The sequence below is a fragment of the Mesorhizobium sp. M0909 genome, from assembly GCF_040319515.1.
Taxonomy (GTDB): domain Bacteria; phylum Pseudomonadota; class Alphaproteobacteria; order Rhizobiales; family Rhizobiaceae; genus Mesorhizobium.
In genome coordinates this window covers 56953-112346 of record NZ_JAMYOA010000012.1, presented here as the reverse complement: position 1 = coordinate 112346, position 55394 = coordinate 56953, and the positions used below count along the sequence as shown (strand labels likewise).

The window sequence follows — 55394 nt, the reverse complement described above, 5'->3', positions numbered from 1 at the left end:
CATGCTGTTTGCCACGCTCGACCCGACGCTGCGCCGCGTGCGCCTGCCGCACGGTACGCCGATCATCCTTTCCGATACGGTCGGCTTCATTTCCGACCTGCCAACGCATCTGGTCGCGGCCTTCAGGGCGACGCTGGAGGAAGTGGTCGAGGCAGACCTCGTCATTCATCTGCGCGACATCTCCGATCCCGATACGGCCGCGCAAGCCGAAGATGTCGAGCGCATCCTTGCCGATCTCGGCGTCGATGCCCGCGATAGCAAGCGCGTCATCGAAGTATGGAACAAGATCGACCGGCTCGACGAGGGCAACCGGGCGCGGCTGCTTGCTGATGGTGCTGACGGCAAGAAGGCACCGCCAATCGCCATATCGGCGGTGACCGGCGAGGGCATCGAAGCGCTGAAGGCGATCATCGAGACGATGATGTCGGGCGAACTGGAGACGTTCACCGTCACGCTCAAGCCCGACCAACTCGCCGTCGTCGACTGGCTTTACCGCAACGGCGACATCGTCTTGCGTGATGACAATGAGGATGGCAGCGTGACCATCGCGCTCAAGGCCACGCACAGCGCCCGGCAGGAGATCGAAAGCCGATTGCGCCGTCAAAACAACGGGTAGGGGCCTTACTTCGCGCTTTTCGCTTGCTGCCAGAGCGCTTCCATCTCGTCCAGCGTCGCTTCTTCGAGGCTGTTTCCCGACGCTTGCAGCGTCCGCTCGACATAGTGGAAGCGCGATCGGAATTTTTCGTTGGTGCCGCTGAGTGCCGCTTCGGAATCAATTTTGAGGTGCCGGCCGAGATTGACGACCGCAAACAGCATATCGCCGAACTCATCCTTGATCGGCGCGCTGTCGCCTTTGGCCAGCGCTTCGCGCAATTCGCCGATCTCCTCCTCTATCTTTTCGAGGATCGGTGCCGCCTCGCTCCAGTCGAAGCCGACGCGGGCGGCCTTTTCCTGCAGCTTGAGCGCCCGGGTCAGCGCGGGCAGCGCGACCGGCACGCTGTCGAGAAAGCCCTTACCATGGTCTTCCGGGTCGAGCCCACGGGTGAGGCGCGCACTGCGCTTCTCCGCCTTTTCCTCTGCCTTGATCTTTTCCCACATGCCCTTGGCCATGCCGGCGCTGCGCGCCTTGTCGTCGCCGAAGACATGGGGATGGCGGCGGATCATTTTTGTGGTGATGGCCTGGACCACATCGCCGAATGAAAATTCGCCGGCCTCCTCGGCCATTTGCGCGTGGTAGATCACTTGCAGAAGGAGATCGCCGAGTTCTTCCCGCAGATCGTCGAGGTCGCCGCGCGCAATGGCGTCCGCCACTTCGTAGGCTTCCTCGATCGTGTATGGCGCGATTGTCGAAAAGTCCTGCTCGATATCCCACGGGCAACCGGTTTCCGGCGCCCGCAGCGCTGCCATGATCTCGATCAGCCGGGAAATGTCTTTCGAGGGTTTCATCTGGGAAACGCTATCCTGTACACGGCTGTGCGGCCAACGGCTTCAGCCGGTGAGGGCGCCTTGTCCACAGATGGGCCGCCAGACCATGATACGAAAGTGGAAGCCGGTTTCCGGAAGATCCTAGTTAGCAAAAGCATCAGTCGAGCACGGAGACGATCGCCTTGGCGAGCGCATCCATGCCGTCCTCGGGCAGCCCGGCAACGTTGATGCGGCTGTCGCCGACCATGTAGATGCCATGCTCGGCGCGCAGCCGCTCGACTTGCGCTTCCGACAGGCCGAGCCGGGAAAACATGCCGCGATGGCTGGCGACGAAATCGAAACGGTCGGAGTTGGACTGCCGGCGCAGCGCCTCGGAGAACTGGACGCGCAGCCGCAGCATGCGCAGCCGCATCTCTTCAAGCTCTGCCTCCCAATCGGAACGCAATGCGGGGTCTTCGAGCACGATGCGCACCGCCGCCGCGCCGTGGTCCGGCGGCATCGAATACATGGCACGTGCCGCCGACAGCATCTGGCCCATCGCCAAATCCGCCTGCGCGCCGTCTTTTGCCATGATCAGCGCTGCACCGACTCGGTCGCGATAGACGGCAAAGTTCTTCGAGCAGCTCGAGGCAACGACCATTTCCGGAACTTTTGCCGCCAGAAGGCGCAAGCCGGCGGCATCCGCATCAAGCCCGTCGCCAAAGCCCTGATAGGCGATGTCGACAAAGGGCAGCAGGCCGCGCTCAACGACAAGATCGGCAATGGCAGCCCATTGCGGGATGTCTAGATTGGCGCCCGTCGGGTTATGGCAACAGCCATGCAACAATACGACGTCGCCAGGATTCGCGGTTCTCAATGCATTCAGCATGTCGTCGAAGCGAACCGCACCAGAAGCAGCGTCGAAATAGGGATATTCCCGTGTCTGCAGGCCAGCGGCGCGCATCACCGGCGTGTGGTTCGGCCATGTCGGATCCGACAGCCAGACCATCGCGTCTGTGCGGGTCCTTTTCAGCAGCTCTGCCACCAGCCGCAGCGCGCCGGAGCCGCCGGGCGCCTGTGCCGCACGAATGCGCGTCATGTCGGCGGCTGGGCCGAACACCAACCTGGCCATCGCCGCGTTGAAGGCGGTATCCCCGGCAAGGCCGAGATAGGTCTTGGTATCCTGGCTGTGCAGCAACCGCTTTTCGGCTTCGCGCACCGCGCGCATCACCGGCGTCTTGCCGTCGCGATCCTTATAGACGCCGACCCCGAGATCGACCTTGTCGGGACGCGGGTCGGCGCGATAGAGGCCGATCAAGGCCAGGATCTTGTCGGCAGGCGCGGGCTGGAGATTTTCGAACATCGATAAGTTTCCGTTGGCGGCGGAGTGATACGCAAACCGGCCGTGCTTTGCCAGCAGTTTCATATGCGCCAACTCGGCGTCGGTTTGCCTCGAGGGCGGCCGATACTATCTGCCGGGCGAGGGCAGGCGCGATATCTCCCAGAGAGAGCGCGGCGAGCCGAAAATTCGGGGAGAGCGGGATTAAAATTCCGACCTGCTCCGTAAACAGGACATGAAACGGCCGATGCCACGCTTCGACATTCTGGGACAGCTCGGTTCACTGCGCCGCTATGCACGCTCGCTGACACGCGACAGCGCCGATGCAGAGGATCTGGTGCATGATGCGCTGGTGCGTGCCTATGAGCGACGCGGCAGCTTCCGCTCCGGCGGAAACCTTCGCGTATGGCTGCTGTCGATCGTCCACAACGCGTTCATCGACGGCTTGCGATCCCGCAAATCCGAAGCAATGCGCATCGAACAGGCCGGCTATCTCGCCGAGGCCAGCGTCCAGGCTGCGCAGGAACATTCGGTCCGTCTGGCACAGGTGCGCGACGCTTTTTTCACATTGCCGGAAGAGCAACGTTGCGCGCTGCATCTCGTCGCCATCGAGGGGCTCAGCTACAGCGAGGCGGCCGAGGTTAGCGGCGTGCCGCTTGGCACGCTGATGTCGCGCATCGGCAGGGCACGTGCGGCACTCCGCGAGATGGAGGACGCGGCACCGGCACGGGCGAAAGGCCATCTGAAGATCGTCGGAGGTCGATGATGAACCAACTGCGCGATCCCGTGACCGACACCGATCTCGACGCCTATGTCGACGATCAGCTGGACGTGGCGCGTCGCATCGAGGTCGAGGCGTTCCTTTCGGCCCGGCCGGAGGCGGCCGCGCGGGTGATGTCCGACCTGCGGATGCGTGACGAATTGCGCGTAGCGCTTGCCGGATCGAAAGGCATGGCGCGGCCCGCGACGGCCGATGCTGCACGGCGGCTGGAGCGGGGATTGGCGCGCGGCCGCGTCCTTGGTGCTTTGCAGCGAGCGGCGGCAGTCGCTGTCTTCGTCGCCGCCGGCTGGCTTGCGAACGGGCTCATCGGACCGATATCGGTGACGGAAGTCGTCGCTTCGACCCATCCGCCCGCCTATGTGGAGGACGCGGTCCGGGCGCACCGCACGACGCTCGTGCGCGAGGCGATGTCGTCGCAACCCGAAGCGCCCGGCTACAATGCCGACGAAATTCGCGCCGCGACGGCGATCATTATGCCATCGCTGCCAGCGGACTGGACGGTCCGGGACGTGCAGATCTACCCATCGCAGTTCGGCCCGAGCGTCGAGATGGCTGTCGAGACGAAAGAGATGGGGCTGGTCTCGTTGTTCGCAATCAGGCCCGGGACATTCGACGTCGTCAAGCCGACTGTCGTTCCCTCGGGCGACGTTTCCTCAGCTTATTTCCAGATCGGCGAGGTCGCCTACGCGGTCGTCGCACGTAGCGACATCCAAGGCATAGATCTCACGGCCGAAGCGCTCGCCAAGACGCTTTACTGATCGACCTTCAAGAAGGAGAACCACATGAACAATCTCGGATATATCGGGGCCGGAGCCGTCTACGACGAAGGCCTGCGCCGGCACATGCTGCGCGTCTACAACTACATGGGCCTTGGCCTCGTCGTTACGGGCGTGATCGCTTTCGTGGTGGCTTCCACACCCGCGCTTTACGTGCCGATCTTCTCCACACCGCTGAAATGGGTGGTTATGTTGGCACCACTGGCCTTTGTGCTCTTGTTCTCGTTCCGGATGCAGACGATGTCGGCGGCCGGCGCCCAGGCGATGTTCTGGGCATTCTGCGCGGTCATGGGGCTGTCGCTGGCTTCCGTGTTCCTGGTCTTTACCGGCACCAGCATCGCACGCACCTTCTTCATCGCCGCCACCATGTTCGGCGCGACCAGCCTTTACGGGTACACGACCAAACGCGACCTGACGCAGTTCTCGTCGTTCCTGATCATGGGCCTGATCGGCGTGGTGATCGCCAGCATCGTCAATATCTTCCTGGGCTCGACCGCGCTCCAGTTCGCGATCTCGGTGATCGGCATCGCCGTCTTCATCGGCCTCACCGCCTGGGATACCCAGACTATCAAGGAGCAGTATGCGGAAAACTTCGGTGCGGAATCACAGCAGAAGCTCGCTGTCTTCGGTGCATTCTCGCTCTATCTGAACTTCATCAACATCTTCCAACTGCTGTTGAACTTCACCGGCGAGCGCGAATAGCCGGCGTCGGACCACGACCGGAGGCGGATACCATGGACAGAAACGATCAACAGGCGATCGGACACCTCTTCGAGAAATTGGCAAATGTCGAGCGCCAGGCGCCGCCGCGCGATGCGGAAGCAGAGCGCTTTATCCAGGATCAGATCGGCCAGCAGCCTGGCGCGCCATATTACATGGCCCAGACGATCGTGGTGCAGGAGCAGGCCCTGAACGCAGCTCAGGCGCGCATCGAAGAACTGGAAGAGCAGGCGCAGCAGCCCGCCGGCGGTGGACCGCTCAGCGGCTTCTTCGGCCGCAGCGGCGGCAGGCGCTCGGGCTCGGTTCCGCGGGTAGGGCGCGCCGCCTCCGTCGCAACTGAAGGGCCGCAGGACACGCCACAGCGGGCAGGCGGCGGTTTTCTTGCTGGCGCTGCGCAGACCGCGATGGGCGTGGCCGGCGGAGTGCTGCTCGGCAACGCGATCGCCGGCATTTTTGGCGGCAGCGAAGCGAAGGCCGCTGAACAGCCGACGCCGCAGCCGGACGAAGCCGATCAGGCAGGCGATGCCAGCTCCGACAATGGCGGTGACTTCGGTGATATGGAGTTCTGACGAGCGACCCAGACTGTGCCTGTGCCGGCGCTGGTGACGATTGCGGGTCAGCATAGGCGAGATGGCGAGGGCAGCATCCGGGAAGCGAGCCCTCGCCGGCGGCTAATAACCCAGGCGCTTCAGTTCAGTCTTGACCGCTGCGATCGTCTTGAAGCGGAAGTGCTTCGTTGTGCCGTCGCGCCAATGGCAGTCGCATGTGGCGTCGAACTTCCGGCTCGCTTTCAATTGAGTCAGCGCCTTCTGGCCTGGCTTGGGGCCATCGAAGATGCGAACTTCGTAGAGCGTCCCTTCGACATCGTAGTGCATCTGAGCCCAGGAAAGTATCACGATCAGTTCCTTTGCCGGGTCGTGGTCGGCGTTGGCGAGGCCGAGCGCTATGTCCGGCGTGTCGCCCTCTTGTTCACCGATCGTGACCTGGATTGCGCGATATCTGTTGTCAGCTAGCCGTTGCAGCGCGACGAGCGGGCGTTCCGGATAGTCCTCAGCGGTCTGGTAATCGACGAAGAGTGTCTGGAGGCCGCTCCAGCTCACGGCTGTGGTGTGCGGATCAGCATTGTCGGCGAACCCGACAACACGTTTGGCGAAAGCCAGGTCGTTCTCGCCTGGCGCACGATCAAAGTCCTGCGCTCGCGCGCCAGTGAGCACGCAGGCGAGGGTGAGGACGAAACTTGTGAAGAGCCCAAGTCGCTTCATGATTCGCAACCGTAGCATGCCGGTTGCGAATCTTCGCGCCTGGCCGGCAGCAGCGGGATGGAAACCTTGTCCAACTCCCGCGCGCCCCTGGTCGCATAAGATAGATTATGGAACTGAAATGGCAGATAAGGATGTGGCGTGGAAGTAGCACCAGCGAGCCGCTGGGCCGAGAAATTGGTTTCACGCACCTTGCGAGATCCCACTCAGAAACCCAGCCGTAAAAACTTGGTCCTTCACGCTGATTCGTAAGGGATTTCGATCGTCATGCCATCATAAGCAGGCTCGACGTTGGCCGGCGTCTCGGCCATTACCGTGGCGTAGTCGAGTGGCACATGCATATGCGTCAGCACCGCGTTCTTCGGCGCCAGCCTTTCGATCCAGCCAAGCGCCTGGCCAAGCGACAGATGGCTCGGATGGACGGTGTATTGCAGCGCGTCGATGACCAGCACGTCCAACCCGCGCAAGCGCTCGGCGGTCGCGTCCGGAAAGTCGCTGACATCAGGGCAATAAGCTAGCCCGCCGATGCGGAAACCCAGCGAGGTGATGTCGCCATGAAGCTGCACCAGCGGTTCGAGGGTGAGGGCGCCGCCCTCGCCCTCGATCACCACCGGCCTGTCGTGGTCGATGATATGGGCGTTCACGATCGGCGGATACGAACTGCCTTTCGGTGTTTCGAAACAGTAGCGGAACGCCTCGCGTAAGCGCAGCATGGTGGCCTGATCGGCATGGATGTCGATCCGGTGGCGCTGCTCCAGTACGAAGCCGCGCAAATCGTCGATGCCGTGGATATGGTCGGCATGCGGATGTGTATAGACCACCGCATCGATGCGCCTGACCGATGCCAGCAGCATCTGCTCGCGGAAATCCGGGCCGGTGTCGATGACGACCGTGGTCCGGACGCCATTCGCCGCGATCCGCTCGACGAGCGCTGCGGTGCGCGTGCGCCGGTTTCGGGGGTTCGCGGGATCGCAACTGCCCCAGTCGCCGGTGATGCGTGGCGTGCCCGGCGATGAGCCGCAGCCGAGGACGGTAAGACGTAACCGGTCGCTCATGCGTCAGGCGCCCGGCGCGCTCGGGCGCGGCATTTTCCTGAACAGCCGGAAGAAATTATCCGTGGTGATATCAGCGATCTCGGCCTCGCTGAAGCCGATCGTCTCGGCCAGCACCTTGGCTGTATGCGCGACATAGGCGGGCTCATTGCGCTTGCCGCGAAACGGGATCGGCGCAAGGTATGGCGCGTCGGTCTCGACCAGCAGACGGTCGCGCGGCACATCGGCGGCGACGGCGCGCAGCTCGGCGGAGTTCTTGAAGGTCAGGATACCGGAAAACGAAACGTAGCCGCCGAGCGCGACACCGATCTCGGCTAGCCTGCGCCCAGACGAAAAACAGTGCAGGATGAAGGGGAAGGCGCCCTTCCCTGTTTCTTCTTCGAGGATGTCAGCCATGTCGTCGTCGGCGTCGCGCGAATGGATGACCAGCGGCAGACCGGTCACGCGCGCCGCGGCGATGTGGGTGCGAAAGCCCTGAGCCTGTGCGTCGCGCGGCGCATGATCGTAGAAATAGTCGAGCCCCGCCTCGCCGATCGCCACCACTTTGCGATGAGCAGAGAGCCGCACCAGATCATCGACAGTGACGTCAAGCTCTTCCGCCGCATTGTGCGGATGGGTGCCCACCGAGCAATAGACCTCATCGAAAGTCTCTGCAATCTCAAGCACTTGGCTAAATCGCTTCACCCTCGTCGAGATCGTCACCATACGGCCGACGCCGGCCGCGAGGGCGCGGGCGACGATGGTCGCCCGCTCTTCGGCGAAATCCGGAAAGTCGAGATGGCAGTGACTGTCGACCAGCATCAGGCGCTTGTATCCGTTTGCTCGACATAGCGTGGAAATACTGGTTCCGGCGCCGGCAGTGCCGTACCGGACACCAGCGCATGAGCTTCGGCGACATGCGCGAAGTCGCGGCTGTCCGCCGGCACCGCCAAAAGATCGAGCAGCTTTGCCGCCGAGCCTGGAATGAAGGGCTGGCACAGCAATCCGACACGCCGGATCACCTCAGCCGTCGTCCACAGCACCGTTTCCATGCGTGCCGGATCGGTCTTCTTCAGCGCCCATGGCTCCTGCCCGGCGAAATAGCGGTTGGCTTCGGCCACCACGCCAAAGATCGCCGCCAGCGCCAAATGGATGCCCTGGTCGGCCATCGTCCTGCGCGCCGTGACAAGGGCGGCATCTGCCTGATCGAGGATCGCCTTGTCGGCGTCGCTCAATTCGCCACGCTTCGGCACCACGCCGCCGCAGTTCTTGGCGATCATCGACAGCGAGCGCTGCGCCAGATTGCCGAGATCGTTGGCAAGGTCGGCATTGGTGCGGTTGACGATCGCATCATGGCTGTAGCTACCGTCCTGACCGAACGGCACTTCTCGCAGGAAGAAATAGCGCACCTGGTCGAGACCGTAGTGCTCGATCATGGCGAACGGGTCGATGACGTTGCCGACCGACTTCGACATTTTCTCGCCGCGGTTGAACAAAAAACCATGCGCGAACACGCGCTTCGGCAATTCGATGCCAGCCGACATCAGGAAAGCCGGCCAGTAGACCGCGTGAAAGCGCACGATATCCTTGCCGATGACATGAACGTTTGCAGGCCAGAAAGACCATCTCTCGCTGGCCGGATCCGGATAACCGGCAGCGGTGATGTAGTTGGTCAGTGCATCGACCCAGACATACATCACATGCTTGTCGTCGCCCGGGACCGGCACGCCCCAGTTAAACGTGGTGCGCGAGATGGACAGATCCCTGAGGCCGGATTTGACGAAGCTGACGATTTCATTGCGCCGCTCCGCCGGCCCGACGAATTCGGGGCTGTTCTCGTATAGTGCGAGCAGCCTGTCCTGATAGGCGGAAAGCCGAAAGAAGTAGCTTTCTTCTTCGGTCCATTCGACAGGCGAGCCGAGCGGTTCGCGGCGCACGCCGTCGTCGCCGACCTTGGTTTCGGCCTCATCGAAATAGGCTTCCTGCCGAACCGAATACCAGCCGCTGTAGCGGTCGAGGTAAATGTCGCCATTCTCAGCCATGCGTGTCCAGATCGCCTGGCAAGCCTTGTAGTGCCGCTCCTCGGTAGTTCGGATAAAAACGTCGTTCGAGCAGCCGGTCGCTTCGAGCATCGAACGGAAGATCGCCGAATTGCGATCAGCAAGCGCCTTCGGCGTCAGGCCTTCGGCGTCCGCCGTCTGCTGCATCTTCAAGCCGTGCTCGTCGGTCCCCGAGACGAAGAAGACGTCCTTGCCGTCGAGCCGCTGGAAGCGGGCAAGCGTGTCGCTGGCGATCACATTGTAGGCATGGCCGATATGCGGCTTTCCGTTCGGATAGAAGATCGGCGTCGTGACGTAGTATTTTTCGCGTGACATGGATGAGCCGTCATGAATGTCTGAATGAAAGATGTCGCGGTGAGATATCGCATCGAAACGGCAATTGCCATCCGACGCCAATGTGGTGGCTTCGAAGTTCCTGCGATTGATTGGGATCAATGCTGAGGGGCTTCCAAAGCCACGCCAGCGGCCGTCACATTCGCATTGCAGAATTCAGGCGGTCGATCATGGTCAGGGCGTGCTGCTTTTTGTCGAGATTGTAGGTCTCCGTTTCAGATATAGCGTTCAAAGCCTCGTGCCAAGTATCCGACAGCGTTTTGGCCCGCGCGAGATCGCCGGCGAGCGCGGCCTGGCTGGCGCCGGCCGACAGCAGGTCGAGCGCGCGGCGATTGAATATCTCGAACGGGATTGCCTGGTCGCGGCCGGCGACCGCCTCGGCAAGACGGTAGGCGCCTGCGACATCCATCTTTTTGGACATCACCAGGGCATCGAGGGTGGCGGCGATTTCAAGCCCGCCATACTGCGTCAACAGGATCGCGTTGCGCGCGCTGCCCCCTGCCCGCTCCGCCAGCGCCGCGCGCGCCGCAGGATCCTCCGGTGGCGGCGGCTCGATGCCCTCCAGAACCGCCATCAAGCTCTTGGCATCGAGCGGGGCCAATCGCACCATCTGGCAGCGCGACCGGATCGTCGGCAGCAAACTGCCCGGCGCATGGACGATGAGGATGAACAAGGTCCGCGCCGGTGGCTCTTCAAGATTCTTCAGCAAGGCATTGGCAGCATTGGTGTTCATGTCGTCGGCGGGATCGACGATAACCACCCGGTAGCTGCCGTCGTGCGACGTCAGCGACAGAAAACGGCTGACCTTGCGGATTTCGTCGACCGTGACCACTGTCTTGAAGCTCTTGGTCTTGTCATTCGCGGGGCGTGTAAGATGCAGCACCGAAGGATGTGCCCCGGTGGCGATCTGGCGAAACAGCGACGAAGCCGGATCTGGAACGGCAAGGCTTTCCGGCGCCTGCTCGAAGGCCGGGTGCTTCAACAGATGATGCGCCAGATGAAAGGCCAGCGTCGCCTTGCCTATGCCCACCGGTCCGGCAAAGATCAGTGCGTGCGGCAGTTTTCCCGAGCGGTAAGCGGTGGCGAGCATGTTGGCCGTCTGCGGGTGACCGACAAGACGCGGCGTCTCGGATGGCTCGGGCACCCCGTCCAGCGTGTCGTGCTGTTCGGGCGCGATGCGTTCGAAAATCATGCCGGCGCCGCCTGCCTTCTTTGCGCCGGCATCATCCTCTCAAGAGCCGCGAAGACGATGGCGGTAACGACATCCTCCACGGTGTCGAGGTCGGCTGACGCATCGACGACGACGCAGCGTTCGGGTTCAGCTGCGGCGATCGCGAGAAACGCCTCGCGCCGGCGTTGGTGGATGGCTAATGTTTCCTTCTCGAAGCGGTCCGGTCCGTCACTGCTCCCCCGCCGGGCGGTAGCGCGCCTCAGGCCCTCGGCGGGATCGATATCGAAGATCAGCGTCATGTCCGGCACCATGCCGTTGATGGCGACCTTCTCCAATGCGTCCATGAATGCCGGGTCCAGGCCGCCGGTGACGCCCTGGTAGACGCGGGAAGAATCCATGAAACGATCGCAAAGCACGACCGAACCGCGCTCGACCGCCGGCCGGATGACCTGTTCGACATGGTCGGATCGCGCAGCGGCGAAAAGCAACGCTTCCATCTTGGGGCCGAACGGCTCGGCTGCGCCTGAAAGCAGGACATGCCTGACCGCCTCCGCGCCCGGCGAGCCACCCGGCTCACGCGTTACCAGCACATCGTATTTCTTGGCGCGCATCTTCTTTGCCAGCCGCTCGATCTGCGTCGACTTGCCTGCTCCTTCGCCGCCTTCAAAAGTGATGAAAAATCCGCGCGCCAAAGCCTTTGTCCATACTTCGGGGACCGTATAGTCCCGGCGGGAAAAAAGGTCCACCGCGACGGTGCTAACGCAGCCAGCCGACGGCCAGTTCCTTGGCGGCGTCGAGCGCGCGCTGCGGCAGCGAACCGACACCGATCGACTCGGCGGCAAACAGCGGCGTCTCCTGGCTCAGAGTATCGCCGATCCAGACGCGCAGCGTACCGACCGGCTGCCCCTCCTCCACCGGCGCGGCAACCGGTCCGTCATAGACGATCTTGGCGGTGAGCTTGTCGCGGTTGGTGATCGGCAGGAAGATCTGCACCGGTCCTTTTGCCTTTAACGCGACTCCGGACTTGGCGCCGCCAAAGACCTGGGCTTCGCCAACCACTTCGTCCTTGGCGAATACTTCAGTCTTCTCGAAGGAGCGAACGCCCCAGTCGAGCAGCTTTCGCGCTTCCTCAGCACGCTCGCGGTCGTTTGCCAGGCCGCTCATCGCCGCGATCACCCTTGTGCCGTTGTGGCTGGCCGAGCCGACAATGCCGAACCCGGATTGCTCGCTGGCGCCGACCGCGAGCCCGTCTGCGCCTATATCCATGGCCAGCAGCGGATTGCGGTTTCTCTGGGAAATCTTGTTCCAGGTAAAATCCTTCTGGCCGTAATAGCGATAGAGATCCGGGTAGTTGCGCCAGATATGCAGCGCCAGAAGCGCGAGTTCGCGAACGCTCGTTTGCTGCCCATCTGCCGGCAGACCGGTGGAGTTGACGAAGGTCGATTTCTGCAAGCCGATCTGGCGGGCACGCTCGGTCATCTGCGCCGCGAAGTTTGCCTCGGACCCCGCGATTCCTTCAGCGATGACGATGCAGCCGTCATTGGCCGCCTGCACGGTCACGCCCTGGATCAGGTCTTCAAGCCGGATCGTCGACTTGAGTTTCGCGAACATAGTCGATGTCCCCGAAGGAGCGCCGCCCTTGCGCCAGGCGTTTTCGCTCACCACGAAGGTATCGTCGAGCGTCATGCGCCCCGATTTGATGGCGTTGAAGACCACTTCCATCGTCATCAGCTTGGCCAACGAGGCCGGCGGGATCAACCTGTCGGCGTCCTTGGAAAACAGCACGGTTCCGGTTTCGGCATCGATCATGAAGGCCTGCGCGGCCTTGGTCTCGAAAAGCTGTGCCGAGGCCGGCGCAAGCGAGAGCAGCAGCAGGCCGAGCGCTATAAGCCCAGTGAAAGGGCGAAAAAATTTCATCAGATTCGACCAGTGAGCCGGCGCTCTTGCACGTTGGCAGAACCTATCAGGCTTTTGCCTGGCGGATCAATCGCGCACGAAAAACCAGGCAACCCCGAGCTCAGTCGCGTACAGCAAGCGCATCGGGCGCACCATGCGACCACGATGCCTGCAGCATCTCGTCCAGGCTGCCACGGCCGTCGGCATAGAGGTTGACCGAGTACCAGTCCTTGCCTTCAAGTTCCGAGCGCTGGATTTCGGTCTTGCCGAAGCTGGAAAGCTGGGCAGCCACACGCTCGGCCTCGGCGGCATCCTCGAACGAACCCGCCGCGACATAGTCCGTGGGCGACCGGGTTGGAGGAGCTTGCCGCTTCCACGATTGAAGAAGCTCGGCGGGCGACATGCCGGTGTCGTCCAGCTCGGCAAACGCGTTGGAGGCGCGCTGCACGCGCTCGTCGGCGTAAGACAGCGACGCCATGGTGAATGGAGATTGCGCCGGCAGGTTGATCTCCGGACGCTCCGGCACGATCGGGCCGAAATCGGGCAGTACAATGTCTCCCGAAGCAGACGCTTGCACCGCTATGACAGGCCCTGCATCGGATCCCTGCCCGGTATTCGTCAGCTGACCGGGGAACGGCACGGCTGCAGCGCTCACCGCCAGGCTTGGCGACGGCCCATTCATGGCGACCATGACACCGCTGGGCAGACCGTCCGACGGATCCGGCGCCCTGTTGCCTGGACGATACGAAGCCATAAGATACTGCCCGTCATTGCCTTCGAGCGGCGCACGGCCGACATATTCGACCTTCACCTCGGCCGTACCGATATTGGCATAATCGAGCATTTCAGCAGCGCGCTTCGACACATCGATGATGCGTCCATCATGATAGGGTCCGCGATCGTTGACGCGCACGATCACCGAGCTGCCGGTCTTCATGTTTGTGACCCGCGCATAGCTCGGGAGCGGCATAGTCGGATGCGCCGCCGTCAGATCTGCCATGTCGTAGACTTCGCCATTGGCGGTCAACCGGCCGTGGAACGCCTCACCATACCAGGACGCTAGGCCAACCTTGGCGTAACGTTTGTCTTCCCTCGGATAATACCACTTGCCGCGCACCTGATAGGGCTTGCCGAGCTGGTTGCGCCCCCGAGACGTCTTGAACATCACGCGCGGGCTGGCTTTCACGCCATATTCGGCTTCGGAAAAATATTCCTTGGAGCGAGGTTTCTTGTTGACCATCGCCTTCTGCTGCGGCGCGGCACATGCCGCAAGAAACGCTGCCGACAAGGCAAACAGCGCGAAAGCGAAAGCGCGACGAAGACGCGGGCGCGCCGTGGTCTGCATATTTTGATTGTCCCCTATAGCATCGACGAAGGCACCGCAGCATAAACGTCAGCGATGCCAAAGCACCCACTCCAGAAACGCCGGCAACGCCCTACCCCAATGCTTTTGTGCGCAGGAATTGTTTATCACCGTATTAACCGATTGTGGTCGGAACCGGGCGAGATTGTGGCGCGGACCGTCTCGCCGGTCGGGATGAAGTCATCGCTTAGATCAGCAAAACGCCGTTCGTGGCGGGCTTTGAACCTCGCCTGGCGTGTCTGCGAGCGCAGACTCAGGGACCGAAGATCACGAGCTCGGTGAACGTCAGATCTCCAGGTGCGGGTGGTCTGGGACCCTTGAAGTATTTCAGCCCCTTGTTGGGGCGGTACCATCCCACCAAACCTGGAATCGGCTCCTTGGCGTCGACAAAGCAAACCAGGATTCCGCTTCGCAAGAGAAAGCGCCCCATGGCACCGGCGCAGCGGCTCAAATCCGCGAGCGAGCGGCAATAGATGACCTGATGGCACCGGATAAGACCGTGCAACATTCGGCGCGGCATCAACACCAGGGGGAACGCTGCTCCATCGCAGATGCAGATCAACGACAGGCACCCCAGCGCGGCGTGTTCCGAGAGTATGTATCTCTCACTCTCGGACAGCATCGCCAGTTCCGGAAGATCGGGACGCACTTCGACCACGCGACATGACCGCGGCGCCGAACTTAAAGCCGGCAAGAAGGTAAATTGTCCGCTGGAGAAGAGCCGAAAGCCGAGCGCCCGGTTGGCTTTCAATGTCGCTTGCGCCGGCGAAATGTTCGTGTAGGTCACGTCCTTCCGCTTGAGAACCGCCGCAACCAACATGGCGCCATAGGAACGGAATTCTGCGTCGACTGACCAGCTCGAAAGATTGCAGCGGATTTCCTCGCTCTCCGACCCCTGGTAGCGCGCATAAAGGGTGAGCACAACGCCGACGATCCGATCGGCATGCTCCAAAGCAAAGCCATATTGTGGGAACTCGGCAACCGCAGGCCGCTTCGACAAACGGGTCAGAGCCCGGATCCAGTAACTTCGGTTACGCGCCGGAAAGCCCCTGCACAGACAATCAACCACTCCCTCCCAGTCGGTTTCGCGAATTGGTCTACAGCGAAGACCGGGCGGGAGAGCGCCAAGTACGGCCAAAATTCAACTCCAGAAGACGATTTTACTTACATGTGCCTAATGCGCCCAACATATCAGCGCGCAACGATTAATAGTCCGTGCGGGTTTTAAAAACGATTTTCCACACTCGGCACAAACAGCTCGCCATGACGCTGCTCACCGTCCTGGATCGCGCCGAAAGGTGCGGCCGCCACGGTTGACTTGGCGTCGAATGCAGCTTTACAGGAATGGAGCGCGAACCGATCGGGGAACGTCCTGGTGCCAATCCGGTACCGACAGCTCGAACCCGCTCCTCTCGCGATATCCTAAGTGATTGAAAAATCACCCTGGAGGGATGGCCGAGCGGTTTAAGGCACCGGTCTTGAAAACCGGCGTGGGTGCAAGCCCACCGTGGGTTCGAATCCCACTCCCTCCGCCAGTGACGCTCTTTGTCCCGAACGCAATCTCCCGGGCTTGCATCGAGATGACCGGGACATGAGCGAGCCCCCGATCGGATTGATTTTTGCGACGAAAGATGGTGCTTCTCCCGCCCATGAATAGGTTATTTTTTGCGGTCCTCGCATGGATGGCGCTGCCTTGGCCGGCCAGCGCAATGGACAGCGCATTGCGCGCCGGCCTGCTGAAACTCGATCCGCAAACCCGGCTGGAGCAGCGATGCGACGCCGAAATTCTCGACCGGATTACCCGCGACGACCACAAATACAAAGCCGATCGTGTCGTCGCCTACGCTTTTGCGACGCCCGAAATGGGCGCCGATGCGATCAGGAGCCCGGGTGCTGCGTTTCGCAGCAAGGGACAATGGTACCGGCTGAAATTCAAATGCGAGACAGCGCCGGACCATATGGAAGTCCTGCAGCTCCGCTACCGGATCGGTGATGAAATTCCGGAAAGCGACTGGCCCAAATACAATCTCTATAACTAGGCATTCGCGACCTGTGGCCGCATTTTGCAGGTGTTTCGGGCCGATAGTCGCAAACTCTGTATATTGCCGACCTTGTTCTAACCAGTCCCTTGACGTGCGGGAACCATACACGTTAGGCCCTCCAGGCATTCGACGCAAACGGTCGGCCAACCAGCAAGGGACTTCCAGTCGATGGAAATTTTCACTGCCGCGGGCTTCTCTGCCCTGCTCCAGGTCATCGCCATCGATCTCGTGCTTGCAGGCGATAACGCCATCGTCATCGGCCTGGCCGCAGCGGGCTTGCCGGTCGAGCAGCGCAAGAGAGCGATTCTCATCGGCGTGGTGGCGGCAACGGTGCTGCGCATCGGTTTTGCCGCGATCACCGTCACCCTGCTGCAGATTGTCGGCCTGCTGCTGGCCGGCGGCATCTTGCTGCTGTGGGTGTGCTGGAAGATGTATCGCGAGCTGCGCACGTCGCATGCCGACGAGGTGGAGGCGACGGAAGCGCTGTCCAATTCCGATATCAACAGCGATGATATGGTGGCCGGCAAGGCGCGTAAGAAGACCTTGGGTCAGGCGGCATTGCAGATCGTCATCGCCGACGTGTCGATGTCGCTCGACAACGTGCTGGCGGTCGCCGGCGCAGCGCGCGATCACTTCCAGGTGCTGGTGATCGGCCTCGTCCTGTCGATCGCGCTGATGGGCCTTGCCGCGAGCTTCATCGCCAAGCTGCTGCACCGCCATCGCTGGATCGCCTATATCGGCCTTTTGATCATCTTCTATGTCGCACTCGATATGATCTATCGAGGCGCGGTGGAAGTCTTGCCGCATGTCAGCAGTGCGGTGAGCTGACGCATCGACTCGAATTCGCATCGGCCGCGACTTCGATTTCGGCGAGCCTTCGGCGATGCCGGCGGTTGCGTTTCGCCGCAGCCGCTGCCCATACCAATGCGGCAACAACTGTGGTACTGCGCCGCCAATCCTGAATCCGGAAAAGCTTGATGTCCGCCCCTCGCGTCAGTTTCGTCAGCCTTGGATGCCCGAAAGCCCTTGTGGATTCCGAGCGCATTATCACCCGCCTGCGGGCTGAAGGCTACGAGATCGCCCGCAAGCACGACGGCGCCGACCTGGTCGTCGTCAACACCTGTGGCTTCCTCGATTCGGCTCGCGACGAATCGCTCAACGCCATCGGCTCCGCACTTTCGGAGAACGGCAGGGTTATCGTCACCGGCTGCCTCGGCGCCGAGCCGGACATCATCCGTGAAAGACACCCCAACGTCCTCGCCATCACTGGCCCACAAGCCTATGAAAGCGTTATGGCGGCAGTGCATGAGGCAGCACCGCCGAGCCACGATCCCTACATGGACCTTTTGCCGCCGCAAGGGGTCAAGCTTACACCGCGCCACTATGCGTATCTCAAGATTTCGGAAGGCTGCAACAACCGCTGCACCTTCTGCATCATCCCGGCGCTGCGTGGCGACCTCGTATCGCGGCCGGCCGCCGACGTGTTGCGCGAAGCCGAGAAGCTGGCCAAGGCCGGGGTCAAGGAGATCCTCGTCATCTCGCAGGATACCAGCGCCTACGGCATCGATATCAAATACCAGACCAGCATGTTCGGCGACCGCGAAGTGCGGGCGAAGTTCCTCGATCTATCGGAAGAACTGGGTAAGCTCGGTGTCTGGGTGCGCATGCACTATGTCTATCCCTACCCGCATGTCGCAGACGTCATCCCCCTGATGGCCGAAGGCAAGATTCTTCCCTATCTCGACATTCCGTTCCAGCATGCCTCGCCGCAGGTGCTGAAGAACATGCGCCGGCCCGCTCATGGCGAAAAGACGCTCGAGCGCATTCGCAGCTGGCGGGACGTCTGCCCGGACCTTGCCATCCGCTCCACCTTCATCGTCGGTTTCCCTGGCGAGACGGACGACGATTTCGAGATGCTGCTCGACTGGCTGGACGAGGCGAAGATCGACCGCGCCGGCTGTTTCAAATACGAGCCGGTCAGAGGCGCCCGCTCCAACGAGCTCGGCCTCGAGCAGGTGCCGCAGGAGATCAAGGAAGCCCGCTGGCACCGCTTCATGCAGCGCCAGCAGAAGATTTCGGCAACGCAGCTCACCAGGAAAATTGGCAAGCGACTGCCGGTCCTGATCGACGAGGCGCATGGCAATTCGGCCAAGGGCCGGACCAAATACGACGCGCCCGAAATCGACGGCTCGGTCCATATCCAGTCGCGACGGCCACTGCGCGCCGGCGACATCGTCACGGTCAAGATCGATCGCGCCGACGCTTACGACCTCTACGGCTCGGCCGTCTGATTCAGTCCGAAATGAAAGGGCGCCTCGCGGCGCTCTTTCATTCGGTGTGCTTCCGGTTGCCTACTGCGGCAGCTTGTCGTCGACGCCCTTCACGTAGAAATTCATGCCGAGCAACGTGGCGTCGTCGGCGACCTCGCCCTCCTTCAGCCAAGGTGTGCCGTCCTGCTTGGCGATCGGCCCGGTAAAGGGATTCCAGCCGTCGGCGATCTTCTTGGTGGTGGCCTCGGCCATCGCCTTGACATCATCGGGCATGTTGGTGAACGGCGCCAGCTTGACGGCGCCGTCCTTGATGCCGAGCCAGACATTGTCGGGCTTCCAGGTGCCGTCGAGTGCCGCCTGGACCCGGCTGATGTAGTACGGGCCCCATTCGTCGGTCAGTGCGGTCAGTTGCGCGTGCGGTGCGAACTTGATCATATCGGAGGACTGGCCGAAGCCGTGCAGCTTGCGCTCCTCCGCCACCTGCAACGCAGCGGTCGAGTCGGTGTGCTGGACGATGATGTCGGCCCCTTGGTCGAACAATGCCTTGGCGGCGTCGGCTTCCTTGCCCGGATCGAACCAGGAGTTCACCCAGACGATTTTGGCTTTGAAGTTTGGATTGATCGACTGTGCACCTAGCATGAAGGAATTAATACCCATCACCACTTCCGGGATCGGGAAGGAAACGATGTAGCCGGCGACACCCGACTTCGATTGCTTGGCCGCGATCTGGCCAAGTACGTAGCGGCCTTCATAGAAGCGCGCATTGTAGATGCCGAGATTTTTGGCGGTCTTGTAGCCAGTGGCGTGCTCGAACATCACCTTGGGGAATTTTTTGGCGATCTTCACTTCCGGGTCCATGAAGCCGAAGGATGTGCCGAAAATGATCTTGCATCCCTCGCGCGCCAGGCGCTCGAAGGCGCGGTCGGCATCGGGGCCTTCGGAGACGTTTTCGAGATAGGCGGTCTCGACCTTGTCCCCGAGTGCCTTTTCCACCTCGAGGCGGCCCTGGTCGTGCTGGTAGGAGTAGCCGAAATCGCCGATCGGGCCGGTATAGACCCAGCATGCCTTCAGCTTGTCCGCCGCCTCGGCTGAGGCCGCCAGCGACAATGCGGCCGTCGTCGCCAGCAGGGCAATAAGCAGTTTTTTCATTTTGTTACCTCTCTGAGTTAAGCCTTGGAGCTTCCGTCTTTTTGTTGTCAACGATCCGGAACGAATGGCTGGCCCAAGGAGGCCGGCGTGTTCATCATCGTCAAACGCTTGTTGCGCGAGATTAGAACGAGAACCACGACGGTTGCCAGATAGGGCAGCGAAGAAAGCAGTTGCGAGGGGACCGGAATGCCGAATGCCTGTGCATGAAGCTGGCCGATCCAGACCGCGCCGAAAATATAGGCGCCGGCCAGCACCCGCCACGGCCGCCAGGAAGCGAAGACGACCAGAGCCAGCGCGATCCAGCCGCGGCCGGCGGTCATGTTCTCCACCCATTGCGGCGTGTAGACCAGCGATAGGTGGCCGCCGGCTAGGCCGGCACAAGCCCCGCCGAAAATCACTGAGAGATAACGATAGCGGATGACATGGATACCAAGCGCATGGGCGGATGCATGGCTGTCGCCGATCGAGCGCAGCGTGAGCCCGGTGCGGGTCTTGAACAGGAACCACATCACGGCAGCGGTAAGCGCGATCGAGATGTAGAAGATCGGATCCTGGCCGAACAGCAGCCTGCCGACGACGGGGATTGCGGTCAGGCCGGGAATGTCGAGGTTTGGCAGCCTCTCGCCAGGCTGGCCGACAAAATTCGTCCCCATCATGCCGGAAAGCCCGAGGCCGAGCAGTGTCAGCGACAGGCCGGTTGCCACCTGGTTGGTGGCCAGCGACAGCGTCATGACAGCGAACAGAAGCGAGAACACTGCCCCCATGGTGATTGCCGCCAACAGCCCTATCCAAGGCGAGCCGGTGAGATAGCCGGCGCCGAAACCGCCGACCGCACCCATGATCATCATTCCTTCGACACCGAGATTGAGCACACCCGAACGTTCGACCACCAGTTCGCCGATCGCCGCGATCAGCAGCGGCGTCGCCGCGGTCGCAATGGTCAAGAGGATGTTGACGGTGATGTCCATCAGCGGGCTCCCTCCAGCTTCGGCGCTGCCTCGAGCTTCGGCGCGGAAAAGCCGATCAGGCGAATGCGGTAATGGATGAGCGTGTCGCAGCCGAGCACGAAGAACAAAAGCATGCCCTGGAACACGCGCGCCACCTTGTCGGAGATGCCGAGCGCGCTTTGCACTGCCTCGCCGCCCAGATAAGTCAGCGCCAGCACAAGGCCTGCGGCGACGATGCCGAGCGGATTGAGCCGGCCGAGGAATGCCACGATGATAGCGGTAAATCCGTAGCCGGGCGAAATCACCGGCTGCAATTGTCCGATGGCTCCCGAGACCTCCGAAATCCCGGCAAGTCCGGCCAGTGCGCCCGACAGCAGGAAGGCAAAGAAGACCATACGGTTAAGGCCAAACCCGGCGAAGCGCCCTGCCCTCGGGCTTGAGCCGAGCACGCGGACCTCGAAGCCTTTCAGCATACGGCTCATCAGGATCCAGATCAGTATCGCCGCGACCAACGCGAAGACAAATCCCCAGTTTGCCCGGCCGGATTCCGGGAGGAGTTCTGGCAGTATGGCCGAGTCGTTGAACTGGATGGTTTGCGGGAAACCGTGGCCCTGCGGATCGCGCCACGGCCCGCGTACGAGCCAATCGAGGAAGAGCTGGGCGACATAGACCAGCATCAGGCTGGTCAGGATCTCGTTGGTGTTGAAGCGCGTCTTCAGCAGTGCCGGGATTGCAGCATAGCCAGCCCCACCGACCATGCCGAAAAGAAGCATCAGCGGCAGCACCAATGGGCCTTCGAACTGCGGAAACAGCACAGGGAAGGTCGAGCCGACAATGCCGCCCAGGATGAACTGGCCTTCGGCGCCGATGTTCCAGATGTTGGCCTTATAGCAGACCGACAGTCCGACCGCGATCAGGATCAGGGGGGCGGCCTTGATTGCCAGCTCATGCAACTGCCAGACCTGGCTGATCGGTTCGATGAAGTAGATGCGGAACGCAGTCAACGGGTTGACGCCGAGCAGCGCGAACATGATGGCACCGGCTATGATCGTCAAAACGAAAGCGATGAAAGGCGAGAGTGCCGAAAACAGCATCGAGCGCTGCGGGCGTTTTACAAGTTCGAGGCGCATCAAGCCGTCTCCAGCGTATGTTCGGCATGACCGGGTTCGGCGCCGCCCATCAGCAGCCCGATTTTCTCGAATGTCGCTTCAGCTATCGGCAGCGGCTTCGACAGTTCGCCATTGTGCATGACCGTGATCGCATCGGAAATCTCGAACAGCTCGTCGAGGTCCTGGCTGATCACCAGCACCGCCGAGCCGCTGCGCGCCAGTTCGATCAGCGCCTGGCGGATGTGGGCCGCCGCACCCGCGTCGACCCCCCAGGTCGGCTGATTGACCACCAAGACGCTTGGCCGGCGGTCGAGTTCGCGGCCGACGATGAATTTCTGCAGATTGCCGCCCGAAAGAGCCGCAGCCTCCGAATCCGGCGCGCTCTTGCGCACGTCCATTGCTTTTATGATGCGCTGGGCAGCGGTATAGATCGCATCGCTCTTGACCATTCCACCGGCGCCGACAAACATCTTCCCGTCGGTGGCGTGGCGCGACAGAAGCAGGTTTTCCGAAAGCTTCATGCGCGGTGCTGCGCCGTGGCCGAGCCGCTCTTCCGGAACGAAGGCAGCGCCCATCAGGCGCCTGCCAGTGATGGCGAGGCCGCCGGCATCCTTGCCACGGATGCGGACCGAGCCGGTATCCTCCTGCAGCACCTCGCCGGAAACGGATTCGAAGAATTCACCCTGGCCGTTGCCGGCCACACCGGCAATGCCGATCACCTCGCCGGCCCGGACTTCAAGATTGATGTTCCTGAGCGGGATCGAGAACGGGGTCGCCGGCTTGCGGGTGAGTTCGCGGATTTGAAGCAGCACCGGCGCGGTCTCGATACCCTCGGCCGGCGCCCGCACCACGGCCTGGACCTCGTTGCCGACCATCATCCGCGCCAACGAAGACGCGGTTTCCTGGCGCGGATTGCAATGGCCGACCACCTTGCCGTGACGCAGCACGGTGGCGCGGTCGCAGATGCGTTTGACTTCTTCCAGCCGGTGCGAAATGTAGAGGATGGACTTTCCTTCCGAACGCAGCCGTTCGAGCGTCTCGAACAACTTATCGGCCTCCTGAGGCGTCAGCACCGAAGTTGGCTCGTCGAGGATGATGAGTTGCGGCGTCTGGAGAAGGCAGCGGATGATTTCGATACGCTGGCGCTCGCCGACCGACAGATCACCGACCAGCGATAGCGGATCGAGAGGCAGGCCGTAACTGTAGGAGAGCGCCCTCGCCTTGGCCGCGATCGTGCTGATCGGCGAGCCGTCATCCAGCGACAGCGCGATGTTCTCCGCCGCGGTCAGCGCTTCGAACAGGGAAAAATGCTGGAAAACCATGCCGATGCCGAGCTTTTTTGCGGTGCCTGGGCTGGTGATCCTGACCGCCTGGCCATTCCAGAAAATCTCGCCAGAATTCGGTTCCAGCGATCCAAAAAGCATTTTCACCAGCGTCGACTTGCCGGCGCCGTTCTCGCCAAGCAACGCATGGATCTCGCCCTTGGCGATGTTGAGATCGACATGGTCGCAGGCTGTCAGCGTGCCGAATATCTTTGTGAGGCCGCGAACCTCAAGCAGGTTTGCGCCGTCCTGATCTGCACTCACGGTGCCTCCATCTGGTTTGCCAGACATGTTCTGTGTTCCCGCAAGCATCGTATGCGCGCCCTGCTCTCTACGGTAAGCGCCTCACGACTTGAAAGAGCTTCAAGAATTTCAGCGGAAACTCAAGCGGTAAAGAGCAGTTCGCAAGAACCGCGGCGTCGGCGGGCCGAAACTGCGGGCGCTCAAGGGATAAGTATCGTTGTCCCGGTGGTCCTGCGCCCTTCGAGATCGGAATGCGCCTTGCCGGCCTCGCTGAGCGCGTAACGCTGGTTGATCTTGATCTTGACGGCGCCGCTGAGCACCACGTCGAACAATGCGGCGGCGGAAGCCTCGAGGTCTTCGCGCCTGGCATTGTAGACGAACAGCGTCGGCCGCGTTGCGAACAGCGAGCCCTTCTGCGCCAGCAACGAGATGCTGAAGGGCGGGATCGGCCCAGACGATTGACCGAAGCTGACGAACGTGCCGAGCGGCCGCAGGCAATCGAGCGAGGCTGGAAACGTGTCGTTGCCGACCGAATCATAGACGACGTCGCATTTCTTGCCACTGGTGATAGCGGCAACGCCGGCGACGAAATCCTGTTCGCGATAGTTGATCACGTGGTCGAAGCCATGCGCCCTGGCGAGTTAGATCTTGTCGATCGAACTCGCGGTGCCGATCACCGTCGCGCCGAGATGCTTGGCCCATTGACCGAGGATCAGCCCGACACCGCCGGCCGCCGCATGAAACAGGATCGTGTCGCCGGCTTTCACCTTGAATGTACGGCGCAACAGATACTCGGCCGTCATGCCCTTTAGCATCATGGCTGCGGCCTGCTCGTCGCTGATGCCGTCCGGCACCTTCACCACGCGGTCGGCAGCGATCACGCGCTGCTCGGAATAGGCGCCGGTGGTCACGGCATAGGCGACGCGATCGCCGGGTTTGAGCCAGTCGACATCCGAGCCGACCTTAAAGACCACGCCGGCCGCCTCACCGCCGGGGATCAGCGGAAATCCGCCCTGCGGCGGATAAAGGCCCGAGCGATAATAGACGTCGATGAAATTGAGACCGATCGCGCTGTGCTTGACCAGGATCTGTCCCGAGCCTGGCTGCCCGGGATCGGCATCCTCATAGGTCAGGACCTCCGGACCGCCATGGGCATGGATGCGGATCGCTTTGGACATTTTCAGGCTCTCTTGGGATCAGGCTTTCTTGTCCGGCTTGGCGCCGAGATTTGGAAAGAACTGCATGATAGCGCCGATGCAGGCGAGGTAAAGCCCGGTGACCGTGATCCCGATCTTGATGAAGTCGCTGACCTGCTCGCCCAGCACGCCGATCTGGTCGTAGAAGGAGGCAAGTGCGGCCTGCGCCAGCGCCAGCGCGCCGAAAGCGCACCAAAGCAGCGTCATGCCGAGATTGACGCGCCGCAGCCGCTTCACCCGGACCGGATGGATGAAATTGATCGGCACGAAGGTGAGAATGCCGGCCACCACGACCACGGCGAAGGAAACCCATTGTCCTGGTTCGATGACGAACAGCGTGAACACCACCATGTTCCAGACGACCGGAAAGCCTTTGAAGAAATTCTCCTTCGTCTTCATGCCGGTATCGGCATAGTAGATCGCGCTCGACACCACGATTATCGCCGCAGACAGGAACGACAGGCGCTCGCCCATGAAGCCGCGCTGATAGAGCGCGAAGGCCGGAATCAACACGTAGGTCACGTAGTCGATGATGTTGTCGAGCAGTTCGCCCGACCATGTCGGAAGGATTTCCTTGACGTCGAGCTTCCTGGCGATCGGCCCGTCGATGCCGTCGACGAAAAGCGCCAGGCCCAGCCACCAGAACATCGCCGTCCACCTCTGCTCGCTTGCTGCCACCAGCGACAGAAACGCCAGGAATGAGCCCGACGCGGTCAAGAGATGGACCGAGAACGCCCGCGCCTGAGGCCATGTGACTTTCTTCTTCGGCCGCGGAATCCGGTCGGCGATTTTCCTGGCCGTCGTCTTCTTGCTCACGGGCCCCGCCAATCCAGCTTGCAGATTTCGGCCGAGCGGCCAGCAAAGTTCCAGTTGCGGCCAAAGGCCCGCATTTTGCTCTTGTCGGATTTGGCGATGATGATTTCCGGCGCAATCCAGTATTCCGAATTGCTGATGACCGTATCCTTGTCGCGATCCTTGCCGGCGATCGGCGTCACCGCACCATCGATGATCTTCGGTATCTGGAAGATGCGTGTTTTCTCACGCGTCTCGTAGGTGATCGGCACCTGCTCGACGCCGAGGAACTGTCCGACCAGGATGGAGAGCAGCGATGTGGTTCCACCGGCCTTGCCGGTGAATATCTTCGTCAGTCCCTTCACAGCGTAAACCGAGGCGCGCTTGTCGATGAAAAGGCCAGCCGTCCAGTTGCCGCGGCTCATATAGCCGGGGATTTCCATGATCAGCCCAAGATTGAGACCGGACAGGTCGACCTCGCCGAAATGGCCGGCATCGATGCGGAACCCCGCCCAGGTTTGGCAATAGCCTTCCGTTGGCGGATGGTTGCCGAGCGACAGAACGCAAGGGCAAAAAACCGTGCAATTGCAGGAGAGGACGAGTTCTCCCTTCATTGCCCAGTTTTGGTCTGTCATCGAATTGTCCCCCTCATGTCGAGACTACTAGTAGCGCTGCTGCCCAGACAAGCAGTATCGCACCGGCCAGCCGCGTCGGCAGATTGCCTGCCGTCTGCTTTTCGACCAGGCTGAACAAGCCGATCAGCGCCATCCAGAACACGTTCATCACACCGACGGCAAACATTACCAGCATTAGAGCCCAGCAGCATCCAAGGCACCACAGGCCCTGCTTCATGCCGAGCCGCAAATGCGAATAGGCCTGGCGCTCCAGTTGGCGAACAGGACCGAGAACGGATTTCTGCACTTGTCCAGACAGACTTCCTTCAGCCAGCTGAACTGATAGAGACCAGCGATCGACAGCGCGGCTGCCCCGGCAATTCCAACCAGCGGATCGAGCATCTGCCCGGATGAGGCGAATGCATGGATTGCGAGCGTCAGGGCAGCGAACATTGTCGAGGCGACAAGCCAGACGCTCAAATATCCAGCGACCAGGATCAGCGGATGGACGGCCGGCTCCCTCTTGATCCGGGCGGTATCCGCGATCTCGCAATAGGTGCGGATCATCGGCGCCGCGGAGGGCAGCATGGTCGCGATGGCCATCAACAGCCACATCGCGGTGAGTGCCCCGCCTTGCGCGCCTAGGCTTGCGCGAAGCGGCGCCGGCGCAAGGCAGAGGGCGAAGAAACGCGCAAGGAAATCCGGCAACGGCAGTAGCTGCAGGTATTCCAGCACGGCGTCGCCGGGTACGTCGGCGCCCGGGAGCCGGCTCACCGCCCCCCGAACTGCCATTGCGCCGAGAAGGAGCCAGGCAAGGGCAACGCCCATGCCGGCAACAACGCTCACGGTCAGTCGAGGGCTGCGCGCAACGCTCGCCATCGCGCGGCCGGTACCGTCGAGGTGGCTGAAATTGTCTTGTTGGCCGGTCATGGCAACCGAATGGGCCGAATCGCCGCGTTGATCAAGCCGCATCACCTGACCTATATGGACCAGCAGGTCGGACAGGCCTCACCTCGCAATCCGGAAGCCGAATTGAAGCATCGGGAAACAGCACGGATACTGGTCGCCGGCAGCGGCCCTGCGGGGCTGATCGCGGCGCTTGGCTTTGCCGAGGCGGGCTTTCCCGTGACGCTCGTCGGACCCGACGCAGCTGGCCCCGACGGCCGGACGACAGCCTTGATGAACCCTGCCCTAGAGATGTTCGAACGGCTAGGGATCTTCGACGGAATCAGGCCGCACGCAGCGCCGCTCAAGGTGATGCGTATCGTTGACGCAACCAACCGGCTGATCCGCAGCCCGACAGTGACCTTTCGCGCCAGCGAGATCAACGAAGAGCAATTCGGGCTGAACTTGCCCAACAGCGTTCTCAACCGCACGCTAGCCGAGGCTGTCGCGCATTCGGGCATCGAATGGCGAAAGTCGATGGTGGAGGCATGGCGCCTCGATGCCGACCATGCCCATGCCGTTCTCGCCGACGGTAGCGAGATCGAGGCATCGTTGGCAGTTGCCGCCGATGGCCGTCAATCGCCGGCCCGCGAGGCAGCCGGCATCCGGACCTTGGTCCGATCCTTTCCGCAGGCGGCGCTGGTGCTCAATTTCGGTCACCGCAGCGACCATGCATTCACCTCGACCGAATTCCACACCGAGACCGGTCCGTTCACACAGGTTCCCCTGCCCGGCAACCGGTCCAGCCTTGTCTGGGTGCTCGAACCCGAAATCGCCAAGGATCTTGCAGCACTTGACGAGGCCGAGCTTTCGACGCGGGTCGAACAGCGGATGCAATCGATGCTGGGCCGCGTGTCGGTTGAGCCCGGCCGGCAGGTCTACCCACTTTCAGCGGTGAGCCCGTGGCGGTTTGCGCATCGCCGCGTGGCACTTGTCGGTGAAGCCGCCCACGTGTTTCCCCCAATCGGCGCGCAAGGGCTTAATCTCGGCATCCGGGACATTGACGACCTGATTGGTACCGCAAGCAGAAACCGCTCGGACCCGGGCGCCGCCCAGGCGCTTGCAGCCTATGATTTCAAGCGGCGGCCGGACATTCTGGCGCGCAGCAGCGCGGTCAACCTGCTGAACATGTCGTTGCTTTCCGACATGCTGCCGGCCCAGCTGATGCGCAGCGCTGGTCTTGGCGCGCTTGAGGGGTTTGCGCCGTTGCGGGCGTTTTTCATGCGCGAGGGTCTTCGACCCGGCAGCGGTTTTGCGGCGTTTTTTGGCGGATTGCGAAAAGCGGCTGCGCGATAGTGATCGTGGCGCCGCCCTTGATCCGCATCTTGTGATGCTCAACCCGGCATCAAGCTGATCGGGATTGAATTGACGCGGCGTCTGCGCCAAATAATGACGATGTCGACCGTGAGGCCTGGGCCGATCTTTGCCTGACCGGTGTGTAAGAATCTAAAATTCTGGAGCGTTTCCTTGCGTGTTCCAGGATGCGTGGCGTTCAAGAAGTTCAAGTGGTGAGTGCGATGAAAACAGCCAAATTCTCGATCGGACAGGTGGTTCGCCACCGGCTGTTTCCGTTCCGCGGCGTCATTTTCGACGTCGATCCGCAATTCGCCAATACCGACGAATGGTACGAGGCGATCCCCGCCGACGTGCGGCCGCGCAAGGACCAGCCCTTCTATCATCTGCTCGCCGAGAATTCGGAGACGGAATACATCGCCTATGTGTCCGAGCAGAATTTACTCGAGGACCGGTCGGGCGAACCGGTTCGGCATCCGCAGATTGGTGAAATGTTCGACAAGAAGCCGGACGGGCGCTACGAGCCGAAGCACCAATTGAGACATTGACTTAGTCGGGATCTGGCTGGGCTCAGACAGGCTTGAGACAAGTCTTGACCCGATAATCAGCCGATTCAATAAAAAAGCGGGGCATGAACCCCGCTTTTGTTTTGTTCGAAAACCCGTCGATCAGTTGGCGGCCTTCGCCTTTTCCTGCTCTTCCTTGAGCTTCTTGGCAAAATCCTGATTGTTCTTGGCGACGAACTCCTGGAGCTTCTTCTGTCGGTCCTCGATGTCCGACTGCTGCAGCGGCGGGCCGTCGAAGGCGCCGCTGAAGCCGGTCAGCGCGATCTTGATCGGGTTCGGCTGGTTCTGGAAATTGACCGAGGTCAGCGTCAGGTTCGAACCTTTCTTGAAGGACGCGACGAGCTGATCGGTCAGCGGCACTTCCGCCACGCAGCGATCCGGGAAACAGATCACGTACTCGAGCTTCTGCGCCTTGCCGGCGTCGATCTGGAGGCCGATGCCGGGAGGAACCAGACGGCCGGTCGGAACCGTCACCTGGAACACCTTGCGGTTCACCTTGCCCTTCAATTCGATCAGGCTGACGCCGGTGATGAGCTGACCATTACCGGCGGTGGTGATGTTCTGGACATTGCAAATGTCGACATCTTCCTGCTTGGTGCAGGCCTTGAACCAGCCTTGCGGAATCTGCTGTTGCTGCTGCGCGACAGCAGCGGGAATGCCGGCGCCCAGAATGCCGGCCACGCCAGCGGCCATGACCGACAGGCGGTACGCGTTGCTGTTCAGGCTCGTCATGTCGTGCATTCCTCTCAAATGATCCCGGGACCGGCTTTTTTCATGCCGTGTGGTCCAGCTACCTGTTGCCGAAATGAGGCAACAGAATGACTTCGGACGGCGTGTTACACTGCAAGCAGCGCCGAATCCAGCCCGGGCCGCGCGAATCTTGGCCGAGGGACTGGGTCGAGGGATTGGCCGGTGCACGACCGGCTCATGTATGCTGCGCATCGAATCGGGAAGGAGACGGTCATGGGCCGCGTTGTCGTTTGGCTGATCGCCACAATCTTGTTTGTCGGCCTTTCCCTGCAGCCGGCCCTGTCGGAACCGAAGCGCGCGCTTGCCATGCAGGGCGAGCCGGCGCTGCCGGCCGACTATGATCATTTCAACTACGTCAATCCCGACGCGCCGAAAGGCGGCAGCATTACCTATTGTGTCGTCGGCAGCTTCGACAATCTCAATCCGTTCATCCTGAGAAGTCTGCGCACCACCGCGCGCGGCATGATGGATCAAGCTTTTGGCAATCTTGTCTTCGAGCCGTTGATGCAGCGCAACTACGACGAGGCCTTCAGTCTCTACGGCCTGCTCGCCGATACCGCCGACATGGATCCCGAGCGCAAGAGCATCGAATTCCACCTCGATCCCAGGGCCAAATGGTCGGACGGCGAGCCGGTGACGCCGGAAGACGTGTTGTTCACCTATGATGTCTTCACCGAGAAGGGCCGGCCACCTTACAGCCAGCGAATGAAAGCGATCGCCAAGCTCGAAAAGACCGGCGACCGTAGTGTGCGCTTCACTTTCAACGAAAAGGCGGACCGCGAATTTCCCCTAATCATTGCGCTGACGCCGATCATCCCGAAACACGCGTTCAACAAGGACACTTTCGACAGGACGACGCTGAAGCCGGTGATCGGCAGCGGGCCTTACACGGTGGCGCAAGTCGTGCCCGGCCAGCGCATCGTGTTCAAGCGCAATCCGGACTATTGGGGCAAGGACGTGCCGTCCAAGCGCGGCTTCGACAATTACGACCAGATCACCATCGAGTATTTCCTCAACGCCAACGCCAAGCAGGAAGCGTTCAAGAAAGGCATCTGCGCCATCGACGACGACAGCGACCCGGTCAAACGCGAGCGCGATCTCGACTTTCCGGCCTTCCACAGGGGCGAGGTCATCGCCGAAACTTTCGATACCGGCATTCCGCCGGTGGTCAACGGTTTCCTGTTCAACACGCGGCTGCCGAAATTTTCCAATCCGGTCGTGCGGCGCGCGCTCGGCATGCTCTACGATTTCGAATGGGCCAACAAGAATCTGTTCGGCGGCAAATACACGCGCACGATGAGCTTTTGGCAGAATTCCGAGCTGTCCGCGCTCGGCCACCCGGCCAGCGAAAAGGAAAAGGCCCTGCTGGCCCCCTACCCCGGCCGCGTGCCCGCAGATGTCATGGACGGCACCTACAGGCCGCCCGTTACCGATGGCTCCGGCCAGGACCGCAAGGTGCTGAAGGCGGCATTCGAGCTGCTGAAGAGCGCGGGCTATACGGTGCAGGACGGCGCGATGCTCGATCCCCAGGGAAAGCCGTTCGGTTTCGAGATCCTGACCGCCTCGCAGGACGAAGAGCGACTTGCCGCTATCTATCAGCGCACGCTTGAGAAGCTCGGCATCGATGTCGGCATCCGCAGCCTCGACGGCGATCAGATCCAGTCGCGCAAGCAGCGTTTCGATTTCGAGGTGCTGGTCGGCTCGACCGGTTTCAACAACTCACTGTCGCCCGGTATCGAGCAAGCCGGGCGCTGGGGATCCGCTGCCGCCAAGGCCGAAGGCTCGTTCAACCTAGCGGGTGTCGCCGACCCCGCAGTGGACGCGGCGATCGAGGCGATGTTGAGAGCTCGCTCGAAGGAGGACTATGTCGCTGCTGTCCGGGTCCTCGACCGGCTGCTGATCTCAGGCAATTACATGGTGCCGACCCAGCACAACAACCAGCAATGGCTCGCTTATTGGAACTATCTGGAACATCCGCAAAAGACGCCCATATACGGTTATCAGTTGCCGACCTGGTGGCGCAAACCGAAGTGACCTCTTCAGAACAGGAGATCAAGATGAACGACGAGAACTCGATTACCGTCGATGTGGTCTCCGACGTCGTGTGCCCCTGGTGCTTTATCGGCCAGAAACGGCTCGACAAGGCGATTGCCGCCGTCGACCTCGACGTTCACATACGTTGGCGGCCCTTCCAGCTCGACCCGACGATTCCGCCCGAAGGCAAGAACCGCCGCGACTACATGGTGGCGAAATTCGGCAGCGAGCAACGCATCCGCGAAATCCATGCCCGGATCGAGCCGTTGGGCGAGGCTGAGGGGATTTCCTTTGCCTTCGACGCCATCAAGGTCGCGCCCAATACGCTGGATGCGCACCGGCTCATTCGCTGGGCCGGGACGGCCGGCGAGGCCGTTCAGAACCGGCTGGTGCGTCGGCTGTTCCAGCTGAATTTCGAAGAAGGCGCCAATCTCGGCGATCATGCCGTGCTGATCGAAGCCGCCCGCGAGGCCGGCATGGATGCCTCCGTCGTCGAAACGCTTCTGTCGACGGACGCGGATGTCGAGGCGGTGCGCACCGAAATCGCCACCGCTTCGCGCATGGGCATATCGGGCGTGCCGTGCTTTCTGCTTGAAGGTAAATATGCGGTGATGGGCGCCCAGGACGCCGATACGCTTGCCGATGCGCTGCGCCAGGTGGCTGCGGCCAAGGCACGCGGCGAACTGGAGGCGGCGAACTGAGCCGGACTATTTTCGACTATTTCACCGTCACCTTGGCCTTGCTGACGAAAAAGCCATGGCCATGCTTGTCGGTGCAGGTCAATCCCTTGGTGGAGGACTGGCAGGAAAACAGCCCCTTGCTCCAGCTGTTGCCGTAGGCCAGCTTGGCGACGTCGCCGCAGCAGCCTTGCTCGCCCGGATTCTTGATCAGCGTCGCCTGGCCTTTCGGGCCGAGGACGACGGTGACGTAGCTGGGCTCGACGCGCGAACAGCTCAGCTCCGGTCCGCCATCCTGCGGCTCGTAGGTGCTGGTGCCGCCCTTCGGCGTGTAGATGCAGCCAATATTGCCGGACGGCGGTTGAACTCGATCTGTCCCTCGGCGTTTGCGGGAACGGTCTGGCTGCCGGCATATGTTTGCGGCAGCCAGGCAAACATCGCGAGCATCGCCACAAACAATGTCCGTGCAAGCATGAAGAACTTCCCCCCGGTTCAAACCTGGATGCGTCCGGCAGGTTCGATCCGAAGCGCATCTTTGTCAAACGTAGGCGTTCCTGACATGGCAGCTTCAACCACGAATCATACGGTCACGTTCTGGCCGCCGACGACGCCGGACTGGCCTCGAAGGCGGATTCGGGCTGTGAAGATCGACCGCTGGACGGCGCTTCTATGTTCACAAAGCTGTGTGAAGACCTTCCCTAGGGGAAGGTCTCTACCTGCTCCGGCGCAGGCAAGTAACTAGTTGAAATTGCCTTGGTATTCAGCCCCAGAAACGTGACAGCATAGCGCCGTGACCCATTCATTCTGTTGCTCCACTGCAACGGCTGGCGAGCTAAGCTACCCGCGACCAGTGAAAAGCTAATGTAAAATGATCAATTGGTGTTACTGTCCGTAACAAAAGAAAAATCGTTTGGGCGGGATAGTGATTCGGGTCGATAGACCAACGCGACATTCAATATCGGAAAAATGGCTCCGCGGTGCCGCAAGGCAGTCGCCCCTTACGCCCGTATCGTCGATGCGCAGCTTCTGGGGCCTGATGCGGGCCTACTGGTTTTCGGACAAGTGGGTGGAAGCCTGGACCTTGACGCTGGTGATCGCCCTGCTCACCGCGCTCTCCAGCAAGTCAGGCGTGTGGTTTGCCGTAGCATCCGGAGAGCTGGTCAACTCGATCGCCTTTTTCCATGATGCCGCGAACACCACCCCGCTTCAGACACTGCTGGCCAATGCCGGGATACTTGTCCTCCTGGTCTTGCTCAAGGATGCGGGTTTTACCGGTATCCGCAGCCTGGTGTCCGCAACGTTGCATCGCAAGTGGCGCGGCTGGCTGGACAGCCAGTTCAACGAAGCCCTGCTTGATTCCAATCACACCCATTTCCACGCTCAGCATGGCTCGTCAGGTGCCGCCGCTCCCGACAATATCGACCAGCGCATCCAGGAATCGATCAAGGATATGACGGGGGGCGCCATCGGCCTCGCGATGGGGGTTTTGGCCGTTGCTACTTCATTGTATTTCGTCGGCCAGCAACTGCTTGCACACTCGGCGGAGGTCAAAGGGCTGGAGTTCCTCGGCAGCTATGGCAGCGCCGTCCTCGCCTTTCTGGCAGTCGCCACTTACGTACCGTTGAACACCTGGATCGCCGTCAAGCTGGGCAGGCTGCTGGAACGGCTCAATGTCAGGATGCAGCAGGCCGAAGGCAGCTATCGCGGCGAGCTGATCACCTTTCTGCGCCGCAGTTTTCATGTCGCCGCATCGCAAGGCGAGAACGTGCAGAAGGCAGTGCACAGCCAGCGCTATGTCGACATCGACCGCACCTGGGCGCGGCTGAACATCGTCAACACAGGCTACAATTCGTTCGAGCTGATCTACAATTTCATCGGTGCCCGCATTGTCGCCTACGGGCCAGGCTTGGTTCCCTTCATCCATAACGGGTTCGATCTCAAGGGCTACATAACCGGCTCTGAGATGGTCAACTCGCTGATCAGTCAATGCTCGTGGTTCATCCATGTCATGCCTGCCATCGCCGCGCTGCGGGCCAACAGCCAGCGCGTCACCGAACTCGCAAACGCGATCGAAAACGTTCAGCACCCGCAGGAATTTTATCAGCAGACCGGCCGCTCCGATTTTCGCTACGACCGCCAAAACCCTGTTTTCGGCCTGACCATCCAGAAACTAGAGCTAGCGCATCAGGGCGAGGACGCAACGCCCTTCCTGAGTGCCGCGAACTTGCGCTTCCGGCGTGGCGAATGGACTTTCCTGAAGGGCGAATCCGGTTGCGGCAAGACCTCGCTGATCAAGGCGATCAACGGCCTTTGGCCCTATGGCCGCGGCACCATCGTCTTCCCGGAAGGGGTCAGGAGTTTCTACGCCGCCCAGGAGGTGAAGCTGCAGCAGGTTTCGCTGAAGCAATTGGTCTGCCTGCCGGGTTCCGAGCATGATTATCCCGACGTGCAGGTCGCATCCGCCCTGCACAAGGCCGGCCTCGGCGATTTCATCGAGCATTTGGCCGATGAGAGCCGTGAAGGAAAGATCTGGGATCAGGTTCTCTCGGGTGGGCAGAAACAGAAACTGGTTGTCGCCCGTATCGTGCTGCAGCAGCCGGGATTGCTGTTCCTCGATGAAGCCACTGGCGCTCTCGATCCCGATGGACGGATCGCCTTCCACCAGGCGATCAAGGACAATTGCCCTGATGCAACTGTGATCTCGATCATGCATGAGGCGACGCCACCGAGATCGCTCGCGGGCACCGAATTCTACCACAGCGTCGTTGCGATCGCCGACGGCGTCGCCACCAAGAAGCCGCTGGTTCCGAGCTTGCCGGTCGAGCTCACCACCATCCTCACGCAGCCGACGCGGCCGGCCGAGGACAAGTGGCTGCGCTTTCCCCGCCGGCTCAAGCAGAGATAGCTGCGGCACCATTGCCAGCATCCAGCCTGCCTGTGACGTAGCCCGATCACAGTCTCGCGATCCGGTCGGTCTGCCGCCGTTTTAACCCGCTCTCGCGATTGACTTGGCAAGGCACGCTCCTATGTTGCGCCGGCTTGCAGAATCTCAACTCGAACCCGCGAGCAGAAAGGTCACAGCGCCATGCCTGGCGACAGTCACAGTCGAACGCAACCGCCGTCCGCTTGACGTGATCTGACAGGCTCACGTCCTGCCGGACGGCAAGGAGTGAGCCATGAACGAGTTTTCCCCCGTTGCGGGCGGCGATGCCATCGCCCGCGTACTTGCCAACGAACATGTCGCCGACATGGTCGAGGCGCTGAACCAGGAGCCTCGCGAGACGGCATCGGAGCTGCTTTGCGAAGTGCCGTTCGAGCGGCTGGTCGAGATCTTCGACCAGCCGAAGCTCAACGGCGCATCCGAACTCGTCGAGGCACTACCCCGCATCAAGGCAGGCAGACTGCTTGCCGCCATGTCGGTCGACCGCGCCGCCGACATACTGCGCGATCTGAACGAACCGGCTCGTTCCGAGCTGCTCGGCGGCCTGGCGCCACCGCTGCGCGCGACGCTGCTTGCTATTCTCGGCTACCCCGAGGGCAGCGCCGCCTCGCTCATGACGACTGAATATGTCGGCGTGCCGCCGGACTGGAGCGTTGCCCGCACGCTGGATTACATTCGCAAGGTCGAGCGGACGCGCGAAACCGTCTACGCGATCTACATCGTCGATCCGCAAACGCAGGTCCTGTTGCGCTCGACCAGCCTGCGTCGACTGATCGCTGGCGAACCCGACGAACTGATCATGGCAATAGCGCCGGATCGTGCGCCTATCACTGTTTCACCGCTGACCGATAGTGAAAAGGTTGCTCAGTTGATCTCCAAATATGATCTGCTCGCCGTCCCGGTCGTGGACAACGGCAAGCTCCTCGGCATCGTCACCATCGACGACATCATCGATACGATGATCTCGGAAACGACCGAGGACGTGCATCGTTTCGGCGGCATGGAGGCTCTCGACGAGCCCTATATGAAGATGGGTTTTCTGGCGATGATCCAGAAGCGCGCCGGGTGGCTGTGTGCGCTGTTTATCAGCGAGATGTTGACCGCCAACGCGATGCAGAGCTACGAGGGCGAGCTGGAAAAGGCGATCGTGCTGACCCTGTTTATTCCATTGATCATGAGCTCCGGCGGCAATTCCGGCTCGCAGGCGACCTCGCTCGTCATCCGAGCCCTGGCGCTGCGCGAGATCGGCCTTGGCGACTGGTGGCGGGTGGCCCTGCGGGAGCTGCCCACCGGCCTGGTGCTTGGCTCGATCCTTGGCGTAGTCGGCGTCTGCCGCATCGCGCTCTGGCAATATTTCGGCTTCTACGACTACGGCCCGCACTGGCCGCTGATCGCAATGACGATCGGCGCCACGCTGGTTGGCATCGTCGCCTTCGGCTCGCTGTCTGGATCAATGCTGCCGTTCGCCCTGAAGCGCGTCGGCTTCGACCCGGCCAGCGCATCAGCCCCGTTCGTCGCCACGCTGGTCGACGTCACCGGGCTGGTGATCTATTTTTCTGTGGCGCTTGTGATCCTGCGCGGAACGTTGCTGTAAGATCACGCACTTCCATCGCGGCAATCTCGTTGCCGCGATGGTCGTCGTCGCGTCAGACGCGCTCACCATCCCTCACCCGGTAAGTCGGTTTGTACATGGTGACGAGTTCTTCCGCCGCGGTCGGATGCACCGCCATGGTGCGATCGAAATCATCTTTGGTCAGCCCGGCCTTCAGCGGTATGCCGAGAAGCTGCGCCATTTCGCCGGCGTCCGGCCCGAGGATATGGGCGCCGAGGACTCTTTTCGACGCGCCGTCGACGACCAGCTTCATCAGCATCTTTTCATCGCGGCCGGAAAGCGTGTGCCGCATCGGCCGGAAGGTGGCGCGGTAGATTTCAAGATCCGAAAAGCGCTTTGCCGCCTCATCCTCCGACAGGCCGACCGTGCCAATCTCGGGCTGTGAAAAGACTGCGGTAGCGATCGTGTCATGGTCGGGCGCCATCGGATTGTCCTTGAAGGCGGTCTCGACGAAGCACATCGCCTCGTGGATCGCCACCGGCGTCAATTGCACGCGGTGGGTAACGTCACCGATCGCCCAGATGTTGTCGATGTTCGTGCGGGAGTATTCGTCGACCTGGATTGCCCCGGTTTTGGTCATCTCGATGCCGACGCCTTCCAGCCCCATGTTCTCGGTATTGGGAATGCGGCCGATGGCGAGCATGACCTGGTCGACCGTCAGCACGGTGCCGCCGGTGACAAGCGCGTCGAGCCGGCCGTCAGGGCGCTTCCTGACCCACTCGGACACGGCGTGGCAGAGGATTTTTATCCCCTTCTTTTCCATCGTCTCGTGCAGCATGCGTCTGAGGTCCATGTCGAAGCGGCTGAGTATCTCCTTGCCGCGATAGACCAGAGTCGTGTCGACGCCCAGCCCATGAAAGATATTGGCGAATTCGACGGCGATATAGCCGCCGCCCTCGATCATGATTGCCTTCGGCAGCTCCTTGAGGTCGAAGGCTTCGTTGGAAAAGATGCAGTGCTCATGGCCGGGCAACGCCGGATGCGGCGCCGGGCGCCCGCCGGTAGCGATCAGGATCTGGTCGGCGGTAACGGTGCGATCCTCACCGAGAAGATGCACCACATGCGGATCGACCAGGGTGGCGCGCGAATGAAAGACCTCACCGCCGGCACCGTGGACGTTCTTCTTGTAGACGGCCTCCAGCCGGCTGATTTCGCGGTCCTTGTTGGCGACCAGCTTCTGCCAGTCGAAATGCGCCTCAGGCACCGTCCAGCCAAAACCGGCAGCGTCGGCGAAATGCTCGGGGAATTGCGAGGCGTAGACATAAAGCTTCTTCGGCACGCAGCCGCGGATCACGCAGGTGCCGCCGTAGCGGAATTCCTCGGCAATGCCGACACGCTTGCCGAGTAGAGCCGCGACGCGCGCCGCCCTCACCCCGCCGGAGCCGCCGCCGATGACGAAAAGATCGTAGTCGTAACCGGCCATGGTCCAGCTCCTGCCCCTCAAACAACGAGACAGGTAGGCTGCCAGCCACCAAAAGAAAAGCCCGGACTTGCCGGGCTTTCTGGTCCAGTGGCGGTCAGGCCACTCGGAAGTCCGCGATCAATTCGGCGTGGCGTCCGCGGGAGCAGCGCCGTCTGCCGGGGCGGCACCCTCGGCAGGTGCAGCCTGCGCCTTGGCATTCGCCGCTGCACCCAGGGTCTCGCCGACCTGCTGGGCGAGATCGCGAGCCAAGCCGTTCTGCCAGATCTCGGCAGCCTTCACCAGTTCGCGCGTCACGATCGGGCCGTTGTCGAGCAGCTTCTTGCCGGACTCGGAATTGTAGAAGGCGGCGATTTCATTGAGTTCCTTTTCCGAGAACACCTTTGCATAGGCAAGCGCTGCTTCCTTTTCCAGGTCGGCGCGGCGCGATGCCAAGGCCATCGCCTTCTCGTTGATCGTCTTGGCGATCAGTTCCTGCATGTCCGGGTTCTTCTGGATCAGCTGCTGCTCGAGCGCCGCGGCCGCTTGCGGCAGGATGTTGTCGAACGTATCCGTCGCATGGATCGCCGCGACCGCGGCACGCGCCGCCTTCAGATGCGCATCAGTGACGTCCTGCGAAAACGCCGGGGACGAAAACGCGAAAACGGCCGAGGCCGCCAGAATGGCAAAAAAGCGGCCAACCCGGTTATGCAACATCATGATCGGTAAAACTCCTTGGTTTTCGGGCGGCATGGACGGTTTGGATGCCGTCGCCGCCGGCTATGATGGCCGTTGTCGCCAGCCCGATGAAAAGACCGTGCTCGACCACGCCGGGAATGGAGTGGAGAGCATTCGAAAGCGCTCTTGTATCCGGAATGCGGCCAAAAGATGCATCGAGGATAAAATGGCCGCCGTCTGTAACAAATGGCTGGGTCCCCGTCATCCTCAATGTAACAGGGCCGGAAAGGCCCAGGTTTGCAGCCGCCACGCCAACCGCAATTTCGGTGGCGCGCAGGCCAAACCGGTTGACTTCGATGGGCAGCGGAAAGCGTCCGATCATCTCGACCATCTTGGAGCTGTCGGCGATGACGATCATGCGGGCGGAGGCCGCCGCGACAATCTTCTCGCGCAGCAGCGCGCCACCGCCGCCCTTGACCAATGTCAGCGCCGGATCGATCTCGTCGGCGCCGTCGATGGTGAGGTCGAGCTCCGGTGTTTCCTCGAGGGTCGACAGCGGCACACCAAGCTGGGTGCAAAGGACGGCGGTGCGCTCCGAGGTCGGCACGCCGATGACAGTCAGGCCGGTGGCGACCTTGTCGGCGAGCAGCCGCACGAACTCATCCGCTGTCGTGCCGGTGCCGATGCCGAGCCGCATGCCATCCGTCACATGGGCCAGCGCTGTCCGCGCGGCCTCAACCTTCAATTGCCTCGCATCCATGCCGGGCCCCAAGATTTGTTTCGGCGCTCGTAGCATTTTTGCCGAGCTGGTCAAAGGACCTTGCCCGCGGTGGATAAGCCGGCTTGCCTGAACGGGCCGCAGCGGTTATCGCCTGCCGGCAATCGAATCGTCACAGGACAGGCCATGACCCGACCGACCATCGTGTTCGACCTCGACGGGACGCTGATCGACACGGCGCCGGACCTGCTCGACAGTCTCAACCACAGCCTTGCCGCCAGCCAGCTCGCGGCCGTCGACGAAGCCGGCTTCAAGCGTTTCGTCGGCCATGGCGGCCGCGTGATGATCGAGCGCGCCCATGCAGCGCAACACAGGTCGCTGGCCGTGGAGGAGCACGATCGCCTGCTAAAGCTGTTTCTGGACCATTACACCGTTAACATTCCCGGCAAATCGCGCCCCTACCCGGGCGTTCCCGAGGCGATCGCACGGTTCGAGGCAGCCGGTTACCTGCTGGCCATCTGCACCAATAAATATGAGGCCAATTCGGTGGCGCTGATCGAGGCGCTCGGTATGACCAGGCATTTCGCGGCGATCTGCGGTCAGGATAGTTTTCCGTTCCGCAAGCCCGACCCGCGCCATCTCACGCAGACCATCGCGCGCGCCGGTGGCGACCCTCACCGTGCACTGATGGTCGGTGATTCGCAGACCGACATCGACACGGCAAAGGCCGCCGGCATTCCGGTAGTGGCAGTCGATTTCGGCTACACCGATCGTCATGTGCGGGAGTTCGAACCGTCGGCGGTGATCTCGCATTTCGATTCGCTGACGCTCGATCTGGTACAAGGGCTGATGGCCGCGGCGGAAGGCTGAAGCCGGTCATAGTCCAGACGGCCAAATGACGGCCGACAAGTGGTTGACTTCGCAGGCCGGCCTCCCTTATATCGCGGCGCGCTTGGCCTTCGGGCAACGAGCGGGCGATTAGCTCAGCGGGAGAGCACACCCTTCACACGGGTGGGGTCGCAGGTTCAATCCCTGCATCGCCCACCATCTTTTCGGCACTTAGCCATCACCGACGGGGAAGGCTGCCGTGATCGAGAACCAGCGCATGATCGCATTGGTTTTCCGTGCGCTTTTTCCGCAAGCTATAAGACTGACAGGCATACTTACGCTTGGCACAATTGCCGGTCTGGACGATCCGCAAGCCCGAGTCCGGGAACAAACCCGTATGTAGATGAGTTTCTGCTCATCGAAATGTGAGGGAAAGCCATGTCCAGACTTGTTTTGGCGGCCGCCGTGCTGCTTGTCGGCGGATCGGCCTTTGCCGCGGACGAAAATCCGGTGCCGCCGCAGAATGCCAAGAAGCTGTCGGAAATCATCGCCAAGGTCGAGCAGCGCGACGACTTCCGCTACATCAAGGAAATCGATTGGGACAGCGGCGCCTACACCGTCATTTATTACACGAACGACAAGGCGAAAGTTGAAATCACCTATGATCCGGTGACAGCCGCGCCGAAATGAGGCTGGCCGCCAACGGTCCAGATTCTAAAAAATGCCGCTCCTCGAAGGCCCGCGGCCTTCGGCACACCCTTGCGTAGATATGACTTTGATGGCTGACTGGGTGCTATCATTGCGCGCGGGGGTGGGCATGGCGACGGTAAAGCACGTATTGAAACGCTTTCTGATGATGCTCGCGGGTTATTTCATAGCGGTACTGGTTGGGCTGATCGCGGTGGCGGCGATCTATGGCGGGCTGAGTTCGCTGCCAAATGCACCGAATTATTTCGACGTCATGGGCGTCACCCCGGCTGCGGTGCTGCTGTTGCCGCCGCTCGGCATGTTCATCTATTTTCTGACAATCGTGCTGACCGGCCTGCAGACGCTGATCTTCGCACTGATTGCCGAGTTTTTCTCGCTGCGCAGTTTTTGGCTGCACATGATCTTCGGCGCGGCGGCCGGGGTTGGCGGCTTCGCCGTGATCTGGCCCAGTGTACCGGACGACACGAACCCGGAGCGCTGGGCCGATATCGGCATCATTGCCGCCGCAGGCGTTGTCGCGGGCTTGGTCTATTGGCTCATCGCCGGACGCGATGCCGGTTTCCGGCGTCCACTGTTTCAGCGCTAGAACCGCATTCGTCAGCTTGCCGGCGAACGCACCGCTTCCGTGCTGTCGAGCGCCTGCTGCAGCCTTGTATCGCGGCCGTAGACGTCGTTGAAGTATTCGACCTTGCCGGACAGGTCCGGCCATGCGGTGAAATAGGCGACATAGACCGGGATCTTGCGTGTCACGTCCTCGGTCGAATGTCCGTGTTTCAGTCTGTCCTCGATGTAGTCGACCGAGGTACCGAGCACGGCAGCCGCCATGCCGCGCGGATCCTGCAAGCGAACGCAACCATGGCTGAGCGCGCGCATGTCGCGCTGGAAAAATGACTTCTGTGGTGTGTCGTGCATGTAGATGGCGTGCTTGTTGGGAAACAGTATCTTCAGCTCGCCCAGCGCATTGGCCTCGCTCGGCAGCTGGCGCACGCCGTAGGGTATCTTTGCGCCATAGGCACCCCAATCGACTGAGGATGAGGGAATGCGCTTGCCGCGGGCATTGACCACCTCATAGCCGGCGCGGTCGAGATAGCCAGGATCCCGCCGCAGCCGCGGCAACATCTCGTTGACCAGGATCGACTGCGGCACGCCCCAATAGGGATGAAAGTCGACCTGCTCGATCTGATCATAGAAGAAAGCAGTCTGGTTGGTGGGCCTGCCGACTACGGCGCGGGTCTTCAGCTTCTCCTCGCCGTCGTCGATATAGCTCGCGGTGAAAGCCGGCTGGTTGATGAAGACGCGCGGGCTGCCGAGGTCGGAAGGCAGCCAGCGCAATTCTTCGAGCGCAACCCGAACCTTCTGAATTTTGTCGGCCTTGGACGTTCCGGCCAACGATGCGACGGTACGCGGGCCGATGACGCCGTCGCCTTTCATGCCGGCCCGTTTCTGCACCGCCTTGATCACCGGCACCAGCTCCGGATCGTAGACCTCGCTGGTGGCGAGCCTCGCCAGCACCTCGCCATAGGCACCGCCCATCTCGTCATCGAGATTGCGCGCGATCCTTGTCAAAAGCTTCGGCAGCTCGGGGCTGGTCTGCCCCGGTTTCAACAGCAGATTGGGATCGACGACGATCTCGTCCTCGGCGCTTGCCTGTAGCGATTCCAGTTCGACGCGCAGCGCCTGATACTCGGAATTCTGTGGATGCCGTGATTCGAGATAAGTACGCACTTGCTGGGTATGGGCCAGCGTCTTCAGTACCCCTTCCATGTCGAGCGGCTTCGGCGGAAAATCGTAGTAGCCGGTGATGCGGTTGGGATCGACGCGGCCGCTTTGTGCGTCACGGGCGTAGCGCAGGACACGGGCCGACATCGCCATCTCGAAGCGAACCAGCTCTTTAAGGCGCTCATCGGCATTGCCCGCCGATGCGCCTGCTGCCGGAACTTCGACGGTGTAGTCGGCGGGCGTCAGGCCGTAGCTCGCGGCCTCGCCCAGCACCCGCACAGCATCCTCGGCACGGCTGTTGGGACTGGTTCCCGTCACCCAGATGAAATCCGGATTGGCTGAGTAGTACGCGATCAGCGCCTTGGCGATGTCCTTCTCGGCGTAGAGATCATAGCCGTCGAGCCCGGCAATGGCTTCGCGGAATGCAGCCCCGGTGGCCGTCGGCTCGAATGCAGCATCCTGAGGCGTTGCCGGTTCAGGCGCTGCCGACAGTGCCGAAAAATCGACGCGCACCAGCGGATCGCTCTTGTAGGTGTAATAGGACGGGCTGCTGATTTGCGCACCACCACCCCCACCGGAAGCGGCTGGCGCCTTGGGCTTGTATTTTGACGGTGGCGGCGGAAAGTTACCTTTCGGCGGTGCGTGTTTGACGCCGCCGCCGAAAAGCATGTCGAAGAACCCTTGCGCTTCAACCTGCGGCGTCCCGAAGGCCAGCATTGCCGCGACCACCGCGAACGGCAGCACGGTTGCTTTGTTTCCAAGGAGTTTCATGGATCACCCGCTCCGGTTGAACCGGATCCCGTTCCGCACCGCTTTCACGGTCTCGCCCACCCCATGGCGGATGTAAGGCATGACTACACTGATTCATACTGATTTCGTTAAGCTTCCATAAATTTCGGAACGTCTGTTGCAGAACGGTTTCACAACATCGTGAGGGGTCAAGCGAATCCGTCGCCGTCCTCGGCCAGAACGGCAACCGTCCAGTGACCAAGTCTCACGCGTTTGCGCCGCCGTCGATGGTCAATGCCGCGCCTGTCACGAAGCGTCCTTCGGGACCGGCAAGCCAGGCGACCATGCCGGCGATCTCGTCGGCCGTTCCGAAGCGAGGCATCGCCATCTTCTGGCGCTGATGCTCGGCGTGCGGGCCGGCTGCCGGATTCATGTCGGTATCGGTCGACCCCGGATGGACGACATTGGCGGTGATGCCGCGCGGACCGAGATCGCGGGCAAAGGCCTTGGTCAGGCCAACCAAGGCAGCCTTGCTGGCCGAATAAGCGCTCAGGCCGGCGTCGGTGGCACGCTCGGCCAGATTGCTGCCGATCGAGATGATCCGGCCACCCTCGCCCATATGTGCTGCTGCCGCCTTGACGGCGACGAACGGGGCCCTGAGGTTGACCGCCATCGTCTCATCGAAGTCGGCAAGCGACAGAGCATCGATCGGCGCAGCGCGCCAGATGCCGGCGCTGTTGACGAGGATGTCGAGCCGTCCGAAGGCTTTTGCTGCCTCATCGACTGCCGCCTCGATCGCCGCAGCATCGCGATTGTCGGCCTTGATGGCAAAGCCCCGGCCGCCGGCCGCCTCGATTTCCCTGACCACCGCGAGTGCCCTTTCCTCACCATTCACATAGGTGATCGCCACGCCTGCGCCGTCGGCCGCGAGCCTTCTTGCGATCGCCGCACCAATGCCGCGGCTGCCGCCGGTGACGAGGGCGGCCTTGCCGTTCAAGCTTCTGGATGACATCTGCTTCTCCATTTTGTAGTGATTGATACATAAATATCTGCCAGCCTTGCTGAACCACGTCAACTGAATTATATATCGATCAATACAGAAAGGATACCATGCCGGAACGAGGCCGCCCCCGCACCTTCGATCGAGCCGCCGCCTTGCGGCGCGCAATGGAAGTGTTTTGGGTCAAGGGTTATGAGGGCGCGTCGATAAGCGATCTGACCGCTGCAATGGGCATCAACTCACCCAGCCTCTATGCCGCCTTCGGCAGCAAGGAAGCGCTATTTCTCGAGGCAACCGAGCTTTACACGCGGGTCGAGGGAACCGAGATCTGGTCTGCGCTGGAAAAGGCGCCGACCGCGCGCCAGGCCGTCGAGCGGTTCCTGCGGCAGACTGCCAGGGCCTATTCACAGACCGGTCGTCCGCAAGGCTGCCTTATCGCGCTCGGCGCATTGCACCAGGACTCAAGCCGCGGCGCCATCTGTGATGATCTGCGCCGTCGCCGCGCCGAAAACCGCGAAGCCTTGCTGAGACGCTTCGAGCGTGGCGTGGCCGAAGGAGAGTTGCCGGCCGATTTCGACTGCGGTACGGCCGCGACCTTCTACGCCACCGTGCAGCACGGCATGTCGATCCAGGCGCGCGACGGCGCGTCGCGCTCGGCCCTTCTGGCGACGGTGGCCGGGGCAATGGCGGCTTGGATAGCGATGGCCGGCACCGGGGCGGCGTGACGATCGAACCCGGCAGACAAGAACAGACATTCAGATCACTGCAGAAACGGCTCCAGCCTGCCGGCAACGAAGCCAACGGCACGCTCCACCACACCCTTGTCGGCGAGAATGCGGCGGTGGCCGAGCCCGTTGGCCCAGTACAGCCGCACATGGTCTCCGGCGCGCGCGTAGAGCCTTGCATGATCGGCGGACACTTCGCGGTCGTCCGGCGCGTGGATCACCAGCGTCGGCAGCAGCGTGCTTGCCAGCTGGCGATCACCGGTAAACTCGTGCAACGGCCGGCCGGCGATACGCTCGACCCGGTCGGCCATGGCGACCTGCGAGCGCGAGCCGACATTCAGCATGCGACTGAAATCAGCAAAGATTGCCGGCAGGGAGCTCGGCGCAGCGATAAGCACCAGTCGCCCGGCCGCCCGGCAACTGCATTGGCGGCAACGGCACCACCAAAGGAATGGCCCACGATCGCGGCAAACGGCCCGAACCATTCGTCGGCAACCCGTGCCGCATCGACCGCACTGACCAGGGTAAGCCGGCGGCCCTGCGACTGGCCGTGGCCCGGCAGGTCGAGCGAGACGACCTTATAGCCAGCATCGCGATAGGCCTCGATCAGCGTGCGCATGTATTCGGTGCGCGAACGCCAACCATGGATGACGAGCACGGTGCCGGCAGTGGCCCTGCCCGGCTCGGGCCGGAATTCATGCACCATGACGCAGCCGGTTCTGGTCTTTAGCCGGTGATGTCGTGCCTGGGTCATGAAATCGGCGGCGCGATCGATTGCGCGGCGCTCGCCTTCACTCAAGCTCTTCTCATGCGGCGTGCGGCAGAACAGCTCGAATGCAGCGCGCCCGGTGAGTCGCGGTGCCACATGCTCAGCCACTCCGAACGTGCCGCGGATGACCTTCAGTCCAAATGATGCCATAGTGGCGATCCATTCATTGGTTCAAGCATGAACATAATAGTTCAAACATGAACATTAAGCAAGACCTGCCCTGGGACAACCCGCGCTTTCGCAACTGGGTGGCAGTGGCGCGCGCATGCCACGTGCTGGAACGCACCCTGGCGGTGAAGCTGGCGCCGCTCGACCTGAAGCCGGCGCAGCTCGACGTGCTGATGAACCTCTACCGTCATCCCGGCATGTCGCAGCACGACCTCGCTCGCCGGCTGCTGGTCGGTCGCTCCAACATCACCATGCTTTTGCCGCAGCTGGAGACTCGTGGCCTGCTGCGCCGCGAGGGCGACGAGAAGGACAAGCGCGTGCTGCGGCTGACGTTGACCGAGACCGGCGAGGCACTGCTGATGCAGGCGCTGAAGGTCCATATGGCGCTGATCGAGAAGGCGATGAGCCAGTCGACGCCGGAGCAATGCGACATGATCGGCGAACAGATGCGTAGGGTTGCCGAGGTTTTGAAGACCGCCTGACAGCCCAGCGCTCCACCAACAAGTGCTTCACCACATCGATTTTTTCGCGCGCTCCGGCCATTCCTTGTCGTAGACCTCGCCGTCGATGTTCTTGCGGCTGGTGATTTCCAGGATTTGGCCGGGAGTCGGCAGCGATCTCGGGTCGACATGCCTTGCCGGATTCCACAACTCCGACCGGTGGATGGCGCGGGCGCACTGGAAATAGACCGCATCGACCTCGATGACCGTCACCGAGCGCGCCGGCTTGCCCTCGACTGCGAACGAGGCGCAGAGCGCGGTATCGATGGTGATGTGGGCACGGCCATTGACGCGCAGCGTCGTGCCCGAACCCGGCACCAGGAACAGGAGCGCGACGCGCGGATCGCGAAGGATGTTCCTTAGCGAATCGGCACGGTTGTTGCCGCGCCGGTCCGGCATCATCAGCGTTTTCGGATCGTGGATGCGGACGAAGCCGGCGAGATCGCCGCGCGGCGAGCAGTCCAGCCCTTCAGGCCCGCAGGTTGCGAGCACGGCGAACGGCGAAGCCTCGATGATGGCTGTGTATTCGGGAATCAGCTGGTCGAGTTCTTTGACCACCGACGCCTCGCCAGGCAGGCCATAGAGCGCTTCGAGCTGTTCGACGCTGGTGATCATGGACATGTTTTCGTCCCCAAAGCTTTGCCGGCGCTACTCCAGATGCATGACGTTTTCACGACATGGTGCCCGCTTGCCGGTCATCAGGAAACGGGTGTCGAGGCAACGCGAACAAGGGCAAACCGCTTTCACTTACACAATCGCACCGACGGATACGGAGACCGAAAATGGATAAACCGCTCGACCGGCGACGCACCGCCATGGAACTTATTGAAAACATGTTCAATGTTGAAATGCGCTTCCTGCAATCGGGGTCGGAAAGCCTCGATGTGCTTGCCAGCGCATTCCATGCCGAGATTGTGGTGCATGAGCCGCAGTCCCTGCCCTATGCCGGTGACTGGAATGGCCTCGACGGCGTTGGCGCTCTTTTCCGCAAGATGCGGGAAATCTGGAGCGACGTGGCGGTGGAGGATCTTCAAACCGCCCAGAACGATAATGTGGTGTTCATGAGCTGCATGCTTTCGCTGACGTCGCGAGCCACTGGTGCAACAATCATACAGCCGTTTGCCGAAGTCTTGCGCTTCAAGGATGACCGACTGATCGAAGGCACGCCGTTTTACTATGACACCGGCGAGATACTGGCGATCCTGCGCTGAGCATACCGCGAAACCATTCAGCGGTCGCGGCTCAGCCCCTTCTCTTCCAGCTCGGCGAGATAGGCGGCCCAGCGTGCGTCCTTCTCATGACCCAGCGTATGCAGGTAGTTCCAGGTGAAGATACCGGTGTCGTGGAAATCGTCGAAGGTGATGCGCACGGCATAGTTGCCGACTGGCTCGATCTTCAGGATCGCCACATTGCGCTTGCCGGGAACGGTGACGCGCTGTTCGGGCGAATGGCCCTGCACCTCGGCCGATGGCGAGGCGACCCGCAGAAGCTCGGCCGGCAACTCGAACGGCTGATGTCCCGGAAAGGTCACGGAAAGCAGCTTGCGATCTTTCGAGACCCTGAGTTCCTTCGGCGCTGTCATGGTGGTGGATCCTGCGGAGAACCGCCCTTCCCTACGCCGCTTCGTGTCGAGGGAAAAGGCCGCATCGAAAGTTCCGACATGATCTGTCGGCGTCGGAATGTTACCGGAGATCGCGAGCTGATATCTTGAATGGCAAGTTGGCTCGTATCACATAGCTATATATAACGAAGCCGTTCACGGCCACGGGAAGCGTACAGCATGGATATGATCGATCCTTTCGGTCGCACGATCACCTACCTGCGCGTGTCGGTTACGGACCGCTGCGATTTTCGCTGCACCTATTGCATGGCCGAGGACATGACCTTCCTGCCCAAGAAGGACCTGCTGTCGCTGGAAGAGCTCGACCGGCTCTGCACGGTCTTCATCGAAAAGGGCGTGCGCAAGCTCCGCCTCACCGGCGGTGAGCCGCTGGTACGCAAGAACATCATGCATCTTGTGCGCCAGCTTTCGCGGCATCTCGAGAGCGGTGCGCTGGAAGAGCTGACGCTGACCACCAATGGATCGCAGCTTTCCCGCTTTGCCGCCGAGCTCGCCGACTGCGGCGTCAAACGCATTAACGTCTCGCTCGATACTCTCGATGCCGACAAATTTCGACAGATCACCCGCTGGGGCAATCTGGACAAGGTCATGGATGGCATCGACGCCGCGCAGGCGGCCGGGCTGAAGGTAAAGCTCAACGCTGTGGCGTTGAAGGACTTCAATGACGCCGAATTGCCGGACATGCTACGCTGGGCGCATGGCCGCGGCATGGATCTGACGGTCATCGAAACCATGCCGATGGGCGAGATCGATGCCGACCGCACCGATCAGTATTTGCCGCTGTCGCTGCTGCGTGCAGCACTCGAGCGCCAATTCACGCTGAGCGATATTCCCTACAAGACCGGTGGCCCGGCCCGCTACGTCCATGTCGCCGAGACCGGCGGGCGGCTGGGCTTCATCACGCCGATGACGCATAATTTCTGCGAAAGCTGCAACCGGGTCCGGCTGACCTGTACCGGCACCCTTTACATGTGCCTCGGCCAGGAAGATGCCGCAGACCTGCGCGCGCCACTGCGTGCGTCGGAAGGCAACGAGCTGGTCGCCGATGCCATCGACGACGCAATCGACCGCAAGCCCAAAGGCCATGACTTCATCATCGATCGCCGCACCAACCGTCCGTCGGTGTCGCGGCATATGAGCGTCACCGGCGGCTGATTTTTAGCCGATTTCGTGCAAGAACAACCGCCTTGGTATCAGCGCGAGGCAAGGCGTGCAGCGGTTTCTTGTAGTCCTGACGTTTTTCGGAGTGATGGCGGGGACCGTGGCAGTTGCCGCGTCACTTACCTATACGAACGAGCGCTTCGGTACCGTCTGCACCTTTCCGGATGAAATCTTCACTCTTCGCCAGCCTGAGCCGGATAATGGCGATGGACAACAGTGGCTCACTGCTGATGGCGCCAGCCTGATCTGTTCAGGCATTCTCAATGTCGATGATGACACCCCGACAGCCTTCGTCTCCGCCGAGAGGGCCAGCAAGGAACCTGGCTACAGGATCACCTACAGCAAGACCGGCAAGGACTGGGCGGTGCTGTCGGGCATCAAAGGCGGGAACATCTTCTACGAACGCCGCCTGTTCGGAAAAGACGGTGTCATCCGCACGGTCTGGATCGACTACCCGCGAGCCCTGAAATCGAAATACGACCCGCTCGTCGATGCGATCGCCGGTAGCCTCAAGGGACCGTGAGCATCCGGCAACGTCAGAACTTATTCGCAGCCTATTGTTTTTGCTTGCGAGTCACGGTTGTTGGCGCGTGTAGTCGTATCGTACGGCAAGCCATTGTTTGCCGCTGCCATTGGCCTGGAGGAAGTGTTGCTCGGCCACTTCGTGATTGTCGCCGTCCCTGGAAATGATGAAATCGGAGGCCGTAAATCGCCCTTCGACCTCGGGCCCGAAGCCGACGAAACCAAGCGGCTCGAAAAGCAGTGAAATCTTGCCGTCCTCCTCGCCACCAAAACTCCAGGCAGGCATGATCCCTGCCGGGAAACGGGTGTCCATGGAGACATACTTCCAGCGGCCCTCCACCCGGTCATAGCTCAAATAGGCTATCCGCTGGAAGTCCGGGATTTTCGACCCGGGCGCCGGGCGCATCACCTCCTGCATGAAGGGGCCGATCATCGTACGTTCGGCCACCAGCCCGGTCATCAGGATCGGCTGCGCACCGGGGGTTGGCCAGATCGTGTTGACGACGTTCCATTTCCCGATGCGGCGAGCGAGCTCATTCGCTTCGTGACCCGGCGTGGACATCCGTTCGACTGCCGACGCCGAAGCGCCGTTCTCGGCCAACGCAGGCGCTATCGCCATGAAGATGACCGCCAGTGCAGAAGAGAACCGGAAAGCCGACGAAACGTGCCGCCTGCTGCCTGTGCCAAGCCTGGCCGCATTGCCTCGTGCATTCGTCATGGACCACGTCCCCGGACAAGATCAGAAGCCTACAATGACCAATTTGGCGACTCTTGCCGAGCAAATTGATCTCGTCGAGAATTTTCCTCGAGCGGCAGTGTGATCGATTTGCTATCCGAACCGAATCTTTAAAAGGGCACCTTTCGGGGTCACACCCAGAAAAGGTCTTGTCCGCAAACGGTCACCGGATTTACCGCAAGCCCATTCGGGCCTAGCCTCTGCTCTGGAGCGGTTCTTCGCCCAGTGGGGGAATACGATATGCGCAAACTCATTCTTTCTCTTGCATTGCTCAGCCTCGCGGCCCTGCCCGCGGCGGCCCAGTCGATCGGCGGCACCTATGCCGTGGCCGGCACCAATTTCGATGGGTCGTCTTATGGTGGCGACGCGACGATCACGCTGACCAGCGAGACGACCTGCACGATCCATTGGGAGACAGGCGGCTCGTCCTCGGACGGCATCTGCATGCGCAACGACGATGCCTTCTCCGCCGGCTATGTCATGGGCAAGGCGGTCGGTCTTGTCGTCTACAAGGTGCAGGACGACGGCTCGCTGCGTGGCCTGTGGACGATTGCCGGCAAGGAAGGCAACGGCACCGAGGTACTGACGCCCAAATAAGCCCTGCCGCTCTTGCGCGACAGATGTTACGGGCCATGGAAAGGCTGTGGCCCAGCCCTTTGACGTTGCTGTTTTGCGGGTGCCTGCTAGACGCTTGCTGCAGGACTCACCCGGTAATCTGCCTTGCCTCTTTCGCCAAACCTGCGCGGCGCGTTGTTCATGATGGTGGCCATGGCTGGTTTCACCGTCAACGACGCTATCACTAAATTCTCGTCGGAATCGATGAACATGGCGCAGGTCATGCTGATCCGCGGCGCCTTCGCTTCGCTTTTCGTTGGCCTGCTTGCGTGGCAACGCGGCGCGCTTGCCCGGCCAGGTTCGATGCTGCAGCCGACCGTTGCGCTGCGCGTTGCCAGCGAGGCCGGCGCCACGGTGTCGTTCCTGGTTGCTCTGGCGCATCTTCCGATCGCCAATGTCTCCGCCGTGCTGCAGGCGCTGCCGCTGGCGGTGACGATGGGCGCAGCGCTTGTGTTCAACGAGGGCGTCGGCTGGCGGCGCTGGCTGGCTATTGCCGTCGGTTTTGCCGGCGTGCTGATCATCGTGCGGCCGGGCTTCGAAGGGTTCAGCGTCTTTTCTCTGCTGGCGCTGGCCAGCGTGGCATGCTGTGCGGTGCGCGATCTCGCCACCAAGCGGATACCGCAGGCAATTCCGACATTGCTGGTGTCGAGCGCCACCGCCCTTGCCATGACGTTTCTGGGCGCGGCATTGCTTTCACCGATGGGCGGTTGGACACCGATGACAGGACAAAGCACGGCGTTTCTGGCGCTGGCGGCAGTGCTCGTGCTCATCGGCTACCACTTCATCATCACGGCGATGCGGGTGGGCGATATCTCCTTCATCGCGCCGTTCCGTTACACCGCCCTGCTCTGGTCGATCCTGCTTGGCTTCACGATCTTCGGCGATGTCCCGGATCTGCCGATGATCGTCGGTGCCACGATCATCATCGCCTCAGGCCTCTATGCACTCTACCGCGAACGGATCGTCGGCCGGCGAAAAACAGCCGCCGAAAGCACTGGACCGGACATGGCGCCGGACGGCATATAGGATGACTGTCGACGACTGTCCGATTTGAAAACTGGATTTTGGTCATTGGGTCTAGGCAGCAAACGATGGGCCGACATATCGCAGGGATCATTCTGGCCGGCGGCCGATCGAGCCGGATGGGTGGCGGCGACAAGACCCTGCTTGCGCTTGGCGACGGCACCTTGCTCGACCGTGTCGTTTCGCGCCTTGGCCCGCAGGTCGGCCCGCTTGCGCTAAACGCCAATGGCGATCCGACACGGTTTGCCGCGACGGGGCTTCCGGTGCTTGCCGACACCGTCAAAGGTTATGCCGGGCCGCTTGCCGGGATACTGACCGGCCTCGAATGGGCTTCCGACACGGCCTGCCAGGCGCTGGTCACGGCTGCCGGCGATACGCCTTTCCTGCCCAAGGACATGGTCGAGCGGCTGCTCGCGGCAGCCTATGCGCGCCCGGGCTCTATCGCGGTCTCCTGTTCCGGCGGAAAACGACATCCGACCTTTGCACTGTGGCCGCTAGGGTTAGATCAGGCCTTGCGACAATTTCTCGTCGAGGAAGACAACCGGCGCGTTGCGGCGTTCATCGACCGGCACGGTTTTGTCGAGGTGGAATTTCCCATCCTGAAATCCGGCGGAGCCGAGATCGATCCGTTCTTCAACATCAACACTCCCGACGACCTTGCCCAGGCCGCGCATCTGTTGCAGAGCATCGAGCCATGAAAAGACGTATCTTTGGCATCACCGGCTGGAAGAACTCCGGCAAGACGACATTGACCGAAAAGCTGGTGGCCGAGCTCGTCCGGCGCGGCTGGAAAGTGTCGACGGTAAAACACGCCCATCATGATTTCGACATCGACAAACCCGGAGCGGACAGCTTTCGCCACCGGCAGGCGGGAGCGATGGAGGTCGCGGTCGTGTCGGGCAGGCGCTGGGCGCTGATGCACGAATTGCGCGGCGAGGACGAGCCGACGCTGGACGCGATCCTGTCACGGCTGGCACCCTCCGATATCGTGCTGGTCGAGGGTTACAAGCGCGAGGCGCACAAGAAAATCGAGACGCGACGGCTCGAGGCCAAGGACCGGACACCGCTCTCTGCAGCCGATCCGCACGTTGTCGCCATCGCCTCCGACTTCCACATTGTCGGCGAAGACCTGCCGGCCTTCGATCTCGACGACACGAATTCGATAGCTGACTTCATCGAGCGCGCCACCGGCCTGACGCGCTGAGATCGCGGCCGCAGGGGGTTCCGGCCACTTTCTCTCCATTTAGGCGTTTGACCCAACGTCACCGTTTTCTGAACATGACCTTCCCTCAAGCGACGGTTTTTGCAGTTGCTTTTTCTTGGGAAACAATGGGAGTATCGCGCCAGCGGGCGGTCAAAAGCACCGCCCACAGAGCCGTTCGGGAACGACGGCCGGGACCAACAGAGAGGACCATTATGCGTATTGCACTGCGTATCGCGCTCGCCGCTTCGGCTGCGCTGCTGACGCTTGGCGTTGCCCAGGCCCAGGAAAAAACCTTGAGGATCGGCACCGAGGGAGCGTATCCGCCATTCAACAACCTCACCGCCGACGGCCAACTCGTGGGCTTTGATATCGACATCGCCAAGGCGCTGTGCGACGAGATGAAGGTGAAGTGCACCTTCGTCGCGCAGGACTGGGACGGCATCATTCCAGCCCTTCAGGCAGGCAAGTTCGACGCCATCGTCGCATCGATGTCGATCACGCCGGAACGCGCCGAGAAGGTCGACTTCACCCACAAATATTACAATACGCCGCCGGCGATCGCCGCGCCCAAGGACACCGACATCAAGGGTGTCACCAAGGAAGATTTGGCCGGCAAGACGATCGGCGTGCAGGCGTCCACCACGCATTTCAACTATTCGACCAAGACTTATACCGAAAGCACCGTCAAGCCCTACCCGACCGCACAGGAATACCAGCTCGATCTGGCCAATGGTCGGCTCGATGCCGCCAATGACGACGTCGTCGTGCTGCAGCAATGGCTGGATTCGCCGGACGGCGCCTGCTGCAAGCTGGTCGGCACAATCAAGCCGGTTATCGAAATCCACGGTCCGGGCGCCGGCATTGCCGTGCGCAAGGGCGAGACCGACCTCGTCAACAAGTTCAATGCGGCGATCGACGCCATCCGCGCAAACGGAAAGTACAAGGAAATCAACGACAAATACTTCAAATATGATGTTTATGGCGGCGAGTCCTGATCGACCGACATAGGAAGACGTGAACGGCGGGAGATTCCCGCCGTTCTTATAAGGTTGCCGCGCACCAGGGGTGATGCGGTACGGGTCTCACAGCCTAAAGGAGAACAGGCAGGCGGATGCAGAGCGCACTGACGCTTCTCAGTTGGGGACCCGAAGGCTGGCTCGACGATATCGCTGCGGGTGTATTTGTTACGGTATGTCTTGCGCTGGCCACTCTGCCCTTCGGGCTGACGCTCGGCTTTTTCGTGGCGCTGGCCAAACAGTCGGAAGAGCCGTCGCTGAGACTGGCCGGGAACATCTACACCACGATTTTTCGCGGAATACCCGAGCTGCTCACGCTGTTTCTGATCTTCTTCGGCATCCCATTGATCCTGCAGTACTTTGTCCGGCTGGTGAGCCCCGGAACGTCCGCCGACGTCAACAGCTTCGTCGCCGGTATGATCGCGCTGTGCTTCATTTTTTCCTCTTATTCCAGCGAGGTGTTTTTATCCGCGTTCCGCGCCATTCCAAAAGGGCAATATGAGGGAGGCTATTCGGTTGGCCTGTCCAGCGGCCAGACTATGCGGCTGATCGTGCTGCCGCAGTTGATCCGCATCGCGTTGCCCGGACTTGCCAATCTCTGGCTTATCCTGCTCAAGGACACCGCCCTCGTCTCGGCCGTCGGCCTCAACGAGATCCTCCGCCAGAGCGGGGTTGCCGCTCGCGTCACCAAGCACGCGTTCCTGTTTTACGGTTTTGCCGGCCTGATCTATCTCCTGCTGGCGATCGTCTCCTCCTTCGGCATCAACGCGATCGAACGAGCGGTCGGCGGCAGCGAGGTCAAGAGATGAGCTTTGCCACCGACGCGCTGAAGGTCGACCGGCCGCCGCCGCCCGCACGCGGCTGGTCGCGCCAACGCATCCTCGGCCATGTCCTGGTCGGCCTGTGGATCGCTCTCGGCA

At 61.5% G+C, this 55394-nt stretch carries 57 protein-coding genes, 2 tRNA genes and 3 pseudogenes (2 of these 62 only partly in view); 32 read left to right on the top strand and 30 right to left on the bottom strand.

All coding sequences use genetic code 11. The features are described 5' to 3' along the window. Window positions 1-616, top strand: partial view of a GTPase HflX gene (gene hflX / locus NKH83_RS19580; protein ID WP_352478834.1) — the end only. Its footprint begins 776 nt before the window's first position; 616 of the gene's 1392 nt are visible here — the last part of the coding sequence; the start codon falls outside the window, past its left edge; it ends in the stop codon at window positions 614-616. 5 nt (window positions 617-621) lie between these two features. On the opposite strand, the gene mazG is transcribed toward hflX, so the two are convergent. Together mazG and NKH83_RS19570 are read right to left on the bottom strand one after the other, a co-directional pair. Beyond that, complete coding sequence (gene mazG, locus NKH83_RS19575; RefSeq protein WP_352478835.1) at window positions 622-1446, bottom strand: nucleoside triphosphate pyrophosphohydrolase; 825 nt, start codon at window positions 1444-1446, stop codon at window positions 622-624. A gap of 136 nt (window positions 1447-1582) precedes the next feature. Next, window positions 1583-2767 (bottom strand): amino acid aminotransferase, encoded by a 1185-nt coding sequence (locus NKH83_RS19570; protein ID WP_352478836.1) that lies wholly within the window; start codon window positions 2765-2767, stop codon window positions 1583-1585. Window positions 2768-2978: 211 nt separating this feature from the next. Between NKH83_RS19570 and NKH83_RS19565 the strand changes: the two genes are divergently transcribed. Genes NKH83_RS19565 through NKH83_RS19550 form a run of 4 tightly spaced genes read left to right on the top strand, consistent with a single transcriptional unit; the run spans window position 2979 to window position 5589 of the window. Continuing rightward, window positions 2979-3509: a sigma-70 family RNA polymerase sigma factor gene (locus NKH83_RS19565; protein WP_352876799.1), complete on the top strand. Its 531-nt coding sequence runs from the start codon at window positions 2979-2981 to the stop codon at window positions 3507-3509. Continuing rightward, window positions 3509-4282 carry an anti-sigma factor family protein gene (locus NKH83_RS19560; protein WP_352478838.1) on the top strand — a complete coding sequence of 258 codons (774 nt, stop codon included), beginning with the start codon at window positions 3509-3511 and terminating at the stop codon, window positions 4280-4282. The genes NKH83_RS19565 and NKH83_RS19560 overlap by 1 nt, the downstream gene beginning before the upstream one ends. Window positions 4283-4306: 24 nt before the next feature. Further along, a complete protein-coding gene (locus NKH83_RS19555; protein ID WP_352806783.1) occupies window positions 4307-5002 on the top strand; it encodes a Bax inhibitor-1/YccA family protein in 696 nt (231 codons plus the stop codon). A 32-nt stretch (window positions 5003-5034) separates the two neighbouring features. Beyond that, window positions 5035-5589, top strand: coding sequence for a DUF2076 domain-containing protein (locus tag NKH83_RS19550; protein WP_352806780.1), 555 nt, complete (start codon window positions 5035-5037; stop codon window positions 5587-5589). A 102-nt stretch (window positions 5590-5691) separates the two neighbouring features. Here the strand turns inward: NKH83_RS19550 and NKH83_RS19545 are convergent, their stop codons facing one another. The 9 genes from NKH83_RS19545 to NKH83_RS19505 form a co-directional block, all read right to left on the bottom strand. Next, on the bottom strand, window positions 5692-6282 hold the full coding sequence (locus NKH83_RS19545; RefSeq protein WP_352478840.1) for a hypothetical protein: 591 nt from the start codon (window positions 6280-6282) through the stop codon (window positions 5692-5694). Window positions 6283-6515: 233 nt separating this feature from the next. Continuing rightward, a complete protein-coding gene (locus NKH83_RS19540) occupies window positions 6516-7334 on the bottom strand; it encodes an MBL fold metallo-hydrolase (protein ID WP_352478841.1) in 819 nt (272 codons plus the stop codon). 3 nt (window positions 7335-7337) lie between these two features. Further along, window positions 7338-8132: a TatD family hydrolase gene (locus NKH83_RS19535; RefSeq protein WP_352703965.1), complete on the bottom strand. Its 795-nt coding sequence runs from the start codon at window positions 8130-8132 to the stop codon at window positions 7338-7340. Continuing rightward, window positions 8132-9718 (bottom strand): methionine--tRNA ligase, encoded by a 1587-nt coding sequence (gene metG / locus NKH83_RS19530; RefSeq protein WP_352478913.1) that lies wholly within the window; start codon window positions 9716-9718, stop codon window positions 8132-8134. Before metG ends, NKH83_RS19535 begins: the two co-directional genes overlap by 1 nt. A gap of 121 nt (window positions 9719-9839) precedes the next feature. Further along, window positions 9840-10895 (bottom strand): DNA polymerase III subunit delta', encoded by a 1056-nt coding sequence (locus tag NKH83_RS19525; protein ID WP_352478843.1) that lies wholly within the window; start codon window positions 10893-10895, stop codon window positions 9840-9842. Further along, the gene (gene tmk, locus NKH83_RS19520) at window positions 10892-11566 is read right to left on the bottom strand and encodes a dTMP kinase (protein WP_352478844.1); all 675 of its coding nucleotides are present in this window, start codon (window positions 11564-11566) and stop codon (window positions 10892-10894) included. The genes NKH83_RS19525 and tmk overlap by 4 nt, the downstream gene beginning before the upstream one ends. A 64-nt stretch (window positions 11567-11630) precedes the next feature. Then, a complete protein-coding gene (locus tag NKH83_RS19515) occupies window positions 11631-12791 on the bottom strand; it encodes a D-alanyl-D-alanine carboxypeptidase family protein (protein WP_352478845.1) in 1161 nt (386 codons plus the stop codon). Between the two features lie 100 nt (window positions 12792-12891). Next, window positions 12892-14115: a septal ring lytic transglycosylase RlpA family protein gene (locus NKH83_RS19510; RefSeq protein WP_352806775.1), complete on the bottom strand. Its 1224-nt coding sequence runs from the start codon at window positions 14113-14115 to the stop codon at window positions 12892-12894. A 271-nt stretch (window positions 14116-14386) separates the two neighbouring features. Then, entirely contained in the window at window positions 14387-15133 is a 747-nt protein-coding gene (locus tag NKH83_RS19505; protein ID WP_352478847.1) for a hypothetical protein, read from the bottom strand. Between the two features lie 445 nt (window positions 15134-15578). On the opposite strand from NKH83_RS19505, the gene NKH83_RS19500 reads away from it, so the two are divergent. From NKH83_RS19500 to rimO, 4 genes are all read left to right on the top strand, one after another. Further along, window positions 15579-15668: transfer RNA gene (locus NKH83_RS19500), tRNA-Ser, on the top strand. A 96-nt stretch (window positions 15669-15764) separates the two neighbouring features. Then, entirely contained in the window at window positions 15765-16172 is a 408-nt protein-coding gene (locus NKH83_RS19495) for a DUF930 domain-containing protein (RefSeq protein ID WP_352478848.1), read from the top strand. 171 nt (window positions 16173-16343) lie between these two features. After that, window positions 16344-17003: a TerC family protein gene (locus tag NKH83_RS19490; RefSeq protein WP_254817220.1), complete on the top strand. Its 660-nt coding sequence runs from the start codon at window positions 16344-16346 to the stop codon at window positions 17001-17003. Window positions 17004-17152: 149 nt separating this feature from the next. Continuing rightward, window positions 17153-18466 (top strand): 30S ribosomal protein S12 methylthiotransferase RimO, encoded by a 1314-nt coding sequence (gene rimO, locus NKH83_RS19485; RefSeq protein ID WP_352806772.1) that lies wholly within the window; start codon window positions 17153-17155, stop codon window positions 18464-18466. Between the two features lie 60 nt (window positions 18467-18526). On the opposite strand, the gene NKH83_RS19480 is transcribed toward rimO, so the two are convergent. From NKH83_RS19480 to NKH83_RS19445, 8 genes and pseudogenes are all read right to left on the bottom strand, one after another. Then, window positions 18527-19594 (bottom strand): BMP family ABC transporter substrate-binding protein, encoded by a 1068-nt coding sequence (locus tag NKH83_RS19480; RefSeq protein WP_352508441.1) that lies wholly within the window; start codon window positions 19592-19594, stop codon window positions 18527-18529. Between the two features lie 47 nt (window positions 19595-19641). Further along, complete coding sequence (locus NKH83_RS19475) at window positions 19642-20562, bottom strand: ABC transporter permease (RefSeq protein WP_352801555.1); 921 nt, start codon at window positions 20560-20562, stop codon at window positions 19642-19644. Further along, complete coding sequence (locus tag NKH83_RS19470) at window positions 20562-21674, bottom strand: ABC transporter permease (protein WP_352806769.1); 1113 nt, start codon at window positions 21672-21674, stop codon at window positions 20562-20564. Before NKH83_RS19470 ends, NKH83_RS19475 begins: the two co-directional genes overlap by 1 nt. Beyond that, window positions 21671-23263, bottom strand: coding sequence for an ABC transporter ATP-binding protein (locus NKH83_RS19465; protein ID WP_502895592.1), 1593 nt, complete (start codon window positions 23261-23263; stop codon window positions 21671-21673). Before NKH83_RS19465 ends, NKH83_RS19470 begins: the two co-directional genes overlap by 4 nt. Window positions 23264-23415: 152 nt before the next feature. Next, window positions 23416-24393 (bottom strand): annotated as a pseudogene (locus NKH83_RS19460) (quinone oxidoreductase family protein). An 18-nt stretch (window positions 24394-24411) separates the two neighbouring features. Beyond that, window positions 24412-25227, bottom strand: coding sequence for a phosphatidylcholine synthase (gene pcsA, locus NKH83_RS19455; protein ID WP_254817227.1), 816 nt, complete (start codon window positions 25225-25227; stop codon window positions 24412-24414). Then, the gene (locus tag NKH83_RS19450) at window positions 25224-25838 is read right to left on the bottom strand and encodes a DUF1326 domain-containing protein (protein ID WP_352806765.1); all 615 of its coding nucleotides are present in this window, start codon (window positions 25836-25838) and stop codon (window positions 25224-25226) included. Before NKH83_RS19450 ends, pcsA begins: the two co-directional genes overlap by 4 nt. A gap of 13 nt (window positions 25839-25851) precedes the next feature. Then, window positions 25852-26384: pseudogene (locus NKH83_RS19445) on the bottom strand (DUF2182 domain-containing protein). Between the two features lie 465 nt (window positions 26385-26849). Between NKH83_RS19445 and NKH83_RS19440 the strand changes: the two are divergent. Then, window positions 26850-28058 (top strand): UbiH/UbiF family hydroxylase, encoded by a 1209-nt coding sequence (locus NKH83_RS19440; RefSeq protein WP_352806857.1) that lies wholly within the window; start codon window positions 26850-26852, stop codon window positions 28056-28058. A gap of 221 nt (window positions 28059-28279) precedes the next feature. Continuing rightward, the gene (gene hspQ / locus NKH83_RS19435; RefSeq protein ID WP_023675043.1) at window positions 28280-28603 is read left to right on the top strand and encodes a heat shock protein HspQ; all 324 of its coding nucleotides are present in this window, start codon (window positions 28280-28282) and stop codon (window positions 28601-28603) included. A gap of 120 nt (window positions 28604-28723) precedes the next feature. On the opposite strand, the gene NKH83_RS19430 is transcribed toward hspQ, so the two are convergent. Continuing rightward, window positions 28724-29353, bottom strand: a complete 630-nt coding sequence (locus NKH83_RS19430) for an invasion associated locus B family protein (RefSeq protein WP_254817231.1) — start codon at window positions 29351-29353, stop codon at window positions 28724-28726. 231 nt (window positions 29354-29584) lie between these two features. Here NKH83_RS19430 and NKH83_RS19425 point away from each other — a divergent pair, with 231 nt between their 5' ends. Together NKH83_RS19425 and NKH83_RS19420 are read left to right on the top strand one after the other, a co-directional pair. Beyond that, window positions 29585-31405 (top strand): extracellular solute-binding protein, encoded by a 1821-nt coding sequence (locus NKH83_RS19425; protein WP_352806761.1) that lies wholly within the window; start codon window positions 29585-29587, stop codon window positions 31403-31405. Window positions 31406-31428: 23 nt separating this feature from the next. Then, window positions 31429-32106, top strand: coding sequence for a DsbA family oxidoreductase (locus NKH83_RS19420; RefSeq protein WP_352806759.1), 678 nt, complete (start codon window positions 31429-31431; stop codon window positions 32104-32106). 16 nt (window positions 32107-32122) lie between these two features. On the opposite strand, the gene NKH83_RS19415 is transcribed toward NKH83_RS19420, so the two are convergent. Then, window positions 32123-32578 carry a hypothetical protein gene (locus NKH83_RS19415; RefSeq protein WP_352806756.1) on the bottom strand — a complete coding sequence of 152 codons (456 nt, stop codon included), beginning with the start codon at window positions 32576-32578 and terminating at the stop codon, window positions 32123-32125. Window positions 32579-33097: 519 nt separating this feature from the next. Here NKH83_RS19415 and NKH83_RS19410 point away from each other — a divergent pair. Further along, window positions 33098-34987, top strand: coding sequence for an ABC transporter ATP-binding protein/permease (locus NKH83_RS19410; protein WP_352478859.1), 1890 nt, complete (start codon window positions 33098-33100; stop codon window positions 34985-34987). Between the two features lie 271 nt (window positions 34988-35258). Next, a complete protein-coding gene (gene mgtE, locus NKH83_RS19405; protein WP_352478860.1) occupies window positions 35259-36617 on the top strand; it encodes a magnesium transporter in 1359 nt (452 codons plus the stop codon). A gap of 52 nt (window positions 36618-36669) precedes the next feature. Here the strand turns inward: mgtE and gor are convergent, their stop codons facing one another. The 3 genes from gor to rpiA form a co-directional block, all read right to left on the bottom strand. Then, window positions 36670-38058: a glutathione-disulfide reductase gene (gene gor, locus NKH83_RS19400; RefSeq protein ID WP_352806754.1), complete on the bottom strand. Its 1389-nt coding sequence runs from the start codon at window positions 38056-38058 to the stop codon at window positions 36670-36672. A 117-nt stretch (window positions 38059-38175) separates the two neighbouring features. Then, window positions 38176-38754 (bottom strand): DUF2059 domain-containing protein, encoded by a 579-nt coding sequence (locus tag NKH83_RS19395; protein WP_352508431.1) that lies wholly within the window; start codon window positions 38752-38754, stop codon window positions 38176-38178. Continuing rightward, complete coding sequence (rpiA, locus tag NKH83_RS19390; protein WP_352806752.1) at window positions 38741-39472, bottom strand: ribose-5-phosphate isomerase RpiA; 732 nt, start codon at window positions 39470-39472, stop codon at window positions 38741-38743. Before rpiA ends, NKH83_RS19395 begins: the two co-directional genes overlap by 14 nt. Window positions 39473-39616: 144 nt before the next feature. Here rpiA and NKH83_RS19385 point away from each other — a divergent pair, with 144 nt between their 5' ends. The 4 genes from NKH83_RS19385 (at window position 39617) to NKH83_RS19370 (ending at window position 41552) form a co-directional block, all read left to right on the top strand. Next, on the top strand, window positions 39617-40300 hold the full coding sequence (locus NKH83_RS19385) for a phosphoglycolate phosphatase (protein WP_254817239.1): 684 nt from the start codon (window positions 39617-39619) through the stop codon (window positions 40298-40300). A gap of 102 nt (window positions 40301-40402) precedes the next feature. Next, window positions 40403-40477: transfer RNA gene (locus NKH83_RS19380), tRNA-Val, on the top strand. 219 nt (window positions 40478-40696) lie between these two features. After that, a complete protein-coding gene (locus NKH83_RS19375) occupies window positions 40697-40948 on the top strand; it encodes a PepSY domain-containing protein (RefSeq protein WP_254817240.1) in 252 nt (83 codons plus the stop codon). Window positions 40949-41075: 127 nt separating this feature from the next. Then, window positions 41076-41552, top strand: a complete 477-nt coding sequence (locus tag NKH83_RS19370) for a hypothetical protein (RefSeq protein WP_352806854.1) — start codon at window positions 41076-41078, stop codon at window positions 41550-41552. A gap of 11 nt (window positions 41553-41563) precedes the next feature. On the opposite strand, the gene NKH83_RS19365 is transcribed toward NKH83_RS19370, so the two are convergent. After that, on the bottom strand, window positions 41564-43456 hold the full coding sequence (locus NKH83_RS19365; RefSeq protein ID WP_352806748.1) for a L,D-transpeptidase family protein: 1893 nt from the start codon (window positions 43454-43456) through the stop codon (window positions 41564-41566). 223 nt (window positions 43457-43679) lie between these two features. Beyond that, the gene (locus NKH83_RS19360; protein WP_352801581.1) at window positions 43680-44426 is read right to left on the bottom strand and encodes a 3-oxoacyl-ACP reductase family protein; all 747 of its coding nucleotides are present in this window, start codon (window positions 44424-44426) and stop codon (window positions 43680-43682) included. A 98-nt stretch (window positions 44427-44524) separates the two neighbouring features. Between NKH83_RS19360 and NKH83_RS19355 the strand changes: the two genes are divergently transcribed. Beyond that, window positions 44525-45139, top strand: coding sequence for a TetR/AcrR family transcriptional regulator (locus NKH83_RS19355; protein ID WP_352806745.1), 615 nt, complete (start codon window positions 44525-44527; stop codon window positions 45137-45139). A 35-nt stretch (window positions 45140-45174) separates the two neighbouring features. Here NKH83_RS19355 and NKH83_RS19350 read toward each other — a convergent pair. Continuing rightward, window positions 45175-46058: pseudogene (locus NKH83_RS19350) on the bottom strand (alpha/beta hydrolase). 47 nt (window positions 46059-46105) lie between these two features. Here NKH83_RS19350 and NKH83_RS19345 point away from each other — a divergent pair. Continuing rightward, window positions 46106-46558, top strand: coding sequence for a MarR family winged helix-turn-helix transcriptional regulator (locus NKH83_RS19345; protein ID WP_352689332.1), 453 nt, complete (start codon window positions 46106-46108; stop codon window positions 46556-46558). Between the two features lie 27 nt (window positions 46559-46585). Here the strand turns inward: NKH83_RS19345 and NKH83_RS19340 are convergent, their stop codons facing one another. After that, on the bottom strand, window positions 46586-47197 hold the full coding sequence (locus tag NKH83_RS19340; protein WP_352806742.1) for a pyridoxamine 5'-phosphate oxidase family protein: 612 nt from the start codon (window positions 47195-47197) through the stop codon (window positions 46586-46588). Window positions 47198-47358: 161 nt separating this feature from the next. Here NKH83_RS19340 and NKH83_RS19335 point away from each other — a divergent pair, with 161 nt between their 5' ends. Further along, window positions 47359-47787, top strand: coding sequence for a nuclear transport factor 2 family protein (locus NKH83_RS19335; protein ID WP_352508424.1), 429 nt, complete (start codon window positions 47359-47361; stop codon window positions 47785-47787). Between the two features lie 17 nt (window positions 47788-47804). Here the strand turns inward: NKH83_RS19335 and NKH83_RS19330 are convergent, their stop codons facing one another. Then, on the bottom strand, window positions 47805-48158 hold the full coding sequence (locus tag NKH83_RS19330; RefSeq protein ID WP_023717628.1) for a gamma-butyrobetaine hydroxylase family protein: 354 nt from the start codon (window positions 48156-48158) through the stop codon (window positions 47805-47807). A gap of 198 nt (window positions 48159-48356) precedes the next feature. Here NKH83_RS19330 and moaA point away from each other — a divergent pair, with 198 nt between their 5' ends. Then, window positions 48357-49352, top strand: a complete 996-nt coding sequence (gene moaA / locus NKH83_RS19325) for a GTP 3',8-cyclase MoaA (RefSeq protein ID WP_254817247.1) — start codon at window positions 48357-48359, stop codon at window positions 49350-49352. Between the two features lie 55 nt (window positions 49353-49407). Continuing rightward, entirely contained in the window at window positions 49408-49881 is a 474-nt protein-coding gene (locus tag NKH83_RS19320; RefSeq protein WP_352806739.1) for a hypothetical protein, read from the top strand. 51 nt (window positions 49882-49932) lie between these two features. On the opposite strand, the gene NKH83_RS19315 is transcribed toward NKH83_RS19320, so the two are convergent. Then, a complete protein-coding gene (locus NKH83_RS19315; protein ID WP_352806736.1) occupies window positions 49933-50481 on the bottom strand; it encodes a hypothetical protein in 549 nt (182 codons plus the stop codon). Window positions 50482-50497: 16 nt separating this feature from the next. On the opposite strand from NKH83_RS19315, the gene NKH83_RS19310 reads away from it, so the two are divergent. The 8 genes from NKH83_RS19310 to NKH83_RS19275 form a co-directional block, all read left to right on the top strand. Further along, window positions 50498-50701: a hypothetical protein gene (locus NKH83_RS19310; protein ID WP_352806733.1), complete on the top strand. Its 204-nt coding sequence runs from the start codon at window positions 50498-50500 to the stop codon at window positions 50699-50701. A gap of 155 nt (window positions 50702-50856) precedes the next feature. Continuing rightward, window positions 50857-51213: a hypothetical protein gene (locus NKH83_RS19305; protein WP_352448884.1), complete on the top strand. Its 357-nt coding sequence runs from the start codon at window positions 50857-50859 to the stop codon at window positions 51211-51213. Window positions 51214-51336: 123 nt separating this feature from the next. Next, on the top strand, window positions 51337-52257 hold the full coding sequence (locus NKH83_RS19300) for a DMT family transporter (protein ID WP_352806730.1): 921 nt from the start codon (window positions 51337-51339) through the stop codon (window positions 52255-52257). A gap of 65 nt (window positions 52258-52322) precedes the next feature. After that, window positions 52323-52952 carry a molybdenum cofactor guanylyltransferase MobA gene (gene mobA / locus NKH83_RS19295; RefSeq protein WP_352478875.1) on the top strand — a complete coding sequence of 210 codons (630 nt, stop codon included), beginning with the start codon at window positions 52323-52325 and terminating at the stop codon, window positions 52950-52952. Further along, window positions 52949-53458 (top strand): molybdopterin-guanine dinucleotide biosynthesis protein B, encoded by a 510-nt coding sequence (gene mobB / locus NKH83_RS19290; protein WP_352801596.1) that lies wholly within the window; start codon window positions 52949-52951, stop codon window positions 53456-53458. Before mobA ends, mobB begins: the two co-directional genes overlap by 4 nt. Window positions 53459-53670: 212 nt before the next feature. Next, window positions 53671-54453 (top strand): ABC transporter substrate-binding protein, encoded by a 783-nt coding sequence (locus NKH83_RS19285; protein WP_254817255.1) that lies wholly within the window; start codon window positions 53671-53673, stop codon window positions 54451-54453. Window positions 54454-54569: 116 nt separating this feature from the next. After that, a complete protein-coding gene (locus NKH83_RS19280; RefSeq protein WP_254817256.1) occupies window positions 54570-55283 on the top strand; it encodes an ABC transporter permease in 714 nt (237 codons plus the stop codon). Continuing rightward, window positions 55280-55394: the 5' portion of an ABC transporter permease gene (locus NKH83_RS19275; RefSeq protein ID WP_352801598.1), read on the top strand. 713 nt of this gene lie beyond the right edge of the window; the window shows 115 of its 828 coding nt (coding positions 1-115); it begins with the start codon at window positions 55280-55282; the stop codon falls past the right edge of the window. The genes NKH83_RS19280 and NKH83_RS19275 overlap by 4 nt, the downstream gene beginning before the upstream one ends.

Bases quoted from the DNA above. Each gene is read 5' to 3' on its own strand.
- NKH83_RS19305 (WP_352448884.1), top strand. From the start codon at position 50,857: ATGCGCAAACTCATTCTTTCTCTTGCATTGCTCAGCCTCGCGGCCCTG.
- NKH83_RS19335 (WP_352508424.1), top strand. From the start codon at position 47,359: ATGGATAAACCGCTCGACCGGCGACGCACCGCCATGGAACTTATTGAA.
- NKH83_RS19480 (WP_352508441.1), bottom strand. From the start codon at position 19,594: ATGAAAAAACTGCTTATTGCCCTGCTGGCGACGACGGCCGCATTGTCG.
- NKH83_RS19515 (WP_352478845.1), bottom strand. From the start codon at position 12,791: ATGAAATTTTTTCGCCCTTTCACTGGGCTTATAGCGCTCGGCCTGCTG.
- NKH83_RS19375 (WP_254817240.1), top strand. From the start codon at position 40,697: ATGTCCAGACTTGTTTTGGCGGCCGCCGTGCTGCTTGTCGGCGGATCG.
- moaA (WP_254817247.1), top strand. From the start codon at position 48,357: ATGGATATGATCGATCCTTTCGGTCGCACGATCACCTACCTGCGCGTG.
- NKH83_RS19540 (WP_352478841.1), bottom strand. From the start codon at position 7,334: ATGAGCGACCGGTTACGTCTTACCGTCCTCGGCTGCGGCTCATCGCCG.
- NKH83_RS19450 (WP_352806765.1), bottom strand. From the start codon at position 25,838: ATGACAGACCAAAACTGGGCAATGAAGGGAGAACTCGTCCTCTCCTGC.
- NKH83_RS19280 (WP_254817256.1), top strand. From the start codon at position 54,570: ATGCAGAGCGCACTGACGCTTCTCAGTTGGGGACCCGAAGGCTGGCTC.
- NKH83_RS19495 (WP_352478848.1), top strand. From the start codon at position 15,765: ATGGTGCTTCTCCCGCCCATGAATAGGTTATTTTTTGCGGTCCTCGCA.
- NKH83_RS19550 (WP_352806780.1), top strand. From the start codon at position 5,035: ATGGACAGAAACGATCAACAGGCGATCGGACACCTCTTCGAGAAATTG.
- NKH83_RS19365 (WP_352806748.1), bottom strand. From the start codon at position 43,456: ATGAAACTCCTTGGAAACAAAGCAACCGTGCTGCCGTTCGCGGTGGTC.
- NKH83_RS19370 (WP_352806854.1), top strand. From the start codon at position 41,076: ATGGCGACGGTAAAGCACGTATTGAAACGCTTTCTGATGATGCTCGCG.
- NKH83_RS19555 (WP_352806783.1), top strand. From the start codon at position 4,307: ATGAACAATCTCGGATATATCGGGGCCGGAGCCGTCTACGACGAAGGC.
- NKH83_RS19490 (WP_254817220.1), top strand. From the start codon at position 16,344: ATGGAAATTTTCACTGCCGCGGGCTTCTCTGCCCTGCTCCAGGTCATC.
- NKH83_RS19385 (WP_254817239.1), top strand. From the start codon at position 39,617: ATGACCCGACCGACCATCGTGTTCGACCTCGACGGGACGCTGATCGAC.
- NKH83_RS19570 (WP_352478836.1), bottom strand. From the start codon at position 2,767: ATGTTCGAAAATCTCCAGCCCGCGCCTGCCGACAAGATCCTGGCCTTG.
- mobB (WP_352801596.1), top strand. From the start codon at position 52,949: ATGAAAAGACGTATCTTTGGCATCACCGGCTGGAAGAACTCCGGCAAG.
- NKH83_RS19475 (WP_352801555.1), bottom strand. From the start codon at position 20,562: ATGGACATCACCGTCAACATCCTCTTGACCATTGCGACCGCGGCGACG.
- NKH83_RS19345 (WP_352689332.1), top strand. From the start codon at position 46,106: ATGAACATTAAGCAAGACCTGCCCTGGGACAACCCGCGCTTTCGCAAC.
- NKH83_RS19425 (WP_352806761.1), top strand. From the start codon at position 29,585: ATGGGCCGCGTTGTCGTTTGGCTGATCGCCACAATCTTGTTTGTCGGC.
- rimO (WP_352806772.1), top strand. From the start codon at position 17,153: ATGTCCGCCCCTCGCGTCAGTTTCGTCAGCCTTGGATGCCCGAAAGCC.
- NKH83_RS19410 (WP_352478859.1), top strand. From the start codon at position 33,098: ATGCGCAGCTTCTGGGGCCTGATGCGGGCCTACTGGTTTTCGGACAAG.
- NKH83_RS19330 (WP_023717628.1), bottom strand. From the start codon at position 48,158: ATGACAGCGCCGAAGGAACTCAGGGTCTCGAAAGATCGCAAGCTGCTT.
- rpiA (WP_352806752.1), bottom strand. From the start codon at position 39,472: ATGGATGCGAGGCAATTGAAGGTTGAGGCCGCGCGGACAGCGCTGGCC.
- hspQ (WP_023675043.1), top strand. From the start codon at position 28,280: ATGAAAACAGCCAAATTCTCGATCGGACAGGTGGTTCGCCACCGGCTG.
- mgtE (WP_352478860.1), top strand. From the start codon at position 35,259: ATGAACGAGTTTTCCCCCGTTGCGGGCGGCGATGCCATCGCCCGCGTA.
- NKH83_RS19510 (WP_352806775.1), bottom strand. From the start codon at position 14,115: ATGCAGACCACGGCGCGCCCGCGTCTTCGTCGCGCTTTCGCTTTCGCG.
- NKH83_RS19565 (WP_352876799.1), top strand. From the start codon at position 2,979: ATGAAACGGCCGATGCCACGCTTCGACATTCTGGGACAGCTCGGTTCA.
- NKH83_RS19465 (WP_502895592.1), bottom strand. From the start codon at position 23,263: ATGTCTGGCAAACCAGATGGAGGCACCGTGAGTGCAGATCAGGACGGC.
- NKH83_RS19525 (WP_352478843.1), bottom strand. From the start codon at position 10,895: ATGATTTTCGAACGCATCGCGCCCGAACAGCACGACACGCTGGACGGG.
- mobA (WP_352478875.1), top strand. From the start codon at position 52,323: ATGGGCCGACATATCGCAGGGATCATTCTGGCCGGCGGCCGATCGAGC.
- NKH83_RS19420 (WP_352806759.1), top strand. From the start codon at position 31,429: ATGAACGACGAGAACTCGATTACCGTCGATGTGGTCTCCGACGTCGTG.
- NKH83_RS19395 (WP_352508431.1), bottom strand. From the start codon at position 38,754: ATGATGTTGCATAACCGGGTTGGCCGCTTTTTTGCCATTCTGGCGGCC.
- NKH83_RS19535 (WP_352703965.1), bottom strand. From the start codon at position 8,132: ATGCTGGTCGACAGTCACTGCCATCTCGACTTTCCGGATTTCGCCGAA.
- NKH83_RS19545 (WP_352478840.1), bottom strand. From the start codon at position 6,282: ATGAAGCGACTTGGGCTCTTCACAAGTTTCGTCCTCACCCTCGCCTGC.
- NKH83_RS19340 (WP_352806742.1), bottom strand. From the start codon at position 47,197: ATGTCCATGATCACCAGCGTCGAACAGCTCGAAGCGCTCTATGGCCTG.
- NKH83_RS19310 (WP_352806733.1), top strand. From the start codon at position 50,498: ATGAAGATGACCGCCAGTGCAGAAGAGAACCGGAAAGCCGACGAAACG.
- NKH83_RS19360 (WP_352801581.1), bottom strand. From the start codon at position 44,426: ATGTCATCCAGAAGCTTGAACGGCAAGGCCGCCCTCGTCACCGGCGGC.
- gor (WP_352806754.1), bottom strand. From the start codon at position 38,058: ATGGCCGGTTACGACTACGATCTTTTCGTCATCGGCGGCGGCTCCGGC.
- NKH83_RS19355 (WP_352806745.1), top strand. From the start codon at position 44,525: ATGCCGGAACGAGGCCGCCCCCGCACCTTCGATCGAGCCGCCGCCTTG.
- NKH83_RS19560 (WP_352478838.1), top strand. From the start codon at position 3,509: ATGAACCAACTGCGCGATCCCGTGACCGACACCGATCTCGACGCCTAT.
- NKH83_RS19430 (WP_254817231.1), bottom strand. From the start codon at position 29,353: ATGACGAGCCTGAACAGCAACGCGTACCGCCTGTCGGTCATGGCCGCT.
- NKH83_RS19285 (WP_254817255.1), top strand. From the start codon at position 53,671: ATGCGTATTGCACTGCGTATCGCGCTCGCCGCTTCGGCTGCGCTGCTG.
- mazG (WP_352478835.1), bottom strand. From the start codon at position 1,446: ATGAAACCCTCGAAAGACATTTCCCGGCTGATCGAGATCATGGCAGCG.